We start from the raw sequence: 55,126 nt of genomic DNA, 5'->3' as shown, positions 1-55,126 counted from the left end.
AATATAAGTTTTCGCTATGAATCAACTACGCCTCGCATTAGCGGGGCTTTTCTCAATATTAAGGAGTAGAAAATGGATTACCTTCTTTTGACGCTGGCAAGCATGGCAGTCGGCTTTTTTCTTGCTGTACGACTAAAGCGAAAGCGCTCCACGCTAGGCGATTAAGACTTTTGACTCAGGCATTGCAGAGTCGCCTTCAGTTATGGAGGGACCCAATCCAGAACAGTTAGGGTTGATAAAAGTAGTGCTTGCCATCTGGAAACATTTGTTACAAAGATAGTCCTTAATTAAGGTGATGTGTCGTTTCTAATTTTGTCGGCGTAAAGTGATTAAATCGCTGGAACCAATAATTCAAAAGGTAAATAAATGAAAAACAGAATCATGAAATCTCTCTGTGCTGCTTTTTTATTAGTGGGTGTTTCGAGTGCCGTTAATGCCGCTCCCGGAAACTGTGATGTTATCGGTGGTGGGGCTGGTTATAACGCAATCTTAACCCCAGAAAATGCCGAGGGATATGTTACAGCTACTACGTTTGAAGCGCTTAAGCAGTATGTGGATTCAGGAAAAAAGTTTATCTACGTTCCGGGTGATACAACAATTACCGTACCGAATATGCAGGCTGCATTACGTATCAAATCCGGGCAGACGGTGTTCAGTGACAGAGGGTTAAATGGCAGTGCCGGTGCATTGCTTGTAACTCCTTACCTCAATAATGGAGCCAACAGTTATCAGGTTCTCGAACTGGAAAGTAATTCACGCATTACAGGGTTCCGCATTCAGGGACCATCCGGTGAAACCACAACAAATAATAAAACAATTGGATTACAGTTTGTTACTGGCTCCTCCGGTGTTGAGGTGGATAACAACGAAATCTTTAACTGGCCGTGGGCTGGTGTCAGCGTCAAGACCTCTGTTGATAACAAGGTCCATCATAATTACATTCACGATAACATTCGTTCAGAGCTGGGGTATGGCGTTGTAGTACAAAACGGTAACGCTCAGACCGAAATCAGCTGTAATACCTTCAATGCCAATCGCCACGCGATTGCAGGTAGTGGTAATGATGGAGATGGGTACAATGCCCATGACAACCTCATCTTACCGGGCGGGGGGCGTGGAGCGTACCATCAATTCGATATGCACAAGGGTGCACAAGGACATGGCGGTAAATATGTAATTGCAAATGACAACATTTTTGACTATGGAGCTTATGGAACCTCTAATCGCTACAGTATTTACATCCGAGGTATTCCTACAGATGGCCCGATAACCGTAAAAGATAATATCTTCACCCAGCCATGGAATGTCGGAAGTCAATTTGCGGTTGGTGGTGTCGCTGGTTCAGTACCTTCTGTAGATGAAATCAAGGCAGCGAATAGATTCAACAAGAAAGCTACTTACACAATCAATGGGGATGGATTATGTCGAGTGAATGTGGTCGATCTCTCACTGCCCGTAAACTGTAGTTCAGTTTCTACAGTTCTAAATAAATAATGACTAAGCTAAGCCCTCTAAATAGCGAGGGCTTTGCATCATTTAGCTCCTCATCTGTAAACTGAAAATTTCTTTGTGATGGGTTTGAGAATTTCTGTATCACCGTAGATAGCTATTGCGACGAACTCGAGCTTCTCAATACAGGTAACCTTTGTATCATGGATCTGCTGCTCAGTAGACTGACCAAGCATCGTTGTGGTGAAGAAATTGTACGCCAGGTTGGCGTCTTTGCATTTCTGTAATGCAGTGGAAAGTTGATTACTGTTTTTGGCCTGCAGGATAACAACAGGATAATGGCTGAGATATGCATTTAGACCGGAGTCATCGTTAGGGTAATCCTGAAAGTTTTTGTCTTCAGCTTTTTGCATTATGCCTGAAGCTAGATGTCCCGTGGCGTTCATGAGCAATGCTGCATCCATGTTGCGGTTAACGATGATGTAGAGTTTTTTCTGGTTATCTTCGAACATTCATGTCTCCTGTCTAGTTCACTATATCAGCCAGCGCTTAAGCTTTGGTCGGCAGGATGGTAAGCATGAATTAAAAGTAAATTTTTGTTTGATGTCATCAAAAATGCATTACTTCTCACGGGTCCTTTCCGGCGTTTTTCGCACCACGGGGGCGCTAACCCGCAAAGTATCGCTACATATGAAAATTTTCGGGCTTTTTCCGTTTCCGTTCTTCTTCGCACTAACTCACTGAAAAACATAAAAACCACCCCCTGAAAGAAAGGAAATGAGAAGGCAAAAAACAGGTCCATTTCGGCATTTTCGTTTCCTTTCTCCTGAGTTGTGCAAGGAGTAAACAATGGAGGTCAATAAAAAAGCACTCGCCGATATTTTCGGGGTGAGCGTCCGCACGATTCAGAACTGGCAGGAGCAGGGGATGCCCGTTGCCCGCGGCGGCGGCAAGGGGAACGAGGTGCTTTACGATACCGTGGCCGCCATCGCCTGGTATACGGAACGCGATATCGCCATTGAAACCGAAAAGCTGAAGCGGGAGCTTGACGAACTCCGCACCGTTAGCGAGGACGAACCCGAGCCGGGTACCATAGATTACGAGCGCTACCGGCTTCTGAAGGCGCAGGCCACCGGGCAGGAGCTCAAAAACGCCCGAGATAGCCGCGAGGTGGTGGACACCGCCTTCTGTACCTTCGCGATGAGCAAAATTGCGGGGGAGATCGCCTCCATCCTGGACGCCATGCCGCTGGCCATACAGCGTCGCTATCCCGGTATGGACGAGCGTCACATCGAATTTATCAAGGCCGAGATCGCCCGGACGATGAACATCGCCGCCGGCGTAGGCCGTAAACTTCCAGCTTATCTTGATGAATATCTCCGACTCTCAGATAGATGAAATGATCCGCGCGGTTAATGCCGGATTAAGCAGCCTGTTCCGGCCCGTTCCCGTTTCGGCGGTGGAGTGGGCCGACAACGAGTATTACCTGCCGACAGAATCCTCCTATCAGGAGGGGAAGTGGGTCACGCTGCCTTTTCAGCGGGCCATTATGAACAGCATGGGTTCGGACCAGATCCGGGTCGTGAACGTCATCAAATCCGCGCGCGTGGGCTACTCCAAAATGCTGCTGGCCGTTTTTGCCTATATGACGGAGCACAAAAAGCGCAACCAGCTGCTGTTTCTACCCACCGACTCGGATGCCGAGAACTTTATGAAGTCGCACGTGGAGCCCACCATTCGCGACGTTCCCTGCCTGCTGGCGCTGGCGCCCTGGTACGGTAAAAAGCACCGAGACAACACGCTGGCCATGAAGCGCTACAGCCACGGCAAAATATTCTGGTGCCTGGGCGGGAAGGCGGCAAAAAACTACCGAGAAAAATCGGTGGACGTCGTGGGATATGACGAGCTGGCCTCGTTTGATGACGATATCGAAAAAGAAGGCTCACCCACATTCCTGGGCGACAAGCGAATTGAGGGCTCGATCTGGCGTAAGTCCATCCGCGGCTCCACCCCAAAAATTCGCGGCTCCTGCCAGATTGAACGCGCGGCCGGGGAATCAGAGTTGTTTATGCGTTTCCACGTGGCCTGCCCGCACTGCGGCGGGGAGCAGTTTTTAAAGTTCGGGGATAAAGAGACGCCCTACGGGCTCAAGTGGACTCCCGGTGAGCCGGACAGCGTATTTTATCTATGTGAGCACAACGGCTGCGTTATACGTCAGCCCGAACTGGATTTTATCCACGCCCGCTACGTCTGCGAACGGACCGGCGTCTGGACCCGCGACGGGCTGGACTGGTATTCCTCCGGCAATGAGGAAATACCTGCGCCGGAGAGCGTGACGTTCCATATCTGGACGGCCTACAGCCCCTTTACAACTTGGGGCCAGATTGTCCGCGACTGGATAAAAACGAAAGGTGATACCGGCAAGCAAAAAACCTTCGTCAACACCACCCTCGGCGAGACCTGGGAGGAGGCCGCCGGCGAGCAGCTGGACCATGAGGTGCTGCTGGCCCGCCGCGAGGCGTACGCATCACAGGTGCCGCCGGGTGCGGTCTACCTGACAGGCGGCATCGACTCTCAGACCAGCGGGCGCTATGAGTGCTACGTCTGGGGCTGGGGAGCAGGCGAAGAGGCCTGGCTGGTCGACAAGATTATTATTCTGGGCCGCATCGATGACGAGGAGACGCTTCGGCGCGTGGATGACGTGATCCGCCGCCAGTACCGGCGCGCCGACGGCACCCTGATGGGCGTCAGCCGCTGGGCGTGGGATACCGGGGGTATCGATCCGGATATCGTTTACCGCCGCTCGCTGAAGCTGGGGCCGCTCTGGGTCATCCCCATAAAGGGGGCCAGCAAGTACGGCGGCCCGGTGGCGGATATGCCCCGCACGCGCAACAAGCAGCGGGTCTATCTCACCATGGTGGGTACCGATACCGCCAAGGACCTGATACACCAGCGTCTGCAGCTGGAAGAGGGCCCCGGTTCCGTACACTTCCCGCTTGATGATGATCTGTTTGGTGAAACCGAGGCGAAGCAGATCACCGCCGAGGTGCTGGTGCCGAAGCCGCTCAACGGCCGCGTGGTCTACCGCTGGGACAATCAGGGGCGGCGCAACGAAACCCTCGACTGCTTCGTGTATGCCCTGGCCGCGCTGCGTATCAGTATTAGCCGCTTCCAGGTGAATCTGGAGCGCCTCAGTGAACAGCAGTCACAACCGCAAAAAAATACCGCCATATCACTCACCGAAATGGCGCGTCAGTTAGGAAGCCCGTAATGACAGACAGAATCACACTGCTTAAACGGCTGAAAGAGGCCGAGGATGCGCTGCATCAGCTGATGATCGGCAAGGCCGCCGTCTCGCTGTCGCGCGGCGATGCCGGCGGGAATAACCGCTCATACCAGTATGTCCAGGCGGATATCCCGCGCCTCGAGCGCTACATCAGCCAGCTTAAATCCCGGTTGGGCCTGTGCAGCGGTCGTGGCCGTCCAGCAGGAGTCCGGGTATGACGCCGCAGCTCGTATGCGCCGACGGCATCACCCCGTTAAAACGCGAGGCGGCCTACAACGGGGCCGGTCCGGGATTTGGCGGCCAGCTTGAGGGCTGGCGGGCGCCGCAGCAGAGCCCCGACGCCGCGCTGCTGCCCACGTTCTACCGGGGCAACGCCCGGGCGGATGACCTGGTGCGCAATAACGGTATTGCCTCGAACGCGGTGCAGCTGCACCAGGATCACGTGGTCGGCAACCTCTTCAAGCTGAGCTACCGCCCGAACTATCACTATCTCGGCATCAGCCGGGAGGATGCGCGGGCGATGGCGAAGGACGTGGAGGCCGCCTGGTCGGAATACGCCGAAGATCCGCACTGCCTGATTGATATCGAGCGGCGCCGGACCTTCACCATGATGATCCGCGAGGGGGTGGCCACACACGCATTTAACGGTGAGGCCTGCGTTCAGCCGGTCTGGGAGGCCGCGCCCGGGAGCCTGTTCCGGACCTGCTTCAAGATGGTCAGCCCCAAGCGCATCCGCAATCCGGGACGCGGGGCGGACACGCCGCAGCGCCGCGCGGGGGTGGAAATCAACCGCAACGGCGCGCCGGTCGGGTACTGGATCGAGGAGGATACCTACCCGAACCGGGGGACGGGGAAATGCCGGCGCATACCGGCACGCCTGAGCAACGGCCGCCCGGCCTTCATCCACATTTTCGAGCCGCTGGAGGACGGGCAAACCCGCGGGGACAACATTTTCTACAGCGTGCTGGAGCGCCTCAAGATGCTGGACACCCTTCAGCAGACCCAGCTGCAGTCGGCCGTCGTGCAGGCCATGTATGCCGCCACCATTGAGAGCGAGCTGGATACGGAAAAAGCCCTGGAATATATCGGGGGAGCGGATGTTAACGACCCTGAAAACCCGCTCAACAGGATGATTGCCCACAGCATTGCCTACTACCAGGGGGCCAACATCCGCCTGGGCGGCGTGCGGGTGCCGCACCTTAAGCCCGGCGACTCCCTGAACCTTCAGACCGGACGCAGCGCGGATAACGGGTTCTCGGCGCTCGAGGCCTCCATCCTGCGCAATATTGCCGCCGGTACCGGCGTGTCCTACGAGGAGCTTTCCCGCGACTACAGCCGGGTGAGTTACTCCAGCGCGCGGGCCAGCGCCAACGTCAGCTGGCGCTTTTACATGGGCCGCCGCCGGTTTATCGCCGCCCGCCAGGCCTCGCAGATGTTTGCCTGCTGGTTCGAGGAGGCCGTGGCCCGCGCCATTATCAGCCTGCCACCGAAAGCCCGGTACGCCTTTAATGAGGCCCGCAACGCCTGGACCAACGCGCTGTGGATTGGGGCGGGGCGCATGGCCATCGACGGGCTGAAGGAGGTCCAGGAGAGCGCCATGCGCATCACCGCCGGGCTCAGCACCTTCCAGCACGAGCTGGCCCTGCAGGGGCTGGACTACGAGGAGGTGTTTGAGCAGCAGGAGTTTGAAATCACCCGCCGCCGGCAGCTGGGGCTCAGCGATCCGGACTGGGCGGTCACCGCGCCCTCTGATACCAGGGAGCCGGACAATACACGAGGAAAAAACAACGATGAGCTGGACTAACTATCCGCACCTCGCTGCCCGCGTGCTCAACCAGCCGTTAATGATGGATCCCGCCTGGGCGCAGGGGTTTTTCAACACGCTGGGGGAACGGCTGGGAGCGACCGCGGTAAAGGAGCCTGCCGACACGGAGGGGCTTTCTCCGCAGGGTGCCTGGGAAGGTGGTCGGGAACGAGAAACCCGGCCTTACCGGGTGGAGCAGGGCATTGCGGTCATCGGCATTACCGGCACGCTGGTTCACAAATTCGGATACATGAAGCCGCTGTGCGGCATGACGGGCTACGACGGTATTGTGGCGCGAATGAGCATGGCCATCAGCGATCCGGACGTGAAGGGTGTGCTGCTGGACATTGACTCGCCCGGCGGGGAGGTGTCCGGCGCGTTTGATACGGCCGACCTCATTGCCCGTATGGGAAAAATCAAGCCCGTCTGGGCGCTCGCGGGCGATGCGGCCACGTCGGCGGCCTACCTGCTGGCCTCGGCGTGCAGCCGCCGGCTCATCACCCAGACCGGCACCGTGGGCTCCATTGGCGTGGTGGTGGCCCACCGCTGCGTGGAAAAACAGCTGGAAAAGGCCGGTGTGGCCATCACCCTGATCCATGCCGGCGCGCACAAGGTTGACGGTAACCCCTACGAGTCGCTGCCGGAAGATGTGCGCAAGGATATCCAGGCCCGGGTCGATGAGACCCGCATGATGTTCGCACAGAAGGTCAGCGATCATACCGGTTTGTCAATGAAGACGGTGACGGGCACGGAGGCCAGGACCTTTGACGGCGAAGAGGCGGTCAGGCTGGGCCTGGCGGATGAAGTGATTAATTACGCGGACGCGGTGAGCACCATGTCCGAATTTCTTAAGCAAAAAGGAGGGCTGATGAAGCCGGAAAACACCACGGCAGTGGCAACCGCAGAAACCCCTGCACCCACCGCTATCGCCGAAAATAACCTTAACACCGCCGAAATGACGGCGGCTGCTGCCGCGCAGGAGCGTGAGCGCATCATGGGTATTCTGTCCTGCGACGAGGCGAAAGGGCGCGAAGCGCTGGCGCAGGCGCTGGCCGCCACGCCGGGCATGAGCGCCGACGCCGCGCGAACCATTCTGATGGCCTCGCCCGTGGCCGCCCAGGCGCGAACCGAAACGGCGCTGGACGCGCTGATGGCGAAAGAGTCCCCCGAGCCTGTGGAGACCGGGGCGGGCAAGCCGTCCGCGCAGGAAAGCCGCCTGTCCGGACTCAGAAAAGCCGCTGCACGACTGGAAGGAGCCGCCCATGAGTGAGATTCAGATTTTTGAGCACGATGATTTTATTCTCGGCCCTGACCTGCCGGTGAGCACCACGGGGATCCTGTCCGCCGATATGAACGCCGCACGCCTGACGCCGCTGATGGTCTCAGCCGACGGCACGCTGGCGCTCTGGGACGGCACTCAGGGCACGGCCATCGGGCTGACCGCGATGGTCACTGATGCGGTCGCGGGCGATGCCGTCTGCTATTACATCAGGGGCGGATTCCGCGCCTCGCAGGTTGCCTGGCCGAAAGTGACCGAGAGCGACGGCGGAGCTGACGGCGGCGAGGCCAAAGCTTCAGAGCGTGAGCTGACGGAGGCAGAGAAAAGCACCGCTTTTGCCGGCACCGCTATCCATCTCGGTTAATTCTTTTTTCTGTCCTTTTTTATCACCGCCTCCGGGCGGTTTTTTTGTGAGAAAAATTCATGAGCGATTTTTACACCATGCGTGAACTTCTGGATGTCTTTCCCCAGCCGTTCAAATTCGACCAGCTTTTTCTGAAGCTGTTTTTCCGCGAAATCTATACCTTCCAGACGGAGGAGGTGTTCCTGGACAAAATTCCGGGCGACGTGGCCATGGCCGTGTACTGCGCGCCGCTGGTCACCGGCAAGGTGGACCACACTCGTGGCGGCAAAACCTGGTCTTTCAAGCCGGGTTACACCAAGCCGAAGCACACCGTGAATCCGGGCCAGCTGATTAAGCGCCTGCCGGGAGAAGATCCGGACGAGCCGATGAGCCTGGCCGACCGCCGCAATGCCATCATCATTCAAAACCTGCAGGATGAGGACATGGCCATCAAGCAGCTCGAAGAGTACCAGGCGGTGCAGGCCGTGCTGTACGGCAAGTACACCCTGACCAGCGACAATTTCCCGACCTACGAAATTGACATGCAGCGCAGCGCGTCGAACAACATTGCACAGACAGACGGTACGGCCTGGTCGAAACAGGACCGCGACACTTACGATCCGGCCGCGGACATCGATGCCTGGGCGGATTATGCCTCCGGCGCGGTGGATATTATGGTGATGGACGGGAAGACCTGGACCCTGCTGAACAGCTTTAAGCTGTTCCGCGAAAAAATGGACACCCGCCGCGGTTCGAACAGCCAGATGGAAACCGCCCTGAAGGACCTTGGCGCGGTGGTGAGCCATAAGGGCTACTACGGCGACGTGGCGGTGGTGGTCTATAAGGGCCAGTACATCGATCCGGAGACGAAATCCAAAACCCGCTACCTGCCCGATAACACGCTGATCCTGGGTAATACCCAGGTCAGGGGTTTTCGTACCTATGGTGCCATTGTTGACGCCGATGCGTTTAAAGAAGGGCTGACCGAAGGCACCCGCTACCCGAAAAACTGGATCCAGCAAGGCGATCCGTCAATTGAGCAGACCATGACCCAGTCCGCGCCGGCGATGGTGCTGCCGGATCCGGACGCCTTTGTGGTGGTATCCCTTAAATAAGTGTTAACGGGGGCGTATGCCCCCTTTTCCGGAGACAAAACATGACTAAACCTGAATTAATTGCCGCGCTGAAGGACCTGAGTGAAAAGCTGGGACGTCCGCTCAGCACCGAGGGAAACGTGGCCGAACTGGAAGCACGTCTGGCGGAAGCACAGGCCGAAGCCGGGTTGCTGGATGATGAACAGGACGGCGAGACAATGACGCAGAACCACCCCCAAAAAGAGTCAGATCAAAATCATGCCCCGGCATCCTCATCCGGATCCGGCGATCGCCGCTTCATTCGCGTGCTGCATGCGCTGGATGTTTTTCACTACCCGGCAGGGCGCAGCCTCGCGGTCAGGGCCATCATCCAGCCCGGTGAAGTCATTGCGGTGAGTACGGACGATGCCGCGGCCTGCATTGCGGCAAGGCATGCGGAGGACGCATGAGTTTCGTCCGTGACCTTGCGGCTGGTGATGAGCAGATGATGGGGACGTTCGCGGAGCCTGGCGGCGTCACGCTCTGGCCGGACACCTCCCGGCGCACCGTTATTCATGCCATATACGATGCCCCCTGGCAGGGCACGGACGTGCCAAATGGCGGACAAATCCAGGGGCGTGATGCCTGTTTTACGGCTTTTGACCGGGATATTGCCGGTCTGGAAAAGGGGGATGCTGTCGTTGTGCGGGGTGTAATGCAGTCTGTGAAAAGCCTGCAGCCTGACGGTACCGGCCTGACGGTGGTGTACCTGTCTGAGTATCAGAAATCAGCGTACGACCGTTCCGGAGGGCTGCTATGACCGGTTTTTATCTCGATGCCGGCGAGCTGAAGGCCCTGGCCGAGCGTGTGGGCGCCACTTCCGCGCAGATGAGTGGCGCCTATAACAAAGCCCTGCGGGGTACGCTGGCAAAATACCGGCGGGAAGCGCTGAATCTGATGATGGCGCAGACCAGCGCAAAAGATAAAAAAGCCCTGCAGCGACGGGTAAAAACGTTCGGCCAGCGGCTCGCCCTGACGTCGGCGGCACCGGGGCAGGGCAAACTCTGGTTTGGACTTAACGCCCTGCCGGTGAGCGCGGTGAAAGGCCACATGGAGGCGCCAGCGCAGCCGGCGCGCCGGCGCGATGCCCGCGGCCGGTTCGTGCGCATAAACGGGGCGCGTGGGGCGACCTTCACGCCTGGCTCTTCGCAGCTTGCCACGTTTTCCTTCCCGGATTCGTTTATTGGTATTGTGCGCGGACGTGAAAGCATCTGGCAGCGTAACGGCCGCGGGTTCGTGCACGAGGCTACGGTGCCGATTTACGGCCCGGTGCGTCGCGCAGTTTCGGACGATTTGTACCGGGAGATGAACGACGAGCTGCTTAAGCGCTTTGAGCAGGACATGAAGGGGCGCATCGCTGCCGGCATTAAGTAAGAGGGTATTTTGATGAACGGAGTGGGATATCTGAGCGAGTATCAGGACGCGGTTAAGGCGGCGCTGATGCAAATCCCCTGGGCGAAAACGGTCTGCCTCTATCCTGATATCCCGGCAGGTTTTCCGACGCCGGCTATTTTTTTTGACGTGGCCGCGTGGCGGCAGGCGGATAAGGATCTGGGCGGTAACCTCACGCTCGAGCTGAGCTGCAACCTTTTCGTCCTGCGCCATTTTTCAGTTGGCGGGGCGGACGATCCGGAAGGCAGAAGCGAAAGCGCCGACACGCGGGTGCGTAACGCCGCGCTGAAAATTTCCGACTGGGTTCACGGTCGCCAGTTCGGACGGAGCACCGCGCCGGCGGAGTTTATCAGCGCCGAGCCGGTTATCTGGCAAAAAGGCGAAGGTGGAGCTGACCATGCGGTCTGGAGCGTGAGCTTTACCCAGCGCCTGGCGGTCGGGGCCGATCCGTTCGACGAGCCGGACGCGCCGCGGCTGAGAGAATTCTGGCTGGGTATTTTCCCGGACGTGGGCGCCGGCCATGAGCAGGACTACACGCTGATTGCGAAGGAGGAGTGATGGCGATTTACCGCGGCTGCACGCTGCTGCTTAACGGTTTTCAGCTCTCCGACATGGTGGCCTACACCCCGCCGGCGCTGCGGATAACAAAAAAACTTTTCCGCGCCGGCAACATGAACGCCCCGGTTCCGGTGGACACGGGCACGGAGGAGCTGACGGCGACCTACAAAATTCCGGGCATGGACCACTCCGCCTTTCTCCTGTTCGGCGCGGTACCGGGCGTTAAGGCCCGTCTCACCGTCCGGCGGGCCTACCGCGGCGTGATGGACGGCGTAACGTTCCTCGAAGAGCAAGTGGAGGGATTTATCAGCGATATCAGCAGCGACGAGCACGGGGCAGACAACCGTTCGGACGTCGGGCAGGTGATGACCGTCTCTGCGAACTACTACAGCGTGATGGTTAACGGGATGATTCCGCTGCTGGAGATTAACCCGCTGCTGGGTATTCGTCGTGTTGCCGGCATTAACGTGCTGAGCCTGTCGGATAACGTTGTCTCAGATATCAGGAGTCTTATCGGTGAGCTTTAATCCGCTTTCGGTTATTTCCGCGAACGTGCGCGAGCAGGCGGAGAACTGGCTGGACGAGCTGCCGCCGCTGATGGCCTGGGGCAGCTTTATTTTTTCCCTGAGCACCCTAGCCTATCAGCGCCTCACAGTGCAGGAGGGCTGGAGCTGGGCCGCGCAGCCGCGCATCGGGCAGACGGAGCGCCTGCAGTACACCGGGAAAAAAGCCCCCACCATCCAGTTCGAGGGGGAAATCTACGCCGCGCTGGTGAATGACTCGCTCCTGACCAGCGCCCTCGAGTCCTACGGGCTGTTTTCGTCTGCGGGCGTGGATCCGGTTGAGCAGCTGCGCGCCCAGGCGAACCTCGGCATGCCGTACATGCTGGTCACCGGCACCGGACGGATAATGGGGTACTGGGCCATGACGCAGCTGAGCCAGGTGATGGACACCTTCGGGCTGAACGGCCAGCAGACGCACCAGACCGTTTCCCTGACGCTGCAGTATTACGGCGCTACGCGTGCCGGCATCGCGGACGATCTGTCCGCGCTGAAGACCACCTCAAAAAGCGAAAAAATTAGTTCGGCATTTAACGATATGACGGATTTTCTGGGGGATTACCTGTGAGCATGGAGTACACGCTGGCTGAGATGTGGCGACGAATGAACAACATGATCCGCCGGGGCACGGTGCACAGCGTGCAGGTTAAACCGCCCCGCGTGCGTATAACGTTCGGCGTGGATCCTGTAAATAACACGGAGCACGTTTCGGCCTGGCTGCCGTGGTACACCCGCGCCGATGCCGGCGTGCAGGAGTGGAGCGTGCCGGCGGTGGGATGTCCGGCCACGGTGCTGAGCGAGGGAGGCGACCTGCGAAACGGCGTGGCGCTAATCGGGATGATCACCGACGACCAGACACCGGCTGGGGAAGGGGGTGACATCTACGTTACGCGCTACGGGAACGGGGCCAGCGTGAGCTGTGACACGGCCGGAAATGCCATGGCCGTCAGCCTGCCCGATGGCGGAACCCTGACGGTGACCTGCCCCGGCGGGGCAACGCTTAAAGGCGATTTGACGGTGGAGGGGAATATAAACGCAACGGGCGACGTGGCGGATAAAACCGGCACGCTGCAGGGGGTGCGTGACACCTTCAATCAGCACGATCACCAGGAGAACGGTGACGGAGGGGGAACGACGAATCCGCCGAATCAGAAGATGTAATGTCGACCGAATGCGTTTTCCTGAAATTACTGGGGGGAGTGCCGTACTTTTTAGTAAATCGTTTTGTTAATTCGTTTAAATTTTGATAACCATAATCCATAGCTATCTCTGTGATTTTTTTGCTGGTATGAATGAGTTCATATTCAATTTTTTCCATGCGCAAATCATTAATGTACTGCAGCAGGCTTTTTCCTGTGTGTTGCTTGAATATCCTGTGCATATAAAAACTGGAATAACCGCTCAGCCTGCAGATTTCGTGAGCAGTAATTTTTTTATGCGCAATATTGTCAGCTATATATTTTTTTAAATCCTTGACGACACTTTGGTGAATTTTTTTTGATGAATTAAGCATGTCCCCTCCTGCATAAATCATACCCACTTCATCTCTTTTACAAAGTCAGTAAATCTTGTGTTTTGTTACTGAACGCTTCGCTTGTTGAAAACAGGGGTGATTTATTTCGTTCCTGTTGAATATTTGTGACAGATATTTAAGGAGACTCGTTATCAAAGGCATGAACCGAAACACAGGCGCAGTGCTGTCCGGTACGGCGCACATCCGCCAGTCCGTTCAGGACATTCTCTCTACCCCCACCGGCACGCGGGTAATGCTGCCGGAATACGGCAGCGATTTACTCACCCTTGTTGACGCCCCTGACGACAGGCTGACGCAAATCCGGCTGGTGATGGCCACCGCCGTCGCGCTGGATAAATGGGAGCCGCGCATCACCGTGCAGTCGGTCTCCGCCAGCCGGACGGGGGCGGGGCGGCTCACGGTTGACCTGACGACCACCGATACCGAAACGCAGAAAATTATTCGCCTGGAGGGGCTGACGGTTTGAACACGATTGATTTAAGCCAGCTGCCGCCGCCGGCGGTGCTGGAGATGCCGCTCTTTAAAGAGCAGAAGGCCATGAGGCTTGCCGAGCTGCAGGGCCTGGACAGCACATTTAACGCGCTGCTGGAAAGCGACCCGGCGATGAAGCTGCTGGAAATTCTCGTTTACCGGGAAATGGTCAACATTGCCCGGTTTAACAGCGGCGCGCTGGCCACGCTGCTGGCCTATGCGAAAGGCGCTGACCTTGACCAGCTTGGCGCTAACTTTGATGTGGCGCGTCAGGTGGTCAGCCCGGCAGACGAGACCACCATCCCGCCGACGGCTGCGGTGATGGAGGATGATGACAGCTACCGCCGGCGCATCCGCCTGTCCTGGTATGCCCGTAACACCGCCGGCTCGCGCGAGGCGTATGAGTATTATGCCCGCGACGTGGGCAGTGTGGTCCTCGATGCGCATGCTTATGGACCGCCGGACACTGACCCGGGCTATGTGGACGTCTATGTACTGTCTGCTGAAGGTGACGGCACGCCGTCGGCTGAACTGCTGGCCGCCGTGAATGAGGCCCTGAGCCCGGAGGATGTTCGCCCGCTGACAGATTTTGTCACCGTGAAGGCGCCGGAGATTGTCGGCTACAGCGTTGACGCCACGCTGGTTATCAGCAACGGGCCGGATACCGACGCGGTGGTGGCGGCCGCAAAGGAGGCGCTGGCCACGTACACGGAGAGCGTACATAAAATTGAAACGGATGTTTCTCTGGCCGGTATTTACGCGGCGCTGAAGCAGGCGGGCGTGGATGACGTGATTCTGCGTTCGCCCGCCGCGACGCTGGCCGTCGGCGTGGGGCAGGCTTCCTGGTGTGAGAGCGTGACGATTTCCACGCAGGAGCCGGACTGATGGCCGTTAAGTCACTTCTGCCACCCAGTTCGACCGCGGCAGAACGCGCCCTTGAGCAGGTGATGGCGCACGTGGGGGATTTACCCCTTGATATCCGTACCGTTAAAAATCCCGACACCTGCCCGGCGGTGCTGCTGCCCTGGCTTGCCTGGGAGTACGCCATTACCTGGTGGGATGAGAGCTGGACTGAAGCGCAGAAGCGCAGCGTGATTAAAAGCGCCGCCGGCGTCAATAAGCGGCGCGGTACCGTCAGTGCGGTCAAACGCGCGCTCGCCGCCGTGGATTATCCCTGCGACGTTATCGAGTGGTTTAACGACACGCCAGTCGCGGCAGCCTACACCTTCCGGGTGGTCATTCACGGCAACCGAATTTCAGAGGAGACGCTGAGGCGCCTGGCCCTGCAGGTGAACGATGCCAAAAACGCCCGCAGCCTGCTGTCGGGCATCAGCATCACCGAGCAGGTCATCACCGGGGAAGCCTGGACGGGCGGCGCCATTTTTTCCAGGCAATCTGTAACCATTGAGGCAAAAAGAAGAGATGGGTGAGTATTACATCATTATTACCGATGCCGGCGTGGCGCTGGAAGCCTCGGCACATGCTGCCGGCGAGCCGGTGGTGCTGAATGCGTTCGGCGTATGTGACGGCGGAGCCGCCTTTAGGCCGGACCCGGCACAGACGACTCTCGCGAATGAGGTGTATCGCGGGGATATCAGTTCCCTGTCCGTCAGCGCAGACGATACGTCGGTGCTGGAGGCGCAGTGCATCATTCCGGCCTCAAGCGGGGGCTACACCATCCGCGGGATAGGCCTTTACGCCGGGGATACGCTCTACGCGGTCGGGAACTACCCTGACCAGCCGAAGCCTGCACCGGACAGCGGCTACGCGGCCTCCCTTGAAATACTGGCGCAGCTGGCCGTGTCGGATACGGCAGACGTGACGCTGAACGTCACCGACGGAACCTGGCTGACAAAAACGGAGGGTGACCAGCTTTATGTCCCCCTGACGCGAAAGGTCAATGGCCACGAACTGACGGCCGACCTTACCTTAACGCCTGCCGATATTGGTGCAGTTCCCCCTGAGCGAACTATCAATGGCCATGCTCTGAAGGCGGACGTCAACGTAACGGCACAGGACATCTTCAACGGTCAGGCAATCGGGCTTTCGACCGAGGATCTGGATACGTTAAAAACGCCGGGTATTTATTACCAGCCACTTAATGCCAATGCCTCAGCCGCGAGGCACTATCCAGAAAACAACGCAGGAACACTGCTGGTTTATAAAAATGCTGGCGTGACGCAGGTTTATATCGTTTACAACAGTTCTCGTACTTACACGCGTAGCCAGTATTCTACGGGAGCATGGACTACCTGGGCTAAACAATACGATACAGCCAACAAACCTACCCCCGAAGATATCGGCGCCCTGAATGCTGACGGTAATGCCGTATCAGCCACGAAGCTGCAGACGGCGCGTAAAATTGGAGGCGTGGCGTTCGATGGTACCGCAGATATCAGTCTGCCGGGCGTGAACACCCAGGGCAACCAGAGTACCACGGGTAACGCGGCCAGCGCGACGAAGCTACAGACGGCCCGCACCATTAACGGTGTGGCGTTCGACGGCACGGCGAACATCACTCTTCCTCTTGTCGGCAGTCTACAGAATGGCAGCTACATTCTTGGGCATGTGGGCCCGCAGAATCTGGAGGCGGGTGCAACGCTTGCCGGCTCACAGATCATCCCTTCATGTGTTTCCTATAACGATAATTACCGGGCCGCCGTTTTGTGGGGGGGAAGTGCGCTGGCCGGCACGTGGCGGCTCTGCGGTCATCTTAGTACCCAGGACACTTCGAGGGGAAACCTGTCCCTTTTCATGAGGGTGGCCTGAATGACAGATTATACCGATGTAAAACATCCTGGCTGGGCCGACAGCGAGAAGAAAGGCATTAACTGCAGCGTAAAATTTACCTGGGTGGATAACTATCTTCCCTTTACGGCCTCGCTGTCAGACTGTCAGGAGTATGGCAAAAAAATCTATAAGGAGTGTGTGGCCGGAAAGTGGGGAGTAATAGCCGACTATGTCCCCCCGGCCATTGACTGGACCACCCTGGCTGAACTGGAACGACAGCAGCGACTCGACGAGGCAAACAGCGTGACGGCCGACTGGCGCGTTGAACTGATGCTGGGCTCTGTTACTGAAGCTGATAAAGCCAGCCTGACCGCGTGGATGGCGTATATTCGCGAACTAAAAGCACTGGAATTTTCTCATGTAACGGATGAAGAGAGCTATAACGCGATAGCCTGGCCGGACAGGCCTGAATAATCCCGCCATTTCACTGAATATCACACACCGCCCACACCGGGCGGTTTTTTTATGGAGAAAATATGGACCTTCACGGTGTACGCACGAAGGAAAAAGACAGCGCCACAAAGGCTGTCACGAACGTCAATCTGTCCGTTATCGGCCTGGTGGGTACGGCGCCGGACGCGGAGCAGGGCACGGCTGCCAGCCTGACCACCGGCAGCGTGCTGGCCGGGAATGCGCTGACCTTTATCGCAAAAGACCCGGGCACGGCTGGCAACAAGCTGAAGGTGGTGATGGTGGCCGGTGAACCCACTGAGGCGACGGATAATACCGACGCAGCGGGGGCCAATACGGCAGCCGCCTTTGCCGATGGGGTGCTGACGGTCACGCTGGGCACCGATGAAAACGGCGTGGTGACCGCTACGGCCGCTGAGGTGGTGGACGTCATCAACGACCTGCAGGATACCGGCATCACCGCCGCGCTTTATGCCGGGTCTGCCGGTGACGGGGTGGTGACGGAACTGGCAGCAACTCAGCTCTCCGGCGGTACCGACGAGCCGTTCCCGCTGTACAAGCCCGCCATCATCTCAGGCAGCAAAAGCAAAACGAAAAAGCTCGGTATCGCCGGGACCCTGTATGCCGACATGCAGGATATTCTGGCCCAGACCGGTGCGCTGGTGATTGTGGTCCGCGTGGAGGCTGACGAGGACGAGGATAAGCAGCGCGCGAACATCCTGCAGGGGATTGAGGCGCTGCAGCTGGCGCAGGGCAGCACGAACTACCAGCCGCGTATTCTGATTGCGCCCGAGTGGAGCACCGACGACGGTGTGGGCAAGGTGCTGGAGAGCATGGCCACGAAGCTGCGTGCGGTCACCTATCTGGATTCGCCCTCCGGCGCAACACCTGTGGAGGTGGCGCAGCGGGCACAGAAGTTCGGCGCCCGGGTTGAAATGCTCCGCCCGCGCATCATGGTCACCAGTGACGTGACCGGGGAGAGCGTCTCCCGGCCATACTCTGCCGCCGCTGCGGGCCACCGCGTGCGCATCGACAGCGAAAAAGGGTGGTGGTGGTCGAAGTCCAACCAGACCGTGCTGGGCTTTACCGGCCTGGAGCAGGTGGACACCTGGCTAATCGGGGATGAAAACTGCGTGGCCAACCAGCTGAACCAGGAGAACGTCTCGACCATCATCCAGCTGGACGGCTTCCGCCACTGGGGAAACCGTCTGTGCTCGTCCGATCCGCAGTGGCGCTTTGAGGCGGTACGCCGCACGGCCGACATGCTGCAGGACTCCATTCAGGTCATGGTCACCAAAAACTATCTCGACCGTCCGATCGACAAAGCGTTTGCGACCGCGCTGGTCGGGTCGGCAAACAGCTACCTGCGCAGCCAGACGAAGCTGGGGGCGATTAACGGCGGCCGCTGCTGGCTCGATCCTGAGCTGAATACCGCTGAGTCTCTGGCCGCCGGCAAAATCTACTTCAACATTGCTTTCGGTCCGAAATCCCCGGCAGAAGAAATCACCCTGACTTACGCAATCGACAACACGTACACCGTCACCGAAGTGGCGGCGTAAGGAGTATTTATGGAACTGTCCTACGTCTACAGCAAAAGTGCACTCTACACCCAGGACGGCACGCGCATCGCCGGCCTGCAGTCATTCACCCCGCCGGCAATGACCGCCACCATCGGTAACTACAAAACGACCTGGATGGACATGGCCATGCCGGTGGACAACGGCATGGAGCCGATGAGCAGCGAGTTTAAGGTCTCGGCCGATAGCGACGTGCTGGCGCTGTTCGGGTTTATTCCGGGCAACACCACCCGCGTGCAGGCGCGCCGGACCTACAAGGACAGCAACGGCGATCTGCACACGTTTGTGGATGAGATGCAGGGCATCATCGGCACGCTGACGCCCGACGAACACGGTGGCGAGAGCAAGGAGGGGGTAGGGATGAGCGCCACCCTCAACCTCAGCTACTACAAGCTGACGGTCGACGATAAGGAAGTGTATGAAATAGACCCGCAGAACATGATCCGCGCGGTGAATGGCGTGAACGTGCTGGCCGATGAGAAAGACGCGCTGCTGATGTAAAGCAACCAGAAAAGACAAAACCCCGACTGTGGAAGCAGTGCGGGGATTTTAATACCCAAAATTTAAATTCAGAAGGAAATCATCATGAACTATCCGGCAACCACCACCACCATTACCCTGTCCCGACCGGTCGACCTGAACGGCGAAACCGTCACCAGTCTGACCCTGCGCGAGCCCACCGTGCGCGACAAACTCATGTTCGAAAAAGCCAGAGGCAGCCTGCTGGAAAAAGAGCTGGCCATGACCGCCTCGCTGTGCGGCCGCTCGCCTGAAGACCTGTACGGCCTGCCCGCCTGCGATTATGACCTGCTGGTGAAGGCGTTTAACGATTTTTTGCTGCCACCGGCGGACCGACAGAACAACAGCTGATTGCTGACCATCCCGGCATCCACTACTGGTGCCGGCTGACGTTCGCCGAGCAGCTGGCGCTGCCGGTGAGCGTGTATCAGTCGTTCCGCCGCCAGGCGATAAAGCGGAGTAAGCATGGCCACTAACACCAACCTCAAAACGACGATCAACTTCGGCGCCCGGATTGACGGCAGTTTTACCGGGGCCACCGGCGCGCTGGACAGGGCGCTGAAAGGCATTGGTACCGAGACAGCGCGTAACCGTACCCTGCAGACGGCCTGGGGGCAGCAGCTTGCACGCTCGCTGAACGGTGCCGCCGGTGAAACCGAAAAACTGACCCGTGCGCAGGACACGCTGAAAAAGAGTATCCAGGAGGCCACGCTGGCCGGAAAGGATACCTCCCGCCTGAAAAAACGCTATGCAGCGATAGCCCGTGAACTTGAACGCGCCCGCCATGTCCAGGACAGGCTCACTGACTCAATGCGCAGGGAAATAGAGGTCGCTGAGCGGGCGGAGCGCGTGGAAGCGCGCAGGGCCAGGCTTCGCAACAGCATGCGCGCTGGCGGAGCCCATGCACTGCGCGGCAGCGGACGCGTAATTGGTGCAGCCGGTAGCGGCTTGCTGTCCGCTGGCAGATGGGCGTCCGCAGGTCTGGCCGCCGGTGCCACAGCCGCTATTGCTTCCCCGATTATGCTCAATGCTAAAACGGCTGAGGAGCTGGGCCTGGCGCGCGGCTACGGCATGAGTATCGAGAAGTACAAGGCCGGGGGCGACCTGGCCGCGCAGTTCGGACTGAACGCAGAGAACTATGGTGACCTGGCGGAAGAGGGCACCAACAAAATCTGGGAGGAAGGAAACGAGAAAACGCTGAACCCGATGCTGAAGCAACTGGGGCTGAGTAAAGGTGTTCTGCAGAAGATGGGCCGCGAAAAGGCTTTTGACCTGTTGATGCAGAAGCTGTCCACGATGAAGGACGGCGCTGCCGCGGCATCGCTGGGCGATCAGCTTATGGGGGCAGAGTCCAATAAAATGCTGACAGGCCTGCATACCATTGGCAAATCCTACAATCAGGCGATGGAGGAGGCGAAGCGCTATAACCTGCTGACGCAGGAAGGCGCGGAAGGGGCGATGCAGGCAAATATCGCCGTAAACCGACTCTGGGGTGTCGCGGAAAGCGGCATGCAGGACACGGTGGGTAAGATCACTAAAGAGCTGGTGCCGTCTATTGATGACGCATCTACCGGTCTGGCTAAGTGGATCAAAGATATTCAGCCTCAAATTACGACCGCAGTCATCGACTGGATCAAACCCGACGGCAACGACAAAACGGGGCCACAGCGGCTGTGGGATGGCATGATTAAATTCGGGCACGGTGTAGAAACCGTGGCTGATGTGGTGATGGCCGTGGCCGACAGGCTGCAATGGTTGATCCCCGATAAAGATGCGCATCGTAAGGAGATGCTTCGCCAGGTCTCCATGGGGGATGCGGATGCAGCCATGGCTGTCGCGAAGGAGAATAATGATACGAAATGGCTCAATGCCATCCTTGCTTCGCCGGATAAGGTCTCTGGGCTGGAAAAAATGCGCAGCGATGCGCAGTGGAGCTGGTCAGGCAAACGACTGACTGACCCGGGGAAATACTGGGATAGCGTCTACACGGACATGCTCAAAAGTGTGGATGTACCCTCTGCAGAGAAAACAGATTCGTTCAGTTCAGCATCCGATAAAAATGTTAACTTTGTACCTTTTACCCCCCAGCCCCGGCAGACGATAAACAACCATCCGAGGGTCAGCATCACGGTGAACGCCGCGCCCGGCCAGAGCACTGAGGACGTGGGCAAAAGCGTCTACGATGCCTTCATGGAAAGCCTCCCTAAAGGCTGGGACGCTTCATCTGGTAATAACGCCTTCGATATGCCTTCCCTGTAAAAATTATTCACGGAAGTAAGGTATATCAACAGGGTAAGTATTTGTGAGACTTATCATGCGGCAATTTACCAGTTTTTCTTTGTCTGCATACCAGAAAGAAAATTGACCGGTACTCTGATTAAAAAGCATCTGGTCGAGATTGGCGAACTGGAACATCAGAATAGGCCCATTACGGGAGGGCCTCCCACCGGTTTCAAACCTTCCATCCCCCCAGGATTCTTGCGTGTGTTCGTAACGATGAAGTATGACCTCGATCTGACCACGCAGCGGACAAAGCAGCCTGATATCTGAGTTTTCCATCGATAAAGCATACGATGTCGCTGAATAAAACAAAGCTAATGCAAGAGTAATTACGTATTTCATTATGGAAGATCCTGTGAGTGTCAGGGTCTTATGACACCTCCGGATTTAGCTGTCTTTGAGTTGAATCATGCTGAAAGTTTGAATGACGATGATATATACAACCAAAAATGGCGATCGTCTCGATACGATTTGCCAGCAACATTACGGCGCCACGGACGGGGTGGTCGAGGCGGTGATGTTTAATCCCGCCAATTACGACATCACTACCCTGGAGGTTTTTTCCGCCGGCGCGGCGATAACGCTGCCGGCCATGAGCGCGTCCGATACCGTTCAGGCGCAGGAGGAGCACGTGCTGTGGGAGTAGAAAATGCAGTTTCATCAGCTTACCCGGACTGGGCTCCGGCATTCACCCTGACGGTCGAGGGGAACGATATTACCGACCTGGTTGCGGCTAACCTGGTCAACCTGACGCTGACGGACTACGGCGCCGGCGAGAAAAAAAGTGATGAGGTTTCCTTTGCCGTCGTCGACGAAAAGCTGACGCTGCCGGCAAAAGGGGTAAAGGTGGCCTTAAGCCTGGGGTTCGGTACGCAGCGGGTCAGCAAAGGTACTTTTGTCGTGGACAGTACTGCGTCCGGCGCCAGCGGCAATTCATCGCGAATTGTTCAGGTTACCGCCCGTGCGTACTCGAAATCATCCGCGAAAGGGCACGGCACCCTGCAGTCGCAGAAGCACCGCAGCTGGACGAACGTCACGCTGGGCGACCTGCTCAACACGGTGGCGACCGAACATGGCCTGACGCCGCGCATCGATGAGACCCTGGCCGCGAAAAAGCTTGAGCATGAGGACCAGGCCGCCGAGAGCGACATGAATCTGGTCACCCGCCTGGCGGCGCGCTATGGCGCGGTGAGCAAGGTCACGCACGACAGCTGGGTGGTCATTCCCCGCGAGGCGACAAAAACCAGCAAGGGGAACGACATCAAGATGGTGACCATTACACCTGTACAGGTCTCGCGCTGGAGCTACCGCAACAATTCAGACCATCCGGACAGCAGCAAAAAGGGCGGCGGTACGCATGTGATCCGCTATATCGACGTGACGGACGGCGGGAAGGTCAAAACCCTGACCGTGGGCAGCGGTGAGCCGGTGGTGCATGAAGAAGTCACCATGTACAACCTCGAGGCGGCGAAGGAAATTGCCGGCGGCGTCACGACGAAAAGCAAAAAAAAGCTGTGCCAGATGAATCTTGAGATGCCCCTGACGCCTGAACTGGTCAGCCTGACGGCCCAGTGCCGGGTGATCACAAAAGGGTTTGGCAGTGTGGAAGACCGGAAGTGGCACATCAGCAAGGCACTGTTTCGGTACGGCCCGCAGGGCGCAACATTAAGTCTGGATCTGGAGTAGAGATGGAACAAATTTTAATTTCAGGGCAATACAATAATCCGGTCGGTCAGCCGCTGGCGGGCGTGCGGATCATCCTCGTTTCACGGGCGACCAGCAACAGCACATTTGCCGGGGCGCATGTGGTGGCCACCACGGATGAGTGGGGAAAATACAGCTTTAACATTGTGCCGGGATGCTACGTCGCCAGCGCCCTGCATCCGGACAGGCGCGAGGATTACCTGGGCGTTATGGAGGTGCTGCCGGGCAGCGGGCCGGGGACGCTTAACGACTTCATTACCGCCCTGGTGTCCGATGATGCCCGCCCGGCCATCCTGCTGGCCATGCAGGAAATCCTGAACGAAACCCGCGAGCTGGCCAGCGGGGCAGTGGCGCGACCGACCGGAGAGTACGATGGCGATAAAACGTATAACGTCAACGATCTGGTGCAGTATGAAGGCAGCGAATACCGCGCCACAGCACAGGTAAGCGGCGTAACGCCACCCCTGGCACCATGGGAGCTTTTCCTGTCCCGTGGCGAACAGGGGGAAGCGGGGAAACCTAACGTTCTGACTGTCGGCAACGTGCTTACACTCGACCCGGGTAAGCCGGCCGCTGCGGAAATCACTGGTGATACGCCCTCTCAGGTACTGAACCTCAGTATTCCCCGCGGACAGGACGGGCAGGATGGCAAAGACGGTGAAACCGGTCCGGCGAATGTGCTCACGATCGGCACCGTTGTGTCATCTGAACCCGGCGCCCCGGCCGCCGCAGATATTACCGGCGATGCGCCGTCACAGGTGCTGAACCTGACGCTGCCGCGCGGTGAAAAAGGGGCTGACGGAAAAGACGGTGAAAACGGAAAGGATGGAGACCCGGGCCCGGCAAATGTGCTGTCGATCGGTACGGTGGAAACGCTGCCCGCCGGAAGCGAGGCGGTGGCAGAAATCACCGGCGAATCACCTGCGCAGGTGCTGCACCTGAGTCTGCCGGCAGGGCCGCAGGGTGATAAAGGCGAGACGGGCCCGGCGAACCAGCTGACGATCGGGGAAGTCACCACACTTGAGCCGGGCAGTAACGCCACGGCAGAGATTACCGGCGATGCGCCGGCACAGGTACTGAGTCTGGGGATCCCGCAGGGCAAAGCCGGTGAAAAAGGGGACGCGGGCGAGGCTGGCCCTGCGAATAACCTGACTATCGGAACGGTGACGGAACTCCCTGCAGGCAGTGCTCCAACCGTGGAACTGGAGGGAGACTCGCCGGAGCAGGTGCTTAACTTTGGATTTCCGAAGTTTGAAAGCGGCGTGCAGATTATCACCGTGGCATCGGGTGAATCGCTCGATCCGTTGACGGCAGAGCCGGGGACTTACTGGCTGGAGCCTGGCGCCACTCTCCACAACGGACCGGCAAGCATGGTTGTGGAAATTTATACCTGCGTTGTTGATGTGAGGATTACGGGAAAATCAGTTCGCCTCACCCTTGAGGCACATTTCAATGAATCGACCGGTTATCACCACTGCGCCCAGTGTGAACTTATGCCAGGGCTCTCCGCGCTCTGGTCGTTCACGGGGCCTATCTCGGGCAATCCCCGTACCGGGAAAAACTTCACCATTGCAGGCGTTACAGAGTTTTCCTGGTTGACTGTCGGGCCCAAAATAGATGCGTACAGGTTATCTGTACTGGTAGGGGCAAAGATTTACGGGTTGCTGAATGACGACCAGGACAGGGAGCTAAAAGAGATGATTGAAAGTGAAATGAAGTTACTGGCGGTCTGAAAAAAAAAGGCCCTGCCGCGTTGCGCCCGCGAGCGGCAGGTTCTCATCAGGCACATTGTCGGGTAACAATATTGATGAGAATTAAATTCCACCGGAGGGATGGAAACCTGGTGGAAATACATCAACGAGTTTTTATTATAAAAGCCCCGTCAGAGGGTACTAACGGGGAAGCAACTATGGCTGAAGACTTCTGCTACGCATGATGTCTGGCAGAGTCATACCAGACGGGATGAATATAGCGGCACAGGTATCAAATAGGTATTGTTTATCTATTAATAAAAATTAACTAACGTAAATCCTTGTAAGTAATGTGGGATAAGATGGTTGAATGTTAAAAAATCAATGCAGATAAGAAAAATAACGTAAGTCGATAATCTGTATTGCAATTATAACTAAGATTTTTACTATGTAGTCTGCGGCCGGATTGGGAGGCGTTTTTTTAAACTGTCAGAAGATGAGTGGCGAGATTGTGATGCCCGCCCTCTGGTTAGTTTTAAGAAATAGATAAAAACCATTCAAAAATAGATGTATAAGGTAGAAAAGCCGATTGTTGTTTCTAACTCACCTGTTTATGGTAAAAGGCAGCTTATACCCATTTCTGGCGGGAAGGTTACAGGGGCATTGTTGGGCGAAGTACTGCCTGGGGGAGTAGATAGCCAAGTAGTTGAACCAAATGGACTCTGTCGTTTATCTGCTCGATATGCTTTGAGGGTCGAAGAGGGTACTATTTACGTTGAAAACAATGGCGTACGACGCGTACCAGAAGAGTTTAGGGAACGTCTTTTTTCTGATGATATGAGCTTTTTTGATGAGCTATCTTCATCGGAAATTTACTTTCGTACAGTTCCTTCGTTTGAGGTAGATGTCCCTGAGCTTGAATGGTTGCGGACATCAATTTTCATCTGTTCCGCAAACCGAACATGTGATGGGGTGAAATTAGATTTTTATCGTGTAGCCTAAGTGTTTTGCATTATGTTTACAGCCGTAAAGCGTTTGGTGTAGGTCTGGCTGTAGATGAACAGGATTCGAGGGCATCCATGGAAAAGCTAACATTGACACGAAAGGAAGGCACTGAGCTACTTGGCATCTCGACGGCCACAGTGACTCAGTGGGTTCTTGAAGGCAGGCTCAAAGCCTACCGGGTCAGCGATAGGCCCAAGTCACCGTATCTGTTTACGAAAGAAGATTGCAAGGCCGCCTTGTTAGCAGTGGAAGTCGAGCCAACCAAGCTAAGGAACAAAGAGCGAGAGGTTGAAGCTGAGGTGGCCGAAGGCAGAAAGACGTGAATAAAAAATTGCGTCGGATGCTTAACATGCCTGAAAAAGAATGAAAAAACCGGCACTGTGGCCGGTTTACTTTTTCTTGGAGAAGTTGAACAGTTGTACTAAAAGCAAACTAATGTGCATCAATGAAGTAGCAGCGAAACCAATTGACAGAGTCGGGAGAAAATTAATCGGTTGTTTGCTGGTAGCCATGAGGAAAAGCCCCATAAAGAAAACAATCCCTAACTCAGCAAAGGTAAGAGCGTACATGATGATGACAGATGTCATGTATCCATAAGACTTTACCTTATGCATATTTCTGCCACCGATACCTATTACAAACGTTAACGCAGCGATAAGAATTGCGATCGTTGTGCCTGCGTATGAAGCTATCGCCGCTCCAAGCGCGTCTCTATGTTCAGAGAACGAAACGCCAGGAAACAAGTATCTAAATGCAAAATAAGCTGCAATAACAGGAAAATATGGCAATGCAAAAAGAATTACACCTGGCATGACTTTGTGGTTCTGTGACATTGCCTCCTCCTTGTAATCCAATGATAGTTAAAGCGCACTATCAAATGCATCGTTATAGCTTTTCATTATAACAGACTTCATTCTTATGAAGCATGTTTCCATCTCTTCAGCGATATCTTCGTTTGTCGATTTATACAGATTAGCTGCCAGATGTCCTTTATTAGACAGGTAATATTCCGTAAGTAAATCGGCTGCTTGCTCTTTGCCTTTTATGAGTATATCGCTATGGCTGTCATCGGCGTTTTTAATGAGTTCCTTCGCCATGTCTCGAATGTTTCTTGCTCTCTTCGGCTTTAGTGTGATCTCAATACCGTCTAAAAGTTCTTCTTCAATAGTTTCAATGCCTGTTGCTCTAAGCAAAGGGCTGAACAACTTAGACCCGCTTTCCACCCTAAGTGTGGTTCGACCGATGAACTGCATTTCTAAAGCATCATCTTTACTAACATCACGCATCAGAGGTTCAATACAAAGTTTGAAGCCCATCGGAATGTCTAATTTATTGGAAAGATAAATCTGCAGCTCTCTGGTTCTAGGGCCGTGTTGAGATGATGCATAACCAATGATGTTGTCTTTCACTAAAAGAAAGGAAGGAAAAGCAAGGGTTTCATCATTACCCAAAGCATTCTTCATTTCATCGATAGAAAATGTTTTCTTATTTACCCGTTTTACAAAGGCAGAATCATATGTCTTTGTTAACAAAAAGCTTTTATCAACAATGTGATGGGCGAAAACGAAATAATCGTCAACTTCAAGGGCGTTACCTTTCTTTTCGACTACCTGTGAAGAAAGGGATTCAAAAAGGTCACATGGTGAGTTATCTTTTCCATTGCTATAATAAATAGCATAAAAACTCATTTTCATATCATTTTCCGTTATATAGATGGATTAACCATCATATGAGCCCATTTCTAATGGCAAATATGGATAATGATAAACTCTAATAGAAAACTGGATAACCTGGAGTTTTATCAGGGTTTTCAGGTCTAGTCTTCCACCAGCCACATATCGGACTCTTCAAACATTACCTCCAGCATGCGGTTCAGCTTTTCCCGATCGCTTTTGCTGGCATCACTATTCAATCCGTTCGCCTGCATCGGTTTCACTCTCACCTCGGCATCAGGGAAAATCTGGTGCACCCGCTTCGTCAGTTCTGCCAGGATAATCTCTCTGGCCCCTTCGAGCCCCTCAACATTACGCTTGTCATAAACCAGTTCAACGAACATAAAACCCTCCGGGAAACCACTGTAATTGTATACAGTATCTTTACTGTAAAAATAAACAGTGTCAAGGTGAGCGGAGCGCGAAAGGGGGAAGGGTTTTTGTTACCCTTAGTTACAAATAGAAAAACCCCAGACCGTAAGATCTGGGGTTCTTTTAAAGTGCACGTGCATTTCACGTGCATTTTTTTATCTTTTCTCGGTCTGCCTGCTGTCTGGTCAGTGTCCGTAAGTGGCTGTTTTTATTGCCGCTGTCCGGTTGCAGTCCTATCAAAAGTGGTGGAGCTGGCGGGAGTTGAACCCGCGTCCGAAATTTCTACATCCTCGGTACTACATGCTTAGTTTGTCTTTACATTCGCACGTCAGCTGCGGACAAACACGCCACTAACGAACTAGCCTGATTAGTTTTAACGCTTCAACCCCAGGCAGGGCTTCCACGCGATCTCTTTTGGGTTTGACCTCTCTTTGATCCCCGTCTTAAGAGCGGAAGCTAGGGAGAGAGGGCTCTTAGCAGGTTATTAAGCTGCTAAAGCGTAGTTTTCGTCGTTTGCGACTATTTTTTTGCGGCTTTTAACGAGGCAAACCGCCCCTCGGCATGCACCTTGGGTTTCGCAAATCCCGTCGAATCCAGAATCAGCCCCAATAGTGTTGAACTCAGTATACCAGATTTTACTTCCTCGATACCAGCCCGAAACGCTAACTTATTGAATAGTACAATAAGTGCGCAGAATCAACGTCCTGCGTTTTTCATAATACGTGCTTTGTCGAGTTGCCACTCGCGTGCTTTCAGGTCAGTACGCTTGTCGTGCTGTTTCTTACCTTTCGCAACGCCGATTTTCACTTTGCACCAGGCGTTTTTCCAGTATAAAGAGAGCGCAACCACGGTAAAGCCTTCACGGTTGATGCGTCCGTAGAGGGATTCCAGTTCGCGCTTGTTCAGCAACAGCTTGCGGGTGCGGGTTGGATCGCAGACGTAATGTGAAGAGGCCACGGTCAGCGGCGTGAAGTTCGCGCCGAACAGGAAGGCCTCACCGTCTTTCAGGATCACATAGCTGTCGCCAATGTTGGCTTTCCCGGCACGCAGCGATTTTACTTCCCAGCCCTGCAACGCAAGGCCGGCCTCGAATTCTTCTTCGATGAAATACTCGTGGCGAGCACGCTTGTTGAGCGCAATGGTCGCCGAACCAGGTTTATGTGCTTTTTTCTTCGTCATAAGTGTCGTAAAGCCGTCGGTAATCTGATTTTAAAAAGTCACCTCATTGCGTCCTGTGAGGTCTAACGCGCTATCTTAGCACGAGATAAGGCTTAGCGTTTTTTTAACAGGTGATAAATGTTATTATTTGTCTGTTGTGTGACCATGGAAAATGCTATGCCTCAGATTAGCCGTACTGCGCTTGTTCCCTACAGCGCGGAACAAATGTATCAGTTAGTGAACGACGTTCAGTCCTATCCGGAATTTATACCGGGATGCACCGGTAGCCGGGTGCTGGAATCCGGCCCGACGCAGATGACTGCGGCCGTGGATGTCTCCAAAGCGGGGATCAGCAAAACGTTCACCACGCGCAATACCCTGACGAGCAATCAGAGTATTTTGATGCATCTGGTGGATGGTCCGTTTAAAAAACTGATGGGAGGGTGGAAGTTTACGCCGCTGAGCGCAGACGCCTGCCGTATTGAGTTTCATCTGGATTTTGAATTTACCAATAAGCTGATCGAACTGGCGTTTGGCCGTATCTTCAAAGAACTGGCCTCGAATATGGTTCAGGCGTTCACCACGCGCGCCAAAGAGGTTTACAGTGTCGCATAAGATTGCTGTTGAGGTGGTGTATGCGCTGCCGGAGAAGCAGTATTTGCAGCGCGTGACGCTTGAAGAAGGGGCCACCGTTGAGGCGGCTATCCTGGCGTCCGGCATTCTTGAGCTTCGCAGCGACATTGATCTGGCGAAGAATAAAGTCGGCATCTATAGCCGTCCGGTAAAGCTTGGGGATGTGCTGAAAGAGGGTGACAGGGTTGAGATTTATCGACCTCTGATTGCCGACCCGAAAGAGCTGCGTCGTCAGCGAGCGGAGAAATCCGGTAAGTAGCGCTTTCTTTTCCCCGGTGGCGCTGCGCTTACCGGGGCTACAATTCTGCGCAAATAAACATACACAAAAAAGGTGCTCATTGAGCACCTTTTTGCGTTGCTGACGCCTGATTATTTGGTCAGGGCAGGCTTGTTGTCGATATTGGTCAGCACACCAGCACTGCTGAAGGTCAGCGTCAGGGTTTGCTGGCTCACGTCTTCGTGACCAGGCTGCTGGCGGAATACATAGAACCAGGTATTTGTACCGAACGGATCGGACATCATCGGGGTTCCCAGTGCATAAGCGACCTGCTGTTGTGTCATTCCCACACGGATTTTGGACACATCGTTAGGGGTAAGGTAGTTCCCCTGGTTGATGTCAGGACGGTAAACCACTTTCTCCAGAGTGGAACAGCCTGCGGTCAACATCAGAAGAACCGCTGCGGCAGCGGTCAGCGTTTTACAGCGCATAGTGATTTGATTCCTTTTCGGGCCCGAGCAGTACGCGGCTCATATGTAATATGCCGATGATAATAGACCTTGCCCCACTTTGAAACCGGTCTGGCGGCGTTTTTGTTGTTCTGTATGACCCTGAGATCCCGAAAAAGTTTATGCCGCCAGCAGTTCTTTCGCATTCGCGAGCGTATTGCGCGTGACTTCACTGCCCCCGAGCAGGCGTGCCAGCTCCTGCAAGCGTGCGCGTTTATCCAGCGGCTTCATGTGTGTTTCCGTCATTTCGCCGTCGGTTTCTTTACTGACGATAAAGTGATGATGACCACAGCCGGCTACCTGAGGCAGGTGAGTCACACACATGACCTGCGTCGATTCACCCAACTGACGCAGCAGTTTGCCGACAACGGCCGCCGTCGGGCCGCTGATACCCACATCCACTTCATCGAAAATCAGCGCCGGGGTTTCCATCTTACGGGCGGTGATCACTTGGATGGCCAGGGCGATACGCGACAGTTCACCGCCGGAAGCCACTTTCGAAATCGCCTGTAAAGGCTGGCCCGGGTTGGTGGTGACGCGGAATTCAATGCGGTCTGCGCCTTCCGCCGTCAGGTGATTTTCTTCAAAGCGAACGTCGATGGTGAACACCCCGTGCGGCATCGCCAGCGTATGCATGCTGTCGGTAATGTGCTGGCTAAGCTCCAGCGCATAGTGTTGGCGCACGTCGTGCAGCCGTTTCGCCGTTTCCAGCGCCTGCTGGTGATGCAGATTTACCGCCAGAGACAGGGTTTCGAGGGAATCGGCCTGATCGTCCAGCTGTTGTTGTTCTTCCAGCAGAGACTGATAGTAATTCGGCAGTTCTTCCGGAGTAACGTGATGCTTACGCGCCAGTGAAATCTGACGGGAGATACGTTGCTCAAGTTCAAACAGACGGTTCGGGTCGAGATCCAGACGTTCACAGTAGTGGCGCAGTTCATCCCCGGCTTCTGAAATCTGAATCGCGGCCTCTTCGAGCATCTCCAGTACGCCAGACAGCTTATTGTCCATGCCGGTCAGCTCGGTAACAAGCTGGCGAACATTGTACAGCTGGCTCTGCAAGTTCACGTCCTCGCCATCTGCCAGCATGTTCAGGGCATTCTGGCTGGTGGAAAGCAGCTGACCGCTGTTGGCCAGACGCTTGTACTCCTCGTCGATTTGCTCAAATTCCCCCGCCTGCGGGTTAAATTCGTTCAGCTCTTTCAGCTGATACTCCAGCAGCTCGGCGCGGGCGGTACGCTCCTGGCTTTGCTGCTGATGCTGCGCAAGTTCGCGGCAGCTTTGATGCCACTGACGATAGTGCTCCGCCATCAGTTGAGTAAGCGCATACTCACCTGCGTAGCCATCAAGCAGGGCTTTCTGTTGTTCGGGTTTGATTAACTGCTGATGCGCATGCTGACCATGGATTTGGATGAGCAACTGGCCCAGCTCGCGAAGCTGGGAAAGAGGGACCGCAGTGCCGTTGATAAAACCACGGGAGCGGCCATCACAGCTAATGACGCGGCGAAGTAAACACTCACGTCCGTCTTCCAGCTGGTTTGCTTCCAGCCAGCGCAGGGCGGCAGGCGTGTCTTTTAACGAGAAGCGGGCGCACAGGTCTGCACGGGCTGCGCCTGTGCGCACCATATCGCCCTCTGCACGACCGCCGAGGCACAAGCCGAGGGCATCAATGGCAATGGATTTACCTGCGCCGGTTTCACCGGTAATCGCCGTCATTCCGCTATGGAAGTCGATCTCAAGCTCACGAACAATGGCAAAGTTGCTGATGGTCAGTTGTGCCAGCATAATTGTTTTCCTGTATGAAAAACCATAACTGTGTTTGTATACAGTATAAACTGGTTTTATATACAGTAAAGCGCTGGATGCAAAATCAGAACAATTTTTTTGACCAGCCGAGTTTAGAGCTTAATGTATTGAAATAGCTGTAATCTTTCGGGTGAATGAGGTTCAGGTGGTAATCGCAGCGGCGAATGAGTACATCTTCACCTTCCTGAATAGGAAGCGCAATCTGGCTGTCGCAGCTGATCTCCAGGTCGCTGCGGCGATGGGAGAAACGCAGGCGGATGGTGCTGTCGCCGTTGATCACCAGCGGACGCGCCGAGAGCGTGTGCGGGAACATCGGCACCAGGGTTATCGCATCCAGCGATGGCGTCAGGATTGGGCCTCCGGCTGAAAGCGAGTAGGCGGTTGAGCCCGTTGGTGTTGAAATAATCAGCCCGTCAGACCGCTGCGAGAACGCGAAGATTTCGTCGATATAGACTTCAAACTCGATCATGTGCGCCACTTTACCGGGGTGGAGGACCACCTCGTTAATGGCGGTGCTGATGCGCTTCTGGCAGTCCTGCTGACACACCTGGGCTTCCAGCAAAAAACGTTTTTCACTGATGTAGTGGCCTTCCAGCACGTCCGCCAGCTGCTGCTGCGCATTGTCCGGGTCGAGGTCGGTCAGGAAACCGAGATTGCCACGGTTAATACCAATCACCTTAATATCATAGCGAGCCAGCGTTCGCGCCGCGCCCAGCATATTACCGTCGCCGCCGACCACCACGGCGAGATCCGCCTGCTGGCCAATTTCCGCCAGCGTGCCGGTTCTGACGCTTTTAAGCTGCAACTCCTGGGCGATTTGCTGTTCGACCATCACTTCATAGCCTTTACCACTCAGCCAGCGATACAACATTTCATGTGTCGTCAATGCGGTAGGGTGACGCGGATGGCCGACGATCCCAATACACCTGAAATGATTATTCATGTTCTGGAGGTCCTTGTGCCTGATGAATGATGACAATCTGCCTTGTTCCCTTGAATCCAGGAAACTGATCCCCATAATAAGCGAAGTTAGCGAGATGAATGCAGAAAAACGCGGAGAAATTCATGAGTAGTAAAGAACAGAAAACGCCTGAGGGGCAAGCCCCTGAAGAAATTATCACGGAACAGCACGATGAAGTTGAGGCAGTAGAGCCAGACACGTCTGCTGAGCAGGTGGACCCGCGCGATGAAAAAATTGCCAACCTGGAAGCTCAGCTGGTAGAAGCGCAGAATCGCGAACGCGATGGCGTACTGCGCATCAAAGCGGAAATGGAAAACCTGCGCCGTCGTACCGAGCTGGACGTTGAAAAGGCGCACAAATTTGCGCTGGAGAAATTCGTCAACGAACTGCTGCCGGTGATCGACAGCCTGGATCGCGCGCTGGAAGTGGCGGATAAAGCTAATCCGGATAACGCGGCGATGATTGAAGGCATCGAGCTGACGCTGAAATCCATGCTGGATGTGGTGCGTAAGTTCGGTGTTGAAGTGATTGCCGATACGGATGTCCCGCTGGATCCAAACGTTCACCAGGCCATTGCGATGGTCGAGTCAGAAGACGTTGCCGCGGGTAACGTGCTGGGCGTGATGCAGAAAGGGTATACCCTGAACGGTCGTACTATTCGCGCTGCGATGGTCACCGTGGCGAAAGCGAAAGCCTAATTTGCTACCTGTAGTGCCGGGTGGCGGCGTTCGCCTCACCCGGCCTACCTTCTATTCGGCAATACTTTCCCGAAGTGGCGTAACGGGCAGGACTTTCACCTGCTTAATCATGTTGTCCTGAACGTCCAGAATATCAATATCATACTGTTCAATACGCACACGCGTACCTGCCGCCGGGATCTCTTCCAGCGCTTCCAGAATCATGCCGTTCATCGTCCGCGCTTCGTCTTCTGGTAAATGCCAGTTGAACGCTTTATTGATTTCACGAATGTTGGCGCTGCCGTCGATAAGCACTGACCCGTCGTTTTGCGGGGTAACCTCTTCTGCAAGGGAAGGCGACATCGACGTGGTAAAGTCCCCGACAATCTCTTCCAGAATATCTTCCACCGTTACCAGCCCCTGGATGTCACCGTATTCATCCACCACCAGGCCGACTTTCTTCTTGTTGCGCTGGAACTTCACCAGCTGCGTGCTGAGCGGCGTGCCTTCCGGTACGTAGTAAATTTCGTCGGCGGCGCGCAGCATCACCTCTTTGGTGAACTCGTTTTTCTCGGTCATCAGGCGATAGGCCTCGCGCACGCGCAGCATGCTGATGGCATCGTCGAGGGAATCGCGATAGAGCACGATGCGCCCGTGCGGGGAGTGCGTCAGCTGGCGGACGATCGCCTTCCAGTCGTCGTTAATATCGATTCCGACGATTTCGTTTCGCGGCACCATAATGTCGTCAACGCTGACCTTTTCCAGATCCAGAACCGACAGGAGCATGTCCTGATTGCGGCGGGAGATCTGCGAACGGGATTCGTTCACGATGGTACGCAGCTCGTCTTTACTCAGCGCGCTGCTGATGGTGACGTCGGCCTTGATACCGACCATGCGCATCAGGACGCGGGTCACCATATTCAGCAGCCAGACCAGCGGCATCATCAGAATAAGCAGCGGCGCCAGCAGGAAACTGCTCGGGTAGGCGACCTTCTCCGGGTAAAGCGCCGCGATGGTTTTGGGCAGCACTTCCGCAAACACCAGCACCACAAACGTGAGCACCCCTGTGGCAATCGCCACGCCGGCGTTGCCGTACAGACGCATCCCGACGATGGTGCCCAGCGCAGAGGCGAGAATGTTGACCAGGTTGTTACCGATAAGCACCAGGCTAATCAGGCGGTCTGGCTTACGCAGCAGCTTTTCGACACGACGCGCGGCACGGTTACCCTGCTTGGCCCGATGACGCAACCGGTAGCGGTTCAGCGTCATCATGCCGGTTTCAGAGCCAGAGAAATAAGCGGAGATGACCACCATGATGACCAGAATGACGATCAGCGTGGTGGTAGAGATGTGTTCCAGGGGGAACTCCTTTTGTTACTTAGCCAGCAAATTGCTGTATGAAGCGGCTACCAAAATAGGCAAGCGTGAGAATGCCCGCACCCGCAACGTTGAACCAGACCACGCGACGACCGCGCCAGCCTTCATGATAATGGCCCCATAACAGGACAATATAGACAAACCACGCAATGATGGAGAGGACTGCTTTATCGATATTCTCCACGCTGAACAGGTTCTTCATATAAAACAAACCTGTGCACAGCGTCAGCGTCAGCAGAACCACGCCGACCTGGGTGATGTGGAACATCTTACGCTCAATCACCATCAGCGGCGGCATTTCGTGGTTAAACGCCAGCTTTTTATTTTTCAGCTGGTAGTCAATCCAGGCGAGCTGCATGGCGTAAAGGGCGGCAATGATCAGCGTCGCGTAGGCGAAAAGCGACAGGCCAATATGCACCAGCATCCCCGGCGTGGCTTCCAGATGGGTAATAAACTCATTAGGCATGAACGTGGCTAACGCCAGGTTGATCAGCGCAAAGGCGTAGATTATCGGCAGCAGCAGCCAGCCGCGGTTTTTAGACGCGACAATCGTCATGACCGTACAGATCATCAGGCTGACCAGCGAGCCGACGTTCAGCACGCTCAGGTTTTGCACGCTGCCGTCGCCGGGAATGATGCGTGATTCCAGCGCAAACGCGTGGCTAATCAATGCGATCACCGCCGAAAGAATAGCCATGCGCCGCCAGCCGCTGTTTTTTTGCAGCAGGCCAGGAATGATCAGCGCGAGGCTGACAGAGTAGGCAACAAGGGCGATCAGTGCGAAAACAGGCATATAGGCGTCGACAGTTGTCTTAATAAGAAAGAGAAGCAGTATAACGTTACGTGACGCCTGCTCCAACCGTTGCATAACAACAAAGGCGCCTTCATGTTATACTCCGGCAAAATTCTGTGTATGTGTCGCCCAGGCGACCTAACGTTTCTACCCCAGGCGAGAGACAATGTTTGATAATTTAACCGATCGTTTGTCGCGCACGCTGCGCAACATCAGCGGCCGTGGACGCCTCACCGAAGAGAACATCAAGGAAACGCTGCGCGAAGTGCGCATGGCGCTGCTGGAAGCAGACGTTGCGTTGCCGGTCGTCCGTGATTTTATCAACCGTGTGAAAGAGAAAGCGGTTGGTCATGAAGTTAACAAGAGCCTGACCCCGGGTCAGGAGTTCGTCAAAATCGTTCGTAATGAACTGGTTTCGGCGATGGGCGAAGAGAACCAGGTGCTTAACCTGGCGGCCCAGCCGCCTGCCGTGGTGCTGATGGCGGGTCTGCAAGGTGCAGGTAAAACCACCAGCGTCGGTAAGCTGGGGAAATTCCTGCGCGAAAAGCACAAGAAAAAGGTGCTGGTGGTTTCGGCGGACGTCTATCGCCCGGCGGCGATCAAACAGCTGGAAACGCTGGCTGAGCAGGTTGGCGTGGACTTCTTCCCGTCCGACGTGGCGCAGAAGCCTGTCGATATCGTGAATGCCGCGCTGAAAGAGGCGAAGCTGAAATTCTACGACGTGCTGCTGGTGGATACCGCCGGTCGTCTGCACGTTGACGAAGCGATGATGGACGAGATCAAGCAGGTGCACGCCTCTATCAACCCGGTAGAGACCCTGTTTGTCGTTGACGCCATGACCGGTCAGGATGCGGCGAACACCGCGAAAGCGTTTAACGAAGCCCTGCCGTTAACCGGCGTGGTGCTGACCAAAGTGGACGGTGACGCCCGCGGCGGTGCGGCGCTGTCTATTCGTCACATCACCGGTAAGCCGATTAAATTCCTCGGCGTGGGCGAGAAAACCGAAGCGCTGGAGCCGTTCCACCCGGATCGTATTGCTTCCCGTATCCTCGGCATGGGCGACGTGCTGTCGCTGATCGAAGATATTGAGAGCAAGGTCGACCGCGCGCAGGCGGAAAAACTCGCCAGCAAGCTGAAAAAAGGCGACGGCTTCGATCTGACCGACTTCCTTGAGCAGCTGCGTCAGATGAAAAACATGGGCGGCATGGCCAGCCTGATGGGCAAGCTGCCGGGCATGGGGCAGATCCCGGACAACGTTAAATCGCAGATGGACGACAAAGTGCTGGTGCGTATGGAAGCCATCATCAACTCGATGACGCTGAAAGAGCGTGCTAAGCCAGAAATCATCAAAGGGTCGCGTAAGCGTCGTATCGCAGCCGGCTGCGGCATGCAGGTGCAGGACGTTAACCGCCTTCTCAAACAGTTTGACGACATGCAGCGCATGATGAAGAAAATGAAGAAAGGCGGCATGGCGAAGATGATGCGCGGCATGAAAGGCATGATGCCACCAGGATTCCCTGGGCGTTAATCGGCCTTTTACAGCAGACTGATCAACTGCTGATTGCATTTTCCCCAAAAATCAGTAAAATTTTCGGGCTTTTAATATGACACCCGGGCTCCGTTCCTCGATGGGGCCCGGTTGTTTTATTCACACAAGAGGATGTTATGGTAACTATTCGTTTAGCACGTCACGGCGCTAAAAAGCGTCCGTTCTACCAGGTTGTTGTGACTGACAGCCGTAATGCACGCAACGGTCGCTTCATTGAGCGCGTTGGTTTCTTCAACCCACTGGCCTCTGGCGCAGAAGAAGAAACCCGTCTGGATCTGGATCGTATCGCTCACTGGGTTGGCCAGGGCGCTACTGTTTCCGATCGCGTTGCTACGCTGATCAAAGCAGCAAACAAAGCAGCTTAATCTGTCACGGTGGTCATGATGAGCAATAAAGCACCTGTTGAACCGATCGTATTGGGAAAAATGGGTTCTTGCTACGGTATCCGTGGTTGGCTCAGAGTGTTTTCCTCCACTGAAGACGCTGATAGCATTTTTAATTACCAGCCCTGGTTTATCCAGAAAGCCGGTAAGTGGGAAGAGGTCGAGCTGGAAAGCTGGCGTCACCACAATCAGGACATCATCATCAAGCTGAAAGGCATTGACGATCGTGATGCCGCGAATGCGCTGACTAATTGTGAAATTGTCGTGGATTCGTCGCAGTTGCCGCAGCTGGAAGAGGGCGACTACTACTGGAAAGACCTTATGGGTTGCCAGGTAGTGACCACTGAAGGCTACAGCCTGGGGAAAGTCATCGACATGATGGAAACCGGGTCAAATGACGTTCTCGTCATTAAGGCAAACCTGAAAGATGCATTTGGCATCAAGGAGCGGTTGGTCCCGTTCCTCGATGGACAGGTTATCAAGAAAGTCGATCTCGCTACTCAAACCATTGAAGTAGATTGGGATCCTGGTTTTTAATTCTCCGGATAAACGGTAAAAGACGGCGCTATGTGGATTGGCATAATTAGCCTGTTTCCTGAAATGTTCCGCGCGATTACCGATTACGGGGTAACTGGCCGGGCAGTAAAGAATGGCCTGCTGAGCATCCAGAGCTGGAGTCCGCGTGACTTCACGCATGACCGGCACCGTACCGTGGACGATCGTCCTTACGGCGGCGGACCGGGGATGTTGATGATGGTGCAACCCTTACGGGACGCCATTCACACAGCAAAAGCCGCGGCAGGTGAAGGCGCGAAGGTGATTTATCTGTCACCTCAGGGACGCAAGCTTGATCAAGCGGGCGTGAGCGAACTGGCGACGAATCAAAAGCTGATTCTGGTCTGTGGTCGTTACGAAGGGATAGATGAGCGCGTAATTCAAACCGAGATTGACGAAGAATGGTCTATCGGCGATTACGTTCTCAGCGGTGGTGAGTTACCCGCAATGACGCTGATTGACTCCGTTGCCCGGTTTATTCCGGGTGTTCTGGGCCATGAAGCTTCGGCAACGGAAGATTCCTTTGCCGATGGATTGCTGGACTGTCCACACTATACTCGTCCTGAAGTGTTAGAAGGGATGGAAGTACCGGCAGTGTTACTGTCAGGAAACCATGCCGAGATACGTCGCTGGCGTTTGAAGCAGTCGCTGGGCCGAACCTGGCTTAGAAGACCTGAACTTCTGGAAAACCTGGCTCTGACTGAAGAGCAAGCAAAGTTGCTGGCCGAGTTCAAAACTGAACACGCGCACCAGCAGCATGAACATGATGGGAATGCGTAATACGCTCCCGAATATCAGTTTACCCAGGATAAGAGATTAAATTATGAGCAACATTATTAAGCAACTTGAACAAGAGCAGATGAAGCAGGACGTACCTTCCTTCCGTCCAGGTGACACCGTGGAAGTGAAAGTATGGGTTGTTGAAGGTTCCAAAAAACGTCTGCAGGCATTCGAGGGCGTGGTTATCGCTATTCGTAACCGCGGTCTGCACTCTGCATTCACTGTTCGTAAAATTTCCAACGGCGAAGGCGTTGAGCGTGTCTTCCAGACTCACTCTCCGGTAGTTGACAGCATTGCTGTTAAACGTCGTGGTGCTGTACGTAAAGCTAAACTGTACTACCTGCGTGAGCGTACTGGTAAGTCTGCTCGTATTAAAGAGCGTCTGAACTAAGATTCGCTTAAGCGACATCCTGTTAGAAAGGGCTGGCCGAAAGGCTGGCCCTTTTTTTATCCCATTGCACCTCTCGCGTTAACTCTTCCGTCATAAATCATTTACAATGTTCGCCTCTTGGGTGGAGGGTAAGTGGATAACGTACTGCATCAGCATAGCTGGAAACGCGCAGCGGCATTGACCGCGCTGTTTGCGATCCTGCTGATCGTCGTGGCGCCGCTGATCTCCGTCTCGCTGCAAAAAGATCCCATGAGCGCGATGCCTGGCATGCACCATGATATGAGCATGATGTCGATGGACGAGCATCACGGCGATATGCCACACACGATGCCGGTTGACCATGCGGAGGCGTGCGGCTACTGCGTACTGCTGGCGCACGTGCCGGGCGTGATGCTGGCGCTTATCGTTCTGCTCAGCGTGGTGTTGCAGCGGATGCGGCTGAAGCCGCCTCGTCAGGCGGTCAGCCACTGGCACTTCTTCCCCTGGCTTTATCCTGATACCCGCGCGCCGCCGCGGCGGTCTGCTTTCTCCCTTTAAAACAAAATCACTCACTTTTTGCCTTAAAAAGGAAAAGTATGACTACCTGCACTCCGCGCGCGGCATGGGGAAACCTGCTGCGTCGCCTCCATTTCTACATCGGGCTGTTTGTCGGTCCGTTTATCTTCTTCGCCGCGTTGACCGGTACGCTGTATGTGGCAACGCCGCAGCTTGAAAATGCGCTGTACCGTAACGCACTCCACACGGATGCCGTGGGTGATGCGCAGCCTCTTGCTGAACAAATTGCCGTGGCAGAAAACGCCGTGGGTTCAGCGCTGCGTTTACATGCCGTTCGTCCGGGGCTGGAAAAGGGCGAAACGACCCGCGTGATGTTTGCCGACCCGAAGCTTGGTCCCTCCGAGCACCGGGCGCTCTTTGTTGATCCTGTTAGCCTTGAACTACGCGGGGATATGACCGTGTACGGCACCAGCGGGATTTTACCGCTGCGCCAGACAATCGATTATCTGCATACCTCGCTGATGCTGGGCAACCTCGGGCGGCTCTATAGCGAGTTAGCCGCCTCCTGGATGTGGGTTGCTGCCCTGGGCGGTATCGCGCTGTGGTTCTATACCCGACCAAAGCGCCGCATTAACAACCGTTTCCAGAATCGTCGTCGCCTGCATGTGATGTTAGGCTGGACGCTGCTGGCGGGAATGCTGCTGTTCTCAGCCACCGGTTTAACCTGGTCACAATGGGCCGGGGGTAACGTTGATAAGCTGCGGGCAGAGATGAACTGGCTGACGCCGCAGGTTAATACCCAGCTTTCCGGTGCGCCGGAAATGATGGATGAACACGCCGAACACCGTGGCCATCACGGTGCAATGACGATGCCTGACATGCCGGTCGAGCTGTCGCTTTTTGACAGCGTGTTGCAGGCTGCTCGCCAGTCGGGGATTGATGCGAACAAAGTTGAGATCCGCCCGGCAAAAAGGGCTGACCAGGCCTGGACGGTGACGGAAATCGATCGCAGCTGGCCGACGCAGGTTGATGCCGTTGCCGTGGATCCCCACTCTCTGAAGGTGCTGGACGGCACTCGCTTCGAGGACTTTCCGCTGATGGCGAAACTCACCCGCTGGGGCGTGGATTTCCATATGGGGATCCTGTTTGGTCTGGCAAATCAGCTGGTGCTCATCGCGTTTGGTGTTGCGCTGTGCGTGCTGATTATCCTGGGATATCGGATGTGGTGGATGCGTCGGCCTGCAACGTCAGCCGTGAACCCGGTTCAGACGCTCTGTCAAAGCTGGCTGGCATTGCCGCTGTGGGGAAGGGGAGTGACCTTGCTGATAAGCGTTCTGCTGGGGCTGGCGTTGCCGGTGATGGGCGTCAGCCTGGCGGTGTTCATTGCAATCGACTGGCTGCGCTGGCGAGCGGCTTCAGGCGTGTCGCTCGCCGGATCATCCGTTAAATAGCCTTATGGCGTGCTGATGACCACCGCAACCCGGCGGTTTTCAGCGCGCCCTTGCGCAGTGCGGTTACTGCTGACCGGGTATTTTTTACCTAAGCCCCGCGTGGTGAGGTTGCTGCGCGGGATGTTCGCGCCCTTCGCCCAGGCATCCGCCACGACGTTGGCGCGTTTTAACGAAAGCGCTTCGTTGTAGCGCTCTTCACCATAGTTATCCGTATGGCCGTCCATCCGGGCGTGATTCAGACCGGTTGCCGCCAGACGTGAGGCCATAGTCTGGATCTGCGTTTCACTTTCTGGCCGCAGTCTGGCGTCATTTTTATCAAACAGGATCTTATCCGACAGGCCCAGAGACCAGTCGCCGTTCAGTTCGTTAAAGCCGTAGGACTTCATGGCCGCAATTTGCGCTGGTGTGAATTTACCGTCCGGCGTCTGACACCCGGACATAGCCAGAGATGCCAGTAACAACGGCGCAAAGTATCGCTTTAACATATCGTCTTCCTTTCAGGATATTGTTTTCGAACGCTGGTTCTTGACCAGATACATATTGCGATCGGCTTGCTCCAGTAATGCCTCAACGGAGCCATTTTCCCACGCCAGAGCAAAGCCAATGCTGAGTGACATTGATGCTGTGTGCCCGTTATGCAGATCAAACGGACGAATAAATTGCTGCGACAGCGCGGCGCAAATATATTCCACCTCACGCTCGGTATGGACGCCGTACAGGATCATGGCAAACTCGTCGCCGCCGAGACGGTAAGACTGATGACGCTTTTCGCCAAACTCGACCATCCTTTTTGCGGCTTCGATCAGGACGCAGTCACCCGCGGCATGACCCCAGGTGTCGTTGATAAACTTGAAGTTATCACCGTCCAGGAAGAGCAGGGCAGAATTGGTTTTTGCCGAAGCGTCATTCATCAAGGCCGCAATGTTGTTGCGAAACGCGGCGCGGTTTGCCAGCCCCGTGAGCGGATCGTGCATAGCGGTACGCAACAGCTGCGCGTTTTTGGCCTGTAGCTTGAGCTGCCACTCCTCCATTTCATCCAGCAGGCTGTTGAAGTCTTCGCCAAACTGGTGAAACTCTTCAATCCGGCCTTCCGTTACCCGGCGAGAGAAGTTGCGGTTGGTGCGGACATCATGCACAACGTCAGTGATGTTTTGCATTTCAGCGACCATGCCAAGGTGTAGCGAGCGTGTGATGGTTAATGCGACGGCAGAGGCAATAAGAATGCAGCCGGTGAGAACCGCAAATGACAGCCAGATAAAGTGGCTAATCAGGCTGTCTCGCGCGGTCAGCCGAATTTCGCCAATCACATTGCCGTTATGCATGATGGGCTGTGCGACAGGAACGGGGAACAACCAGCGGCTGACCAGCGCGCCCAGCGTGTCGGTATTATCCGCCGGGTTCCATGACCACCAGGCAAACCGTTTATGATGCGCGTTAAGCACTTCCGCCACGGCAAACTGCCCCTGCTTACCGAGGGTCGCGAGCGTTTCGTTTGCCGCCACGGCATCGTTGAACACCAGAGAGGCTTCAAGGCTGTGGCTCATGGTGGCGCCGGTGAGCTCGAGGTTTTTTTGCGCGTATTGCTTTAATGTCACTACGGAAGCGAAACACAGCAGCAGCCATATAAACGTCATCGTTATAACGACGCTTATCATGCTGATTCGCCGCAACGTTCTTTTAAACGTTGGACGCGGTGTTGATATGACATCCTTATTCATGCTTCTTATTCCGCGCGAGCATTAATACATCCGGATTGACTCTTACGCCACTGCGCGCCAGCGCGTCCAGATTGACGGAAAACCTGACCTGGTTGGACTCTATTATCAGACAAAATGCGCTGCCAATAACGCATTCAGGATTTTGCTCTGACATTAATAGCAACGCATGGCCTTGATATTGATTTATTATTTCCTGTTGAGTTGCCGGCGACTCACTCCCGAAATAGAGGGCATCACACCTTGCCGCGAGCGCTTCCCGATCGCTATGCACAATGACAGGGGTATAGGGCAACGGGTTATTTACATCTTCACTGCTGAGCGCCTGTCTGTAACGGGAAGAGGCATAAATACAGAGCTTCGGCTGGCCGGACAGTGCTGGCCATCGGGTGTAGCTCACAATACCGGAAACAATCGAACGTACCGATTTATCCGTTTCCGTAAACGAGCCTGCCCTTGCAGGACTCACTAAAATGAACAGCATTAGCGCCAGGGGGAGGTGAAGCAAAGCGATCAAGAATGTATTTCTCATCAGAATCCGCCAAACCGCCCCGGAAATAGATGTCCTTAAGAATTTGCGGCAGAATACCATTGTTTCTTAAAGCCGTCATTATGTCAGAAATATCCCTGTATTGACCTAAGCTAAATCTTACTGCGAATTATATTCCCGAGAATGAAGCCAGTTTCGATTAAGTCTGCTGGAATTCATAATTTCATTCATTCTTTGTTTTCTGGATTCATGTGCCAGCCAAGTTTCCCTTCGATTCACCAGAGGGTTATTAAGCTCACGGCCAGCGCCTGGATAGTGTTCCTTGCGTGAGCGTAGATGGGCAGTAAATGCGCGTGTGTAATTTTATGTTTACGTTTTAAGCCTGATTTTTTGGCATTAAAATGGTTTCTGTAAATTAAAGTGTACGTATTTTGGATTGAAATCTTTACTTGTTGTGGTATCGTTGTGTCACCTCCTTGAGGAAAACCACTATCGCAAACGAGTTTTACAGGATCGCAATCATGCAAAAAGACGCGCTGAACAACGTACATATCACTGATGAACAGGTTTTAATTACCCCGGATCAACTGAAGGCGGAGTTTCCGCTGAGCGCCGCGCAGGAAGCTCAGATTGAGCATTCTCGCCAGACCATTTCTGACATTATCGCTGGCCGCGATCCGCGTCTGCTGGTGGTATGCGGCCCTTGCTCTATTCACGATCCTGAAACCGCCATTGAGTACGCACGTCGATTTAAAGCATTAGCGGAGGAGGTCAGCGATAGCCTCTATCTGGTGATGCGCGTCTATTTTGAAAAGCCACGCACGACGGTTGGCTGGAAAGGATTGATCAACGATCCGCACATGGATGGCTCGTTTGACGTGGAAGCAGGACTGAAAATTGCGCGTCGCCTGCTGGTGGAACTGGTCAGCATGGGCCTGCCGCTGGCAACCGAAGCGCTGGATCCGAACAGCCCGCAGTACCTTGGCGATCTGTTTAGCTGGTCCGCGATTGGCGCGCGCACCACCGAATCACAAACCCACCGCGAGATGGCGTCTGGTCTGTCTATGCCGGTTGGTTTTAAAAACGGTACCGACGGCAGCCTGGCGACGGCGATTAACGCCATGCGCGCCGCCGCAATGCCGCACCGTTTTGTTGGGATCAACCAGGCGGGCCAGGTATGCCTGCTGCAAACCCAGGGCAACCCGGACGGTCACGTGATCCTCCGCGGCGGTAAAGCCCCGAACTACAGCCCGGCTGACGTTGCGCAGTGTGAAAAAGAGATGGAACAGGCAGGACTGCGCCCGGCGCTAATGGTAGATTGCAGTCATGGTAATTCGAATAAAGATTACCGTCGCCAGCCAGCGGTTGCAGAGTCTGTGATTGCACAGATTAAAGATGGCAACCGTTCAATTATCGGCTTGATGATTGAAAGTAATATTCATGAAGGCAATCAGTCATCGGAACAGCCGCGCAGCGCGATGAAGCCCGGCGTCTCCGTCACGGATGCCTGTATCAGCTGGGAAACTACCGATGCGCTGCTGCGTGAGATCCACAAAGATTTGAACGGCCAGCTGGCGACGCGTCTGGCTTAAGAGGGTAGTTATGGTTGCTGAATTGACCGCATTACGCGATCAAATTGATGAAGTGGATAAGGCGCTGCTGGATCTTCTGGCGCGCCGCATGGCGCTGGTTGCTGAGGTCGGCGAAGTGAAAAGCAAATACGGCCTGCCGATTTACGTTCCGGAGCGCGAGGCCTCTATGCTCGCCTCCCGCCGTAAAGAGGCGCAGGCCCTGGGCGTTTCACCTGATTTGATTGAAGACGTCCTGCGCCGCGTGATGCGCGAGTCCTATTCCAGCGAAAACGACAAGGGCTTCAAAACCCTCTGTCCGTCGCTGCGTCCGGTGGTTATCGTCGGTGGCGGCGGGCAGATGGGGCGTCTGTTTGAAAAAATGCTGACGCTCTCTGGCTATCAGGTGCGCATTCTGGAGAAAGAGGACTGGCCGCACGCGGCGGAGCGGATGAAAGACGCCGGTATGGTTATCGTCAGCGTGCCGATCCACGTGACGGAGCAGATCATCGGTAAACTTCCTCCCCTGCCGGAAGATTGCATTCTGGTGGATTTGGCCTCCGTTAAAAATGGTCCGCTACAGGCCATGCTGGCGGCACACACCGGCCCTGTGCTTGGGTTGCATCCGATGTTTGGCCCGGACAGCGGCAGCCTGGCGAAACAGGTCGTGGTTTACTGTGACGGACGGCAGCCGGAAGCCTACCAGTGGTTCCTGGAACAGATTCAGGTCTGGGGGGCGCGTTTACACCGCATTAGCGCGGTAGAGCATGACCAGAATATGGCGTTTATTCAGGCGCTGCGCCACTTTGCAACTTTCGCCTATGGGCTGCACCTGGCGGAAGAGAACGTTCAGCTTGAACAATTGCTGGCGCTTTCCTCGCCAATCTATCGTCTCGAGCTGGCGATGGTCGGGCGACTGTTTGCGCAGGATCCACAGCTTTATGCCGACATCATTATGTCGTCTGAAAACAACCTGGCACTGATCAAACGTTATTATCAGCGTTTTGGCGAAGCGATCACCTTGCTGGAGCAGGGCGATAAACAGGCCTTTATCGACAGTTTCCGTAAAGTGGAGCACTGGTTCGGTGATTACGCCACGCGATTCCAGAGCGAAAGCCGCACGCTGTTGCGCCAGGCAAATGACAGTCGCCAGTAATCGGATGATGTATATACTGAAAGCCAGCAATGCTGGCTTTTTTCATTTTGGGGATCTGTTATGGCTGAACCGCAGCTGCTGTTGAACTATACCGGGCATCTGCCCGAATGCCCGACGTGGAGTGCAGAAGAAAATGCGCTCTACTGGGCAGATATTCTGGAAGGGGAGATCCATCGGTATCATCTGCCCACCGCGGAACACTCGGTGCTCTCATTTCATGAAGAAGTCGGGTGTTTTGCCCTGCGTGAACGCGGCGGATTTATCGTCGCGATGCGTAACGCCATCTGGCTGGCCGATAAACACGGCCTGCTCCAGCGTAAGGTTTGCGATAACCCGTCTAATCCGCTGCTTGCACGCTTTAATGACGGTGGCACCGACCATCTGGGACGGTTTTACGCGGGCACATTCTGGGGGCCGGGAGATTATAACGGCGCCATGCTGATGCGTATCGACAACGACCTGACGCCGAAAGTGATCCAGTGCGATATTCAGGGGCATAACGGTTTAGCGTTTAGCCCTGACAAACGGTGGATGTTTACCTCTGATACGCCGAACGGCGTGATCTACCGTACGCCGCTTGATGAGCAGGCTGAGCCCGGAACGCGCGAAGAATTTCGCCGTTTTAGCGAGGGAGAAGGTATTCCCGACGGTGCGGCAATGGATGAGGAAGGCTGCTACTGGAGCGCGCTGTTTGACGGCTGGCGTATAGCGCGGTTTTCCCCGCAGGGAGAACAGCTGGAAGAGCACCGGCTGCCGGTACGTTGCCCGACAATGGTCTGCTTTGGCGGCGACGATATGAAAACGCTGTTTATCACCACCACGCGGGAAAACATGGAGGCGGAGGAGCTGGCAAAATTCCCGCTTTCCGGGGCTATCTTCACCCTGCCCGTAAATGTGGCAGGGATGAAGAAAAGCCGCTTTATCGAACGTTAAGCCGGATCGACCGGGACCACGTTTTCGCTCGGATAGCATCCCAGCACTTTCATGGAGCGGGTGATCTCGCCCAGCTCGCGCAGGGCTTTCTGCATGGATGCAGATTCCAGGTTGGCCTGAACGTCGAGATAGAACATCTCTTCCCACGGATTGCCGTGGATTGGGCGGGACTCCAGCTTCGTCATGATCAGGTTGTGATTACGCAGCACCAGCAGCGCTTCAACCAGCGCGCCCGCCTGCTGTCCGGTCGCCATCAGCAGGGTGGTTTTCGCCGGTACCTGATCGGACACGTTGATGGCCTTGCGGGCCAGAACCACGAAACGGGTGATATTCTGCGTCTGGTTAGCCAGATTGCGCTCCAGCACCTGTAAGCCATACAGCGCGCCGCCCGCTTCGCTACCGAGTGCCGCGACGGCAGGGGAGTTTGCCTGCGCCACTTTTTCCATCGCCGCCGAGGTGCTTTCGGTGTACTCAATTTTCCAGTGCGGATAACGGTTCAGGAACTGGCTGCACTGCTGGAATGGCTGCGGGTGGCTGTAAACCGTTTCGATCTGACTCAGGTCCGTTGAGCCAGCGACCAGCACACAGTGATCGATAGGGATAGTCAGCTCACCGACCAGCGACAGGCTGGTGTGCTGGAGCAGATCGTAAACATCGTTGATGGCGCCGGAGCTGGTGTTCTCGATAGGCACCACGGCGTAATCCGCCTGGCCGGTTTCGACCTGGTTGAAAATGTCTGCAAATTTCGCACAACCGCTCTCAATAAACTCTTCGAAATGGCGGGCGGCGTACTGGCGAGCCGCCAGATGAGAATAGGAGCCTTTCGGGCCGAGAAATGCGATGCGCGCAGAGTGTGGGTTAGTTTTGTTCAGATGCTGCTGGAGCAAGGCTTGCTGCGTCAGAACGGAATCTTCGATGATGAGCTGGAACAGGCGGGTGATGTAGTGGGCATCCAGATGATGCGCTTTGCCGAGCTGAATTAACCGTTCCAGTAAATCACGTTCGCGATCGATATCGCGTACCGGCCGATGGGAATCCAGCTTGGCTTTGCCCACTTCAACGGCGAGGGCGCGGCGTTCTGCCAGCAGGGCCAGTAATTTTTCATCGAGAGCGCTGATCTTTACGCGCAAATCCAGGAGCGGGTTTTCCGGTGTCATAGTGTTGTCTGTCTCAATTTATCGTTATCAATAAAAAAGGCCTCCCGGTGTGGGAGGCCTTGTTGTTCGTCTTCGCATTCTTTATCACACGACGAAACGCCTCCCGGTCAGGGGAAGGTAAAAAAGAATGCGAAGAAAAACGGCGTCTGTTTCATAAGGTCGTCCTGAAATTGATAGGGTTAAAGTACCTGTACTGTTTTGATCCTGTCAATAAAAAACGCGCCCGGAGGCGCGTTGTCGGTACACTCAATTTTAGAGGATTACTCTTCTTCAACTTCTTCCGCGAAGCTGGCGTCTTTCACCGACGTTGTGGCGCGACGGGCTTCACCTTTGTGTTGCACTTTATTGAGCTGCCGTTCCAGCTTGTTGATCAAATCGTTAATTGCGGTGTACATATCCTCGTGTTTTGCGCTGGCGACCAGATGGCCGTTTGGAGTATTGATAGTTGCATCAGCGATGAAACCCTGCGGCTCCTTAGACAGGATGATATGTGGGTTAATCAAATGTGTTTGCCATTTATCCAGTTTGGCGAGACGGTCTGCGACGTGCTGGCGGATTGCCGGAGTAATTTCCATTTGTTTACTGGTAATGTTCATTGTCATAAATTTTACCTCTTGTCTTTCCGTCTTGGTGATTCCAGCATACCCGACCTAATGTCAAAATGTGTGATTTAGATCACGTTATTTTGTCGGTTTTTGTCAGGGAATCTTTTTTGTGAGGCAGGGCAGGAAGAGGTGAGATTTACCTTGTCGAAGCCAGCAATTGCGGTCATAGTTGACTGGATGTGTTGAGGCTAAACCGCTTCAGCGGAAGTCTGGGTGAATAAAAAAACGGCAGCCTGCGGGCTGCCGTTTTACGTTGTAGCGGTATCAGGTATTGCTGCTGTTCGCGGCAATAATTTTCGCCACTTTGTCAGCCTGAGCCGTCATCTGCATCTGGCGATATGCATTCTCCATCAGCTTCAGGCCATCACGCGTGGCCTGCGTATCCGGATAATCACGCAGCATGCCTTCTACACGGTTAACCACGGCAACCCATGCGCCGCGGCGGGTGTAGTATTCCGCAACGGAGTACTCGTATTTCGCCAGACGATTTTTTAGGAACACCAGACGCTTAGTGGCATCGGTAATGTACTGGCTGTTCGGGTAGCTACGCACCAGTTTGGAGAAGTCATTGAAAGCATCACGCGCATGTTGCGGGTCACGGTCAGAACGATCCACCCCGAAGAAGCCCTGCAATGCACTGTCATCCAGCGCCATGTTAGTCAGGCCGCGCATGTACATCACGTAATCGATGTTAGGATGGGTAGGGTTCAGACGCATGAAACGATCGATGGTTGCCTGAGCCAGCGGCAGATCGGCGTTTTTGTAGTAGGCGTAGATAAGATCTAACTGTACCTGCTGCGAATACGGACCAAACGGATAGCGATTATCCAACGCTTCCAGTTGCGTTATCGCCTGTTTCCAGTTACCGTCCTGCAACTTTTGTTGTGCAGTCGCATAGATTTCATTCGGCGGATTGTCAGGGACCTGTTCATTCGAACCGGAGCAGCCCACCAAAGCCAGGCTCAACGTGGCCGCTGCCACCAGATATTTCATGCGCGTCATGACGTTTTGACTTTCCTCAAATGTTTGTCCGGGAGAAACTCAGTTCCTGCTCCCGATTAAGACCAGCTACAATAGCACACTATATTAAACGGCAAAGCCGTAAAACCCAACGTTAAACGAAGAAGCAGTTTATGGCACAACGAGTAGAACTCACCGCAACAGTCTCCGAAAATCAGCTCGGTCAACGCTTAGATCAGGCTTTGGCCGAATTGTTCCCTGATTATTCGCGTTCACGCATAAAAGAATGGATCCTTGACCAGCGCGTACTGGTAAACGGCAAGATCTGGGACAAACCTAAAGAGAAAGTGTTTGGTGGGGAAGCTGTCGCCATCAATGCTGAAATCGAAGAGGAAATTCGCTTCGAGCCGCAGGACATCCCCCTGGAGATCGTCTACGAAGATGACGATATTCTGGTCATCAACAAGCCGCGCGATTTTGTTGTTCATCCGGGCGCGGGCAATCCTGACGGTACGGTACTTAACGCACTCCTTCATTATTATCCGCCGATTGCTGACGTACCGCGTGCCGGGATCGTTCACCGTCTGGATAAAGACACTACGGGTCTGATGGTGGTGGCGAAGACGATTCCCGCGCAGACGCGCCTGGTGGAATCTTTACAGCTGCGCGAAATCACGCGTGAGTATGAGGCGGTGGCCATTGGTCATATGACCTCTGGCGGCACGGTGGAAGAGCCGATTAGCCGTCACCCAACCAAGCGTACGCATATGTCCGTGCACCCGATGGGTAAACCGGCGGTGACCCACTACCGCATCATGGAGCATTTCCGTATTCATACGCGCCTGCGTCTGCGTCTGGAAACCGGGCGTACCCATCAGATCCGCGTGCACATGGCGCATATTACCCATCCGCTGGTGGGTGACCCGGTTTACGGCGGTCGTCCGCGTCCACCAAAAGGGGCGTCGGATGAATTCATCTCCGTGCTGCGTAAATTCGATCGTCAGGCGCTGCATGCGACGATGCTGCGTCTTTACCATCCCATTACCGGAATTCAGATGGAATGGCATGCGCCGATCCCACAGGATATGGTGGAACTTATCGACGCGATGCGCGCAGATTTCGAAGAACATAAGGATCACGTGGACTGGTTATGACCAAGCTGATTGTCCCGGAGTGGCCGCTGCCTGAAGGCGTGGCCGCCTGTAGTTCGACCCGTGTCGGTGGCGTGAGCCAGGGCGCATGGGAGTCTCTGAACCTCGGCGCGCACTGTGGCGATAACCCGGAACACGTTGAAGAGAACCGTAAGCGCCTTTTTGCTGCGGGAAACCTTCCTTCAAAACCGGTCTGGCTTGAGCAGGTGCACGGTAAAGCGGTGCTGACGCTGTCGGGTGAGCCTTACGCGTCTAAACGCGCCGATGCCTCGTACAGCAATACGCCGGGAACGGTTTGCGCGGTGATGACCGCCGATTGCCTGCCTGTGTTGTTCTGCAATCAGGCGGGAACTGAAGTGGCTGCTGCCCATGCCGGATGGCGCGGGCTGTGCGAAGGCGTGCTGGAAGAGACCGTCGCCTGTTTCCGGGACACTCCCGCGAATATCATTGCCTGGCTTGGCCCGGCGATTGGCCCGCAGGCGTTTGAGGTAGGCCCTGAAGTGCGCGAAGCCTTTATGGAAAAAGATCCGCAAGCGGTTGACGCGTTTGTGGCTTCCGGTGACAAATATCTGGCCGATATTTATCAGTTGGCCCGTCAACGTTTGAATAACGTTGGGGTGACGCAGATCTTCGGCGGCGATCGCTGTACCTTCACCGAAAAGGGTGATTTTTTCTCCTATCGCCGCGACAAGACGACAGGCCGTATGGCAAGTTTCATTTGGCTGATATAACCTAAAGAATCAAGACGATCCGGCACGCGCCGTTTTCTTTTCACATAATTCAGGTTATTAACCTTGAATAATTGAGGGATGACCTCATTTAATCTCCAGTAGCAAATTTGACCTGTTATGGGAGGAGTTATGCGTCTGGATCGTCTTACTAATAAATTCCAGCTTGCTCTCGCCGATGCCCAGTCCCTCGCACTGGGGCACGACAACCAGTTTATCGAACCTCTTCATTTAATGAGCGCCTTGCTGAATCAGGAAGGGGGATCGGTACGTCCTTTATTAACGTCCGCTGGCATTAATGCCGGCCAGTTACGCACCGCCATCGATCAGGCGCTGAGCCGTTTACCACAGGTAGAAGGTACCGGTGGCGACGTCCAGCCGTCGCAGGATCTGGTGCGTGTGCTGAACCTTTGCGACAAGCTGGCGCAAAAACGTGGGGACAACTTTATTTCGTCAGAGCTGTTTGTTCTGGCGGCGCTTGAATCACGCGGTACCTTGACCGACCTGCTGAAATCCGCCGGTGCAACCACCGCCAATGTGACCCAGGCGATTGAGAAAATGCGCGGAGGTGAAAGCGTGAACGATCAGGGAGCCGAAGACCAACGTCAGGCTTTGAAGAAATTTACGGTCGACCTGACCGAACGTGCCGAGCAGGGCAAGCTTGACCCGGTGATCGGCCGTGACGAAGAAATTCGCCGGACTATCCAGGTACTGCAACGTCGTACCAAAAACAACCCGGTGCTGATTGGTGAGCCCGGCGTCGGTAAAACCGCCATCGTTGAAGGGCTGGCGCAACGTATCGTTAATGGTGAAGTGCCTGAAGGGCTGAAAGGCCGCCGGGTGCTGGCTCTGGATATGGGCGCGCTGGTGGCCGGGGCGAAATATCGCGGCGAGTTCGAAGAGCGTCTGAAAGGCGTGTTGAACGATCTGGCGAAACAGGAAGGTAACGTCATCCTGTTTATTGACGAACTGCATACCATGGTTGGGGCCGGTAAAGCTGACGGCGCAATGGATGCCGGGAACATGCTGAAACCTGCGCTGGCGCGTGGTGAACTTCACTGCGTCGGTGCCACCACGCTGGACGAGTATCGTCAGTACATTGAAAAAGATGCCGCGCTGGAGCGTCGTTTCCAGAAGGTGTTTGTCGCTGAACCAAGCGTTGAAGATACCATCGCTATTTTGCGCGGTCTGAAAGAGCGCTATGAACTGCACCATCACGTGCAGATCACTGATCCGGCCATCGTTGCGGCGGCGACGCTTTCGCATCGTTATATCGCCGATCGTCAGCTGCCGGATAAAGCCATCGACCTTATCGATGAAGCCGCGTCCAGTATCCGCATGCAGATTGACTCGAAGCCGGAAGAGTTAGACCGACTCGATCGCCGCATTATTCAGCTCAAGCTGGAACAGCAGGCGCTGAACAAAGAGTCTGATGAAGCGAGTAAGAAACGCCTCGATATGCTCAACGAAGAGCTGGATGAGAAAGAGCGTCAGTATTCTGAGCTGGAAGAAGAGTGGAAAGCTGAGAAAGCCTCCCTCTCTGGCACCCAGACAATCAAGGCTGAGCTGGAGCAGGCGAAAATTGCCATTGAGCAGGCGCGTCGCGTAGGGGACCTGGCGCGGATGTCCGAGCTACAGTACGGCAAGATCCCTGAGCTGGAAAAACAGCTTGAGATCGCCACGCAGTCGGAAGGCAAAACCATGCGTCTGTTGCGTAATAAAGTGACGGATGCCGAGATTGCCGAAGTGCTGGCGCGCTGGACGGGTATTCCTGTGGCTCGCATGATGGAAAGCGAACGCGAGAAACTGCTGCGTATGGAGCAGGATCTGCATCAGCGCGTTATTGGCCAGAACGAAGCGGTCGAAGCGGTATCTAACGCCATTCGTCGTAGCCGTGCAGGGCTGTCCGATCCGAATCGTCCAATCGGCTCGTTCTTGTTCCTGGGGCCAACCGGTGTCGGTAAAACCGAGCTGTGTAAAGCGCTGGCTAACTTTATGTTCGACAGCGATGACGCGATGGTGCGTATTGATATGTCCGAGTTTATGGAGAAACACTCCGTCTCGCGTCTGGTCGGTGCGCCTCCGGGATATGTCGGTTATGAAGAGGGCGGTTACCTGACGGAAGCGGTTCGCCGTCGTCCTTACTCCGTCATCCTGTTGGATGAAGTGGAAAAGGCACACCCTGACGTGTTTAACATCCTGTTGCAGGTACTGGATGATGGACGCCTGACGGACGGGCAGGGGAGAACGGTCGACTTCCGTAACACGGTGGTGATCATGACCTCGAACCTGGGTTCCGATTTGATACAGGAACGCTTCGGTGAGCTGGATTACAGCCATATGAAAGATCTGGTGCTGGGTGTGGTCAGCCAAAACTTCCGTCCGGAGTTCATCAACCGTATTGATGAAGTGGTCGTGTTCCATCCGCTGGGTGAGAAACACATCGCGTCGATTGCACAGATCCAGTTGCAGCGTCTGTACAAGCGTCTGGAAGACCGTGGGTATGAAATCCACATCTCGGATGATGCGCTGAAACTGCTGAGCGAGAATGGTTACGATCCTGTTTATGGCGCGCGTCCGTTAAAACGTGCCATCCAGCAGCAGATCGAAAACCCGCTTGCGCAGCAAATTCTCTCCGGGGAGCTGGTTCCGGGCAAAGTTATCCGTCTGGAAGCCAACGACGATCGCATTGTGGCAGTGCAGTAAGTCACAAAACGCAAAAACGGGCCGCTTGCGGCTCGTTTTTGTTTAAAAACCAGGCGAAAATTGAGGTCTGGAGGGTGGTTTGCCTGGAAAGTGAGCGGTCAGTAAATAATTTTCACTTTACGCTTGCAGGTTCAGAATTACTCCCTATAATGCGCCTCCACTGACACGGAACAACGGCACGCAAGCCGCCGGGTCAGCAGAGAAAAGCGAAATAAACGCTTGACTCTGAAGCGGGAAAGCGTAATATGCACACCCCGCGCCGCAGCGAAAACGTAGCGGCACTGCTCTTTAACAATTTATCAGACAATCTGTGTGGGCACTCAAAGTGACATGGATTCTTAACGTCGCAAGACGA

General features: G+C 55.0%; 63 protein-coding genes, 1 other RNA gene, 2 pseudogenes and 1 other annotated feature. Of the genes and pseudogenes, 46 read left to right on the top strand and 20 right to left on the bottom strand.

Annotated features, from left to right (window positions below):
- The first annotated feature begins 366 nt into the window (after positions 1-366).
- Positions 367-1,494: a right-handed parallel beta-helix repeat-containing protein gene (locus IM300_RS00335; RefSeq protein WP_226841919.1), complete on the top strand. Its 1,128-nt coding sequence runs from the start codon at positions 367-369 to the stop codon at positions 1,492-1,494.
- 50 nt (positions 1,495-1,544) lie between these two features.
- Here the strand turns inward: IM300_RS00335 and IM300_RS00330 are convergent, their stop codons facing one another.
- Positions 1,545-1,961 carry a DUF2000 domain-containing protein gene (locus IM300_RS00330; RefSeq protein ID WP_193034774.1) on the bottom strand — a complete coding sequence of 139 codons (417 nt, stop codon included), beginning with the start codon at positions 1,959-1,961 and terminating at the stop codon, positions 1,545-1,547.
- Positions 1,962-2,298: 337 nt separating this feature from the next.
- Here IM300_RS00330 and IM300_RS00325 point away from each other — a divergent pair, with 337 nt between their 5' ends.
- From IM300_RS00325 to IM300_RS00260, 14 genes are read left to right on the top strand one after another with little or no spacing between them, the layout of a single operon-like run.
- The gene (locus tag IM300_RS00325; RefSeq protein ID WP_193034772.1) at positions 2,299-2,847 is read left to right on the top strand and encodes a terminase small subunit; all 549 of its coding nucleotides are present in this window, start codon (positions 2,299-2,301) and stop codon (positions 2,845-2,847) included.
- Positions 2,819-4,720 carry a phage terminase large subunit family protein gene (locus IM300_RS00320; RefSeq protein ID WP_193034770.1) on the top strand — a complete coding sequence of 634 codons (1,902 nt, stop codon included), beginning with the start codon at positions 2,819-2,821 and terminating at the stop codon, positions 4,718-4,720. Before IM300_RS00325 ends, IM300_RS00320 begins: the two co-directional genes overlap by 29 nt.
- Complete coding sequence (gene gpW / locus IM300_RS00315) at positions 4,720-4,953, top strand: gpW family head-tail joining protein (RefSeq protein WP_193034768.1); 234 nt, start codon at positions 4,720-4,722, stop codon at positions 4,951-4,953. Before IM300_RS00320 ends, gpW begins: the two co-directional genes overlap by 1 nt.
- Positions 4,950-6,539, top strand: a complete 1,590-nt coding sequence (locus IM300_RS00310; RefSeq protein ID WP_193034766.1) for a phage portal protein — start codon at positions 4,950-4,952, stop codon at positions 6,537-6,539. The genes gpW and IM300_RS00310 overlap by 4 nt, the downstream gene beginning before the upstream one ends.
- Positions 6,526-7,809: a S49 family peptidase gene (locus IM300_RS00305; protein WP_193034764.1), complete on the top strand. Its 1,284-nt coding sequence runs from the start codon at positions 6,526-6,528 to the stop codon at positions 7,807-7,809. The genes IM300_RS00310 and IM300_RS00305 overlap by 14 nt, the downstream gene beginning before the upstream one ends.
- Entirely contained in the window at positions 7,802-8,182 is a 381-nt protein-coding gene (locus tag IM300_RS00300; RefSeq protein ID WP_193034759.1) for a hypothetical protein, read from the top strand. The genes IM300_RS00305 and IM300_RS00300 overlap by 8 nt, the downstream gene beginning before the upstream one ends.
- Positions 8,183-8,241: 59 nt before the next feature.
- Entirely contained in the window at positions 8,242-9,276 is a 1,035-nt protein-coding gene (locus IM300_RS00295) for a major capsid protein (RefSeq protein WP_193034757.1), read from the top strand.
- 41 nt (positions 9,277-9,317) lie between these two features.
- Positions 9,318-9,704 carry a DNA-packaging protein FI gene (gene gpFI / locus IM300_RS00290; protein WP_193034755.1) on the top strand — a complete coding sequence of 129 codons (387 nt, stop codon included), beginning with the start codon at positions 9,318-9,320 and terminating at the stop codon, positions 9,702-9,704.
- The gene (locus IM300_RS00285; protein ID WP_193034753.1) at positions 9,701-10,054 is read left to right on the top strand and encodes a hypothetical protein; all 354 of its coding nucleotides are present in this window, start codon (positions 9,701-9,703) and stop codon (positions 10,052-10,054) included. Before gpFI ends, IM300_RS00285 begins: the two co-directional genes overlap by 4 nt.
- Positions 10,051-10,668, top strand: coding sequence for a hypothetical protein (locus tag IM300_RS00280; protein ID WP_193034751.1), 618 nt, complete (start codon positions 10,051-10,053; stop codon positions 10,666-10,668). The genes IM300_RS00285 and IM300_RS00280 overlap by 4 nt, the downstream gene beginning before the upstream one ends.
- Positions 10,669-10,680: 12 nt before the next feature.
- On the top strand, positions 10,681-11,244 hold the full coding sequence (locus IM300_RS00275; RefSeq protein ID WP_193034749.1) for a hypothetical protein: 564 nt from the start codon (positions 10,681-10,683) through the stop codon (positions 11,242-11,244).
- Complete coding sequence (locus tag IM300_RS00270; RefSeq protein ID WP_193034747.1) at positions 11,244-11,771, top strand: phage major tail tube protein; 528 nt, start codon at positions 11,244-11,246, stop codon at positions 11,769-11,771. Before IM300_RS00275 ends, IM300_RS00270 begins: the two co-directional genes overlap by 1 nt.
- Positions 11,761-12,372: a phage tail protein gene (locus tag IM300_RS00265; RefSeq protein WP_193034745.1), complete on the top strand. Its 612-nt coding sequence runs from the start codon at positions 11,761-11,763 to the stop codon at positions 12,370-12,372. The genes IM300_RS00270 and IM300_RS00265 overlap by 11 nt, the downstream gene beginning before the upstream one ends.
- 2 nt (positions 12,373-12,374) lie before the next feature.
- Positions 12,375-12,965, top strand: coding sequence for a phage baseplate assembly protein V (locus tag IM300_RS00260; protein ID WP_226841951.1), 591 nt, complete (start codon positions 12,375-12,377; stop codon positions 12,963-12,965).
- On the opposite strand, the gene IM300_RS00255 is transcribed toward IM300_RS00260, so the two are convergent.
- Positions 12,895-13,317, bottom strand: a complete 423-nt coding sequence (locus IM300_RS00255; protein WP_193034741.1) for a helix-turn-helix transcriptional regulator — start codon at positions 13,315-13,317, stop codon at positions 12,895-12,897. The genes IM300_RS00260 and IM300_RS00255 overlap by 71 nt on opposite strands.
- A 160-nt stretch (positions 13,318-13,477) precedes the next feature.
- On the opposite strand from IM300_RS00255, the gene IM300_RS00250 reads away from it, so the two are divergent.
- The 10 genes and pseudogenes from IM300_RS00250 (at position 13,478) to IM300_RS00200 (ending at position 21,365) form a co-directional block, all read left to right on the top strand.
- Positions 13,478-13,804, top strand: coding sequence for a GPW/gp25 family protein (locus IM300_RS00250; RefSeq protein ID WP_226841916.1), 327 nt, complete (start codon positions 13,478-13,480; stop codon positions 13,802-13,804).
- Positions 13,801-14,694, top strand: a complete 894-nt coding sequence (locus tag IM300_RS00245) for a baseplate J/gp47 family protein (RefSeq protein ID WP_226841913.1) — start codon at positions 13,801-13,803, stop codon at positions 14,692-14,694. Before IM300_RS00250 ends, IM300_RS00245 begins: the two co-directional genes overlap by 4 nt.
- Positions 14,694-15,239, top strand: coding sequence for a phage tail protein I (locus tag IM300_RS00240; protein ID WP_193034739.1), 546 nt, complete (start codon positions 14,694-14,696; stop codon positions 15,237-15,239). The genes IM300_RS00245 and IM300_RS00240 overlap by 1 nt, the downstream gene beginning before the upstream one ends.
- Positions 15,232-15,630 (top strand): annotated as a pseudogene (locus tag IM300_RS00235) (phage tail protein); the annotation flags it as partial. The gene IM300_RS00240 and the pseudogene IM300_RS00235, both read left to right, overlap by 8 nt.
- Before the next feature lie 489 nt (positions 15,631-16,119).
- Positions 16,120-16,332: pseudogene (locus IM300_RS22785) on the top strand (phage tail protein); the annotation flags it as partial.
- Positions 16,333-16,578: 246 nt separating this feature from the next.
- The gene (locus IM300_RS00220) at positions 16,579-17,013 is read left to right on the top strand and encodes a tail fiber assembly protein (protein WP_193034737.1); all 435 of its coding nucleotides are present in this window, start codon (positions 16,579-16,581) and stop codon (positions 17,011-17,013) included.
- Between the two features lie 62 nt (positions 17,014-17,075).
- Positions 17,076-18,569, top strand: a complete 1,494-nt coding sequence (locus tag IM300_RS00215) for a phage tail sheath C-terminal domain-containing protein (protein WP_193034735.1) — start codon at positions 17,076-17,078, stop codon at positions 18,567-18,569.
- 9 nt (positions 18,570-18,578) lie between these two features.
- Positions 18,579-19,088: a phage major tail tube protein gene (locus IM300_RS00210; protein WP_193034733.1), complete on the top strand. Its 510-nt coding sequence runs from the start codon at positions 18,579-18,581 to the stop codon at positions 19,086-19,088.
- An 84-nt stretch (positions 19,089-19,172) separates the two neighbouring features.
- On the top strand, positions 19,173-19,457 hold the full coding sequence (locus IM300_RS00205) for a phage tail assembly protein (RefSeq protein WP_193034731.1): 285 nt from the start codon (positions 19,173-19,175) through the stop codon (positions 19,455-19,457).
- 114 nt (positions 19,458-19,571) lie between these two features.
- The gene (locus IM300_RS00200) at positions 19,572-21,365 is read left to right on the top strand and encodes a hypothetical protein (protein WP_193034729.1); all 1,794 of its coding nucleotides are present in this window, start codon (positions 19,572-19,574) and stop codon (positions 21,363-21,365) included.
- Between the two features lie 3 nt (positions 21,366-21,368).
- Here the strand turns inward: IM300_RS00200 and IM300_RS00195 are convergent, their stop codons facing one another.
- Entirely contained in the window at positions 21,369-21,731 is a 363-nt protein-coding gene (locus tag IM300_RS00195) for a hypothetical protein (RefSeq protein ID WP_193035065.1), read from the bottom strand.
- Between the two features lie 79 nt (positions 21,732-21,810).
- Here IM300_RS00195 and IM300_RS00190 point away from each other — a divergent pair, with 79 nt between their 5' ends.
- The 5 genes from IM300_RS00190 (at position 21,811) to IM300_RS00170 (ending at position 26,109) form a co-directional block, all read left to right on the top strand.
- Entirely contained in the window at positions 21,811-22,032 is a 222-nt protein-coding gene (locus tag IM300_RS00190; RefSeq protein WP_193034727.1) for a tail protein X, read from the top strand.
- Positions 22,023-23,072, top strand: coding sequence for a contractile injection system protein, VgrG/Pvc8 family (locus IM300_RS00185; RefSeq protein ID WP_193034725.1), 1,050 nt, complete (start codon positions 22,023-22,025; stop codon positions 23,070-23,072). The genes IM300_RS00190 and IM300_RS00185 overlap by 10 nt, the downstream gene beginning before the upstream one ends.
- A gap of 2 nt (positions 23,073-23,074) precedes the next feature.
- The gene (locus IM300_RS00180) at positions 23,075-24,823 is read left to right on the top strand and encodes a prophage tail fiber N-terminal domain-containing protein (protein ID WP_193034724.1); all 1,749 of its coding nucleotides are present in this window, start codon (positions 23,075-23,077) and stop codon (positions 24,821-24,823) included.
- Between the two features lie 525 nt (positions 24,824-25,348).
- Positions 25,349-25,783 (top strand): DUF3237 domain-containing protein, encoded by a 435-nt coding sequence (locus IM300_RS00175; RefSeq protein ID WP_193034721.1) that lies wholly within the window; start codon positions 25,349-25,351, stop codon positions 25,781-25,783.
- 77 nt (positions 25,784-25,860) lie between these two features.
- Positions 25,861-26,109 (top strand): helix-turn-helix domain-containing protein, encoded by a 249-nt coding sequence (locus IM300_RS00170; protein ID WP_226841908.1) that lies wholly within the window; start codon positions 25,861-25,863, stop codon positions 26,107-26,109.
- A 66-nt stretch (positions 26,110-26,175) separates the two neighbouring features.
- Here IM300_RS00170 and IM300_RS00165 read toward each other — a convergent pair whose 3' ends face one another.
- The 5 genes from IM300_RS00165 to smpB form a co-directional block, all read right to left on the bottom strand.
- A complete protein-coding gene (locus IM300_RS00165; protein WP_226841907.1) occupies positions 26,176-26,619 on the bottom strand; it encodes a biopolymer transporter ExbB in 444 nt (147 codons plus the stop codon).
- Between the two features lie 27 nt (positions 26,620-26,646).
- Positions 26,647-27,480 (bottom strand): protein rexA, encoded by an 834-nt coding sequence (locus IM300_RS00160; RefSeq protein WP_193034719.1) that lies wholly within the window; start codon positions 27,478-27,480, stop codon positions 26,647-26,649.
- A gap of 122 nt (positions 27,481-27,602) precedes the next feature.
- Positions 27,603-27,842 carry a DinI family protein gene (locus tag IM300_RS00155; RefSeq protein ID WP_193034717.1) on the bottom strand — a complete coding sequence of 80 codons (240 nt, stop codon included), beginning with the start codon at positions 27,840-27,842 and terminating at the stop codon, positions 27,603-27,605.
- A gap of 271 nt (positions 27,843-28,113) precedes the next feature.
- Positions 28,114-28,477, bottom strand: a transfer-messenger RNA (tmRNA) gene (gene ssrA / locus IM300_RS00150).
- A gap of 89 nt (positions 28,478-28,566) precedes the next feature.
- The gene (gene smpB / locus IM300_RS00145; protein ID WP_003863115.1) at positions 28,567-29,049 is read right to left on the bottom strand and encodes an SsrA-binding protein SmpB; all 483 of its coding nucleotides are present in this window, start codon (positions 29,047-29,049) and stop codon (positions 28,567-28,569) included.
- A gap of 156 nt (positions 29,050-29,205) precedes the next feature.
- On the opposite strand from smpB, the gene IM300_RS00140 reads away from it, so the two are divergent.
- Together IM300_RS00140 and IM300_RS00135 are read left to right on the top strand one after the other, a co-directional pair.
- Entirely contained in the window at positions 29,206-29,643 is a 438-nt protein-coding gene (locus tag IM300_RS00140) for a type II toxin-antitoxin system RatA family toxin (protein ID WP_003863117.1), read from the top strand.
- Positions 29,633-29,920 carry an RnfH family protein gene (locus tag IM300_RS00135; protein WP_131637726.1) on the top strand — a complete coding sequence of 96 codons (288 nt, stop codon included), beginning with the start codon at positions 29,633-29,635 and terminating at the stop codon, positions 29,918-29,920. Before IM300_RS00140 ends, IM300_RS00135 begins: the two co-directional genes overlap by 11 nt.
- A gap of 110 nt (positions 29,921-30,030) precedes the next feature.
- Here the strand turns inward: IM300_RS00135 and bamE are convergent, their stop codons facing one another.
- From bamE to nadK, 3 genes are all read right to left on the bottom strand, one after another.
- Positions 30,031-30,369 carry an outer membrane protein assembly factor BamE gene (gene bamE / locus IM300_RS00130; RefSeq protein WP_063450054.1) on the bottom strand — a complete coding sequence of 113 codons (339 nt, stop codon included), beginning with the start codon at positions 30,367-30,369 and terminating at the stop codon, positions 30,031-30,033.
- 138 nt (positions 30,370-30,507) lie between these two features.
- Complete coding sequence (recN, locus tag IM300_RS00125; protein ID WP_193034715.1) at positions 30,508-32,169, bottom strand: DNA repair protein RecN; 1,662 nt, start codon at positions 32,167-32,169, stop codon at positions 30,508-30,510.
- A gap of 85 nt (positions 32,170-32,254) precedes the next feature.
- Positions 32,255-33,133 carry an NAD(+) kinase gene (nadK, locus tag IM300_RS00120; protein WP_063450052.1) on the bottom strand — a complete coding sequence of 293 codons (879 nt, stop codon included), beginning with the start codon at positions 33,131-33,133 and terminating at the stop codon, positions 32,255-32,257.
- Positions 33,134-33,255: 122 nt separating this feature from the next.
- On the opposite strand from nadK, the gene grpE reads away from it, so the two are divergent.
- Positions 33,256-33,849, top strand: coding sequence for a nucleotide exchange factor GrpE (gene grpE, locus IM300_RS00115; protein ID WP_003863126.1), 594 nt, complete (start codon positions 33,256-33,258; stop codon positions 33,847-33,849).
- A 51-nt stretch (positions 33,850-33,900) separates the two neighbouring features.
- On the opposite strand, the gene IM300_RS00110 is transcribed toward grpE, so the two are convergent.
- Both IM300_RS00110 and IM300_RS00105 read right to left on the bottom strand, forming a co-directional pair.
- Positions 33,901-35,187 (bottom strand): HlyC/CorC family transporter, encoded by a 1,287-nt coding sequence (locus tag IM300_RS00110; RefSeq protein ID WP_063450050.1) that lies wholly within the window; start codon positions 35,185-35,187, stop codon positions 33,901-33,903.
- Between the two features lie 19 nt (positions 35,188-35,206).
- On the bottom strand, positions 35,207-35,998 hold the full coding sequence (locus tag IM300_RS00105; protein WP_107535614.1) for an inner membrane protein YpjD: 792 nt from the start codon (positions 35,996-35,998) through the stop codon (positions 35,207-35,209).
- Positions 35,999-36,164: 166 nt separating this feature from the next.
- On the opposite strand from IM300_RS00105, the gene ffh reads away from it, so the two are divergent.
- The 7 genes from ffh to IM300_RS00070 all read left to right on the top strand — a co-directional run bounded on the left by ffh (position 36,165) and on the right by IM300_RS00070 (position 41,602).
- A complete protein-coding gene (gene ffh, locus IM300_RS00100; protein WP_003863132.1) occupies positions 36,165-37,526 on the top strand; it encodes a signal recognition particle protein in 1,362 nt (453 codons plus the stop codon).
- A gap of 137 nt (positions 37,527-37,663) precedes the next feature.
- Positions 37,664-37,912, top strand: a complete 249-nt coding sequence (rpsP, locus tag IM300_RS00095) for a 30S ribosomal protein S16 (protein WP_022649067.1) — start codon at positions 37,664-37,666, stop codon at positions 37,910-37,912.
- A 15-nt stretch (positions 37,913-37,927) separates the two neighbouring features.
- Positions 37,928-38,467, top strand: coding sequence for a ribosome maturation factor RimM (rimM, locus tag IM300_RS00090; protein WP_006811638.1), 540 nt, complete (start codon positions 37,928-37,930; stop codon positions 38,465-38,467).
- 30 nt (positions 38,468-38,497) lie between these two features.
- Positions 38,498-39,265 carry a tRNA (guanosine(37)-N1)-methyltransferase TrmD gene (gene trmD / locus IM300_RS00085; RefSeq protein ID WP_014832949.1) on the top strand — a complete coding sequence of 256 codons (768 nt, stop codon included), beginning with the start codon at positions 38,498-38,500 and terminating at the stop codon, positions 39,263-39,265.
- Between the two features lie 43 nt (positions 39,266-39,308).
- Complete coding sequence (gene rplS, locus IM300_RS00080; RefSeq protein WP_002914145.1) at positions 39,309-39,656, top strand: 50S ribosomal protein L19; 348 nt, start codon at positions 39,309-39,311, stop codon at positions 39,654-39,656.
- A gap of 132 nt (positions 39,657-39,788) precedes the next feature.
- A complete protein-coding gene (locus IM300_RS00075; RefSeq protein WP_063865223.1) occupies positions 39,789-40,193 on the top strand; it encodes a DUF2946 domain-containing protein in 405 nt (134 codons plus the stop codon).
- 38 nt (positions 40,194-40,231) lie between these two features.
- Complete coding sequence (locus tag IM300_RS00070) at positions 40,232-41,602, top strand: PepSY domain-containing protein (RefSeq protein ID WP_193034713.1); 1,371 nt, start codon at positions 40,232-40,234, stop codon at positions 41,600-41,602.
- A gap of 2 nt (positions 41,603-41,604) precedes the next feature.
- On the opposite strand, the gene IM300_RS00065 is transcribed toward IM300_RS00070, so the two are convergent.
- The 3 genes from IM300_RS00065 to IM300_RS00055 are packed head-to-tail and all read right to left on the bottom strand — an operon-like array spanning position 41,605 to position 43,849.
- Positions 41,605-42,087 carry an OmpA family protein gene (locus IM300_RS00065; protein ID WP_063450047.1) on the bottom strand — a complete coding sequence of 161 codons (483 nt, stop codon included), beginning with the start codon at positions 42,085-42,087 and terminating at the stop codon, positions 41,605-41,607.
- Positions 42,088-42,099: 12 nt separating this feature from the next.
- The gene (dgcN, locus tag IM300_RS00060) at positions 42,100-43,320 is read right to left on the bottom strand and encodes a diguanylate cyclase DgcN (protein WP_112792920.1); all 1,221 of its coding nucleotides are present in this window, start codon (positions 43,318-43,320) and stop codon (positions 42,100-42,102) included.
- Positions 43,313-43,849: a YfiR family protein gene (locus IM300_RS00055; protein WP_063865322.1), complete on the bottom strand. Its 537-nt coding sequence runs from the start codon at positions 43,847-43,849 to the stop codon at positions 43,313-43,315. Before IM300_RS00055 ends, dgcN begins: the two co-directional genes overlap by 8 nt.
- A gap of 479 nt (positions 43,850-44,328) precedes the next feature.
- Here IM300_RS00055 and aroF point away from each other — a divergent pair, with 479 nt between their 5' ends.
- From aroF to IM300_RS00040, 3 genes are read left to right on the top strand one after another with little or no spacing between them, the layout of a single operon-like run.
- Positions 44,329-45,399, top strand: a complete 1,071-nt coding sequence (gene aroF / locus IM300_RS00050; protein ID WP_063450045.1) for a 3-deoxy-7-phosphoheptulonate synthase AroF — start codon at positions 44,329-44,331, stop codon at positions 45,397-45,399.
- 10 nt (positions 45,400-45,409) lie between these two features.
- Positions 45,410-46,531 (top strand): bifunctional chorismate mutase/prephenate dehydrogenase, encoded by a 1,122-nt coding sequence (gene tyrA / locus IM300_RS00045; RefSeq protein ID WP_063450044.1) that lies wholly within the window; start codon positions 45,410-45,412, stop codon positions 46,529-46,531.
- A gap of 60 nt (positions 46,532-46,591) precedes the next feature.
- The gene (locus tag IM300_RS00040) at positions 46,592-47,464 is read left to right on the top strand and encodes an SMP-30/gluconolactonase/LRE family protein (RefSeq protein WP_193034711.1); all 873 of its coding nucleotides are present in this window, start codon (positions 46,592-46,594) and stop codon (positions 47,462-47,464) included.
- Here IM300_RS00040 and pheA read toward each other — a convergent pair.
- From pheA to bamD, 4 genes are all read right to left on the bottom strand, one after another.
- Positions 47,461-48,621 (bottom strand): bifunctional chorismate mutase/prephenate dehydratase, encoded by a 1,161-nt coding sequence (gene pheA / locus IM300_RS00035; RefSeq protein WP_063865216.1) that lies wholly within the window; start codon positions 48,619-48,621, stop codon positions 47,461-47,463. The two genes, IM300_RS00040 and pheA, sit on opposite strands and share 4 nt — an antisense overlap.
- Before the next feature lie 30 nt (positions 48,622-48,651).
- Positions 48,652-48,777: a sequence feature (Phe leader region), on the bottom strand.
- Positions 48,729-48,776, bottom strand: a complete 48-nt coding sequence (gene pheL, locus IM300_RS00030; RefSeq protein WP_100229775.1) for a pheA operon leader peptide PheL — start codon at positions 48,774-48,776, stop codon at positions 48,729-48,731. (Overlaps the previous feature by 48 nt.)
- 104 nt (positions 48,778-48,881) lie before the next feature.
- Positions 48,882-49,223 carry a ribosome-associated translation inhibitor RaiA gene (gene raiA / locus IM300_RS00025; RefSeq protein ID WP_008502470.1) on the bottom strand — a complete coding sequence of 114 codons (342 nt, stop codon included), beginning with the start codon at positions 49,221-49,223 and terminating at the stop codon, positions 48,882-48,884.
- Positions 49,224-49,490: 267 nt separating this feature from the next.
- Complete coding sequence (bamD, locus tag IM300_RS00020; RefSeq protein ID WP_063450041.1) at positions 49,491-50,228, bottom strand: outer membrane protein assembly factor BamD; 738 nt, start codon at positions 50,226-50,228, stop codon at positions 49,491-49,493.
- 131 nt (positions 50,229-50,359) lie between these two features.
- Between bamD and rluD the strand changes: the two genes are divergently transcribed.
- The 3 genes from rluD (at position 50,360) to clpB (ending at position 54,771) form a co-directional block, all read left to right on the top strand.
- Positions 50,360-51,340, top strand: coding sequence for a 23S rRNA pseudouridine(1911/1915/1917) synthase RluD (gene rluD / locus IM300_RS00015; RefSeq protein WP_063450040.1), 981 nt, complete (start codon positions 50,360-50,362; stop codon positions 51,338-51,340).
- Positions 51,337-52,068, top strand: a complete 732-nt coding sequence (yfiH, locus tag IM300_RS00010) for a purine nucleoside phosphorylase YfiH (RefSeq protein ID WP_193034709.1) — start codon at positions 51,337-51,339, stop codon at positions 52,066-52,068. Before rluD ends, yfiH begins: the two co-directional genes overlap by 4 nt.
- Before the next feature lie 129 nt (positions 52,069-52,197).
- A complete protein-coding gene (gene clpB / locus IM300_RS00005) occupies positions 52,198-54,771 on the top strand; it encodes an ATP-dependent chaperone ClpB (RefSeq protein ID WP_063450038.1) in 2,574 nt (857 codons plus the stop codon).
- The last annotated feature ends 355 nt before the right edge of the window (positions 54,772-55,126 follow it).

This window comes from Enterobacter cloacae complex sp. I2 (assembly GCF_014896205.1).
GTDB classification, from domain to species: Bacteria; Pseudomonadota; Gammaproteobacteria; order Enterobacterales; family Enterobacteriaceae; genus Enterobacter; species Enterobacter quasihormaechei.
Note: the sequence above shows the minus strand (reverse complement) of the source record. Positions and strands in the feature narration are given on the sequence as shown.

Coding starts and splice junctions, on each gene's coding strand:
- IM300_RS00250 (WP_226841916.1), top strand. CDS start 13,478: ATGAACCGAAACACAGGCGCAGTGCTGTCCGGTACGGCGCACATCCGC.
- IM300_RS00170 (WP_226841908.1), top strand. CDS start 25,861: ATGGAAAAGCTAACATTGACACGAAAGGAAGGCACTGAGCTACTTGGC.
- IM300_RS00325 (WP_193034772.1), top strand. CDS start 2,299: ATGGAGGTCAATAAAAAAGCACTCGCCGATATTTTCGGGGTGAGCGTC.
- rluD (WP_063450040.1), top strand. CDS start 50,360: ATGGCACAACGAGTAGAACTCACCGCAACAGTCTCCGAAAATCAGCTC.
- nadK (WP_063450052.1), bottom strand. CDS start 33,133: ATGAATAATCATTTCAGGTGTATTGGGATCGTCGGCCATCCGCGTCAC.
- IM300_RS00260 (WP_226841951.1), top strand. CDS start 12,375: ATGGAGTACACGCTGGCTGAGATGTGGCGACGAATGAACAACATGATC.
- IM300_RS00305 (WP_193034764.1), top strand. CDS start 6,526: ATGAGCTGGACTAACTATCCGCACCTCGCTGCCCGCGTGCTCAACCAG.
- IM300_RS00055 (WP_063865322.1), bottom strand. CDS start 43,849: ATGAGAAATACATTCTTGATCGCTTTGCTTCACCTCCCCCTGGCGCTA.
- IM300_RS00190 (WP_193034727.1), top strand. CDS start 21,811: ATGACGATGATATATACAACCAAAAATGGCGATCGTCTCGATACGATT.
- gpW (WP_193034768.1), top strand. CDS start 4,720: ATGACAGACAGAATCACACTGCTTAAACGGCTGAAAGAGGCCGAGGAT.
- IM300_RS00165 (WP_226841907.1), bottom strand. CDS start 26,619: ATGTCACAGAACCACAAAGTCATGCCAGGTGTAATTCTTTTTGCATTG.
- grpE (WP_003863126.1), top strand. CDS start 33,256: ATGAGTAGTAAAGAACAGAAAACGCCTGAGGGGCAAGCCCCTGAAGAA.
- IM300_RS00105 (WP_107535614.1), bottom strand. CDS start 35,998: ATGCCTGTTTTCGCACTGATCGCCCTTGTTGCCTACTCTGTCAGCCTC.
- IM300_RS00275 (WP_193034749.1), top strand. CDS start 10,681: ATGAACGGAGTGGGATATCTGAGCGAGTATCAGGACGCGGTTAAGGCG.
- pheA (WP_063865216.1), bottom strand. CDS start 48,621: ATGACACCGGAAAACCCGCTCCTGGATTTGCGCGTAAAGATCAGCGCT.
- bamD (WP_063450041.1), bottom strand. CDS start 50,228: ATGACGCGCATGAAATATCTGGTGGCAGCGGCCACGTTGAGCCTGGCT.
- IM300_RS00335 (WP_226841919.1), top strand. CDS start 367: ATGAAAAACAGAATCATGAAATCTCTCTGTGCTGCTTTTTTATTAGTG.
- IM300_RS00255 (WP_193034741.1), bottom strand. CDS start 13,317: ATGCTTAATTCATCAAAAAAAATTCACCAAAGTGTCGTCAAGGATTTA.
- rimM (WP_006811638.1), top strand. CDS start 37,928: ATGATGAGCAATAAAGCACCTGTTGAACCGATCGTATTGGGAAAAATG.
- tyrA (WP_063450044.1), top strand. CDS start 45,410: ATGGTTGCTGAATTGACCGCATTACGCGATCAAATTGATGAAGTGGAT.
- raiA (WP_008502470.1), bottom strand. CDS start 49,223: ATGACAATGAACATTACCAGTAAACAAATGGAAATTACTCCGGCAATC.
- IM300_RS00200 (WP_193034729.1), top strand. CDS start 19,572: ATGGCCACTAACACCAACCTCAAAACGACGATCAACTTCGGCGCCCGG.
- smpB (WP_003863115.1), bottom strand. CDS start 29,049: ATGACGAAGAAAAAAGCACATAAACCTGGTTCGGCGACCATTGCGCTC.
- IM300_RS00330 (WP_193034774.1), bottom strand. CDS start 1,961: ATGTTCGAAGATAACCAGAAAAAACTCTACATCATCGTTAACCGCAAC.
- IM300_RS00270 (WP_193034747.1), top strand. CDS start 11,244: ATGGCGATTTACCGCGGCTGCACGCTGCTGCTTAACGGTTTTCAGCTC.
- trmD (WP_014832949.1), top strand. CDS start 38,498: ATGTGGATTGGCATAATTAGCCTGTTTCCTGAAATGTTCCGCGCGATT.
- IM300_RS00140 (WP_003863117.1), top strand. CDS start 29,206: ATGCCTCAGATTAGCCGTACTGCGCTTGTTCCCTACAGCGCGGAACAA.
- IM300_RS00210 (WP_193034733.1), top strand. CDS start 18,579: ATGGAACTGTCCTACGTCTACAGCAAAAGTGCACTCTACACCCAGGAC.
- rplS (WP_002914145.1), top strand. CDS start 39,309: ATGAGCAACATTATTAAGCAACTTGAACAAGAGCAGATGAAGCAGGAC.
- ffh (WP_003863132.1), top strand. CDS start 36,165: ATGTTTGATAATTTAACCGATCGTTTGTCGCGCACGCTGCGCAACATC.
- IM300_RS00205 (WP_193034731.1), top strand. CDS start 19,173: ATGAACTATCCGGCAACCACCACCACCATTACCCTGTCCCGACCGGTC.
- IM300_RS00320 (WP_193034770.1), top strand. CDS start 2,819: ATGAATATCTCCGACTCTCAGATAGATGAAATGATCCGCGCGGTTAAT.
- rpsP (WP_022649067.1), top strand. CDS start 37,664: ATGGTAACTATTCGTTTAGCACGTCACGGCGCTAAAAAGCGTCCGTTC.
- dgcN (WP_112792920.1), bottom strand. CDS start 43,320: ATGAATAAGGATGTCATATCAACACCGCGTCCAACGTTTAAAAGAACG.
- IM300_RS00310 (WP_193034766.1), top strand. CDS start 4,950: ATGACGCCGCAGCTCGTATGCGCCGACGGCATCACCCCGTTAAAACGC.
- aroF (WP_063450045.1), top strand. CDS start 44,329: ATGCAAAAAGACGCGCTGAACAACGTACATATCACTGATGAACAGGTT.
- IM300_RS00220 (WP_193034737.1), top strand. CDS start 16,579: ATGACAGATTATACCGATGTAAAACATCCTGGCTGGGCCGACAGCGAG.
- IM300_RS00065 (WP_063450047.1), bottom strand. CDS start 42,087: ATGTTAAAGCGATACTTTGCGCCGTTGTTACTGGCATCTCTGGCTATG.
- gpFI (WP_193034755.1), top strand. CDS start 9,318: ATGACTAAACCTGAATTAATTGCCGCGCTGAAGGACCTGAGTGAAAAG.
- IM300_RS00300 (WP_193034759.1), top strand. CDS start 7,802: ATGAGTGAGATTCAGATTTTTGAGCACGATGATTTTATTCTCGGCCCT.
- IM300_RS00295 (WP_193034757.1), top strand. CDS start 8,242: ATGAGCGATTTTTACACCATGCGTGAACTTCTGGATGTCTTTCCCCAG.
- recN (WP_193034715.1), bottom strand. CDS start 32,169: ATGCTGGCACAACTGACCATCAGCAACTTTGCCATTGTTCGTGAGCTT.
- IM300_RS00215 (WP_193034735.1), top strand. CDS start 17,076: ATGGACCTTCACGGTGTACGCACGAAGGAAAAAGACAGCGCCACAAAG.
- IM300_RS00155 (WP_193034717.1), bottom strand. CDS start 27,842: ATGTTCGTTGAACTGGTTTATGACAAGCGTAATGTTGAGGGGCTCGAA.
- IM300_RS00180 (WP_193034724.1), top strand. CDS start 23,075: ATGGAACAAATTTTAATTTCAGGGCAATACAATAATCCGGTCGGTCAG.
- yfiH (WP_193034709.1), top strand. CDS start 51,337: ATGACCAAGCTGATTGTCCCGGAGTGGCCGCTGCCTGAAGGCGTGGCC.
- IM300_RS00160 (WP_193034719.1), bottom strand. CDS start 27,480: ATGAAAATGAGTTTTTATGCTATTTATTATAGCAATGGAAAAGATAAC.
- IM300_RS00175 (WP_193034721.1), top strand. CDS start 25,349: ATGTATAAGGTAGAAAAGCCGATTGTTGTTTCTAACTCACCTGTTTAT.
- IM300_RS00285 (WP_193034753.1), top strand. CDS start 9,701: ATGAGTTTCGTCCGTGACCTTGCGGCTGGTGATGAGCAGATGATGGGG.
- bamE (WP_063450054.1), bottom strand. CDS start 30,369: ATGCGCTGTAAAACGCTGACCGCTGCCGCAGCGGTTCTTCTGATGTTG.
- IM300_RS00040 (WP_193034711.1), top strand. CDS start 46,592: ATGGCTGAACCGCAGCTGCTGTTGAACTATACCGGGCATCTGCCCGAA.
- IM300_RS00280 (WP_193034751.1), top strand. CDS start 10,051: ATGACCGGTTTTTATCTCGATGCCGGCGAGCTGAAGGCCCTGGCCGAG.
- IM300_RS00070 (WP_193034713.1), top strand. CDS start 40,232: ATGACTACCTGCACTCCGCGCGCGGCATGGGGAAACCTGCTGCGTCGC.
- clpB (WP_063450038.1), top strand. CDS start 52,198: ATGCGTCTGGATCGTCTTACTAATAAATTCCAGCTTGCTCTCGCCGAT.
- IM300_RS00240 (WP_193034739.1), top strand. CDS start 14,694: ATGGCCGTTAAGTCACTTCTGCCACCCAGTTCGACCGCGGCAGAACGC.